This window comes from Actinomadura sp. KC216 (assembly GCF_004348535.1).
Lineage (GTDB): Bacteria > Actinomycetota > Actinomycetes > Streptosporangiales > Streptosporangiaceae > Spirillospora.
Map to the genome: position 1 here is coordinate 1 of NZ_SMJX01000005.1, position 56,842 is coordinate 56,842.

Genomic DNA, 56,842 nt, shown 5'->3' on the forward strand with positions numbered 1-56,842 from the left:
CCCACCATCCATGACGACGCACGCGGCGACAGCGGAGGTCCGATGCGGAAGGAGACGCTGGAGAGTTTCGTCCTCGGGGACGTTCTCCGGTCACAGGCGCAGATTCACCGACGACAGACGTTCCTCAAGTTCCGGGACGGTGAGATCACCTACGGCGAGGTGGACGCCGCCGCCGACCGGATGGCCCGCGCGCTCGCCGGGGCCGGGATCGGGCGCGGCGACCATGTCGGGCTGATGCTGCCCAACTGCGCCGACTTCGTCCATCTGGTCTTCGCGCTGGCGCGGCTCGGCGCGGTGGCGGTGCCGATCAACATCGCGTACCGGGGGGAGCTGCTGCGGCACGTGCTGGACAGCTCCGACTCCCAGTGGCTGATCATCGACGGGCCGTACGCGGAGCGGATCATCGAGATCGCGGAGCGGCTGCCGAAGCTGGGCCGGGTGATCGTGCGGGACGCCGCCGCGAACGGGGTGCTCCTCGACCGGCTGGGCAAGCCCGCGCGGGAACTGGCGAGCCTGCCGGACGACGGCGACGGGCGGGTGGAGGTCCCGGTCGGGTTCGCGGACATGCAGGCGATCATGTACACGTCCGGGACGACGGGACCGTCCAAGGGCGCGATGGTGCCGCACGCCCTGGCGCTGACCTGCGCCTACGACTCGCTCAACTTCCTCGACCGGTGGGGCAAGACGATCTACTGCCCGCTGCCGCTGTTCCACGCGGCGGCGCTGTGGGACGGCATGCTGTCCGCGCTGCTCGGCGGCGGGTCCATCGCGATCGTGGAGCGTTTCAGCGCGTCGAGGTTCTGGGACGACGTGCGCCGCTTCGACGCGCGGGTCTGCATGAGCGTGTTCTCCATGATCCCGATCCTGCTGAACCGTCCGCCGACGTCCAGGGACAAGGACCACCGGCTGGAGACGTTCTACATGGGCAAGTCGAGCCTGGACGAGCCGATGCGGGAGCGGTTCGGCGTCCGGTCGGTCGAGACCTACACCAGCACCGAGGCGGGGATCGCGACGGGCAGCCCGTACGGGGAGTGGCGGGTCGGATCGTGCGGGCAGGCCCACGAGGAGCGCTTCCAGGTCGCCGTGGTGGACGAGCACGACCGCGAGCTCCCGCCCGGGGAACCGGGCGAGCTGGTGCTGCGGCCGAAGCAGCCGTTCGTCCTCACGACCGGCTACTACGGGAACTGGGAGGCGACGACCCAGTGCTTCCGGAACATGTGGTTCCACACCGGGGACCGGGTATGGCGCGATGACGACGGGTATTTCTTCTTCCTCGACCGGATGAAGGACGCCATCCGCCGCCGTGGTGAGAACATCTCCGCCTTCGACCTGGAGACGGAGATCAACCAGCATCCGGCGGTGCTGGAGTGCGCCGCGATCGGCGTGCCCTCGGAACTGGAGGACGAGGACATCAAGGTGTCGATCGTGGTGCAACCCGATACCGGCATGGATCCGGCCGAGCTGATCGCCTACTGCGAGGAGCGGCTGCCGCGCTCGATGGTGCCGCGCTACGTCGAGTTCGTGGACGCGTTGCCGCGCACCCCGACCGACAAGGTCGCCAAGTACAAGCTGCGGGCGCAGGGCGAGCACGGGCTCACCGACACGACCTGGGACCGGGAGGCGGACGGACGGTGAACTGGGACGACACGCCAGAGGAGGCCGCGTTCCGCGAGGAGGTGCGGGCCTTCGTCCGGGAGCGGTTTCCCGAGTCGTACCGTCCGGCCGGGGACGAGGAGCAGAGCCTGGAGCCGGAGGACGTCGCGGGCTACAACTGGCCCGTCGACCGCGTCGCCGACGACCCGGGCCGCCGCGAGGGCGCCCGCGCGTGGGCCGAGGCCCTGGCCGAGCGCGGCTGGATCGCCCCGCACTGGCCGAAGGAGTACGGCGGCGCCGGGCTGTCGGCGCTGGAGGAGTTCGTCCTGCACGAGGAGATGATGCGGGCGCGGGTGCCGACCGTGAACGGCATCGGCGCGTTCCTCCTGGGCCCGACCCTCCTGGTCCACGGCACGGACGAGCAGAAGGCCGCGCACCTCCCGCCCATCGCCAAGGGGGAGGCGACCTGGGCGCAGGGCTTCTCCGAGCCGGGCTCCGGCTCCGACCTGGCGTCCCTGCGCACCCGAGCCGTCCGCGACGGCGACGACTACATCGTCGACGGCCAGAAGGTATGGACATCCCTGGGCCAGTACGCCGACTGGCTGTTCGTCCTGGTCCGCACCGACCCCGACGCCGACCGCCCCCACCGCGGCATCACGTTCCTCCTCATCGAGGCGAACGCGCCCGGCGTGACGATCCGTCCCATCACCGACATCCGGGGCGCGGTGCCGTTCTGCGAGATCTTCTTCGAGGGCGTCCGGGTGCCGGTGGCGAACCGCGTCGGGGAGGAGAACCGCGGCTGGTACGTGGCGATGTCCGCGCTCGGCTTCGAGCGGGCCGGGATCGGCGCGACGATCAAGTACGAGCAGGCCCTCGCCGAGCTGGTCGCCTACCTGCGCTCCCCGGAGGGGCGCCGCTTCGCCCGCCGCAGCCCCGCCCTGCGCCAGGAGATAGCCCGCCGCCAGACGGAGATCCGCGTCCTGTACAACCTGGCCCGCTACACGGTGTCGCGCCAGGCGGCAGGGGACGAGCCCGACTTCGAGGCGTCCATCAACCAGCTTTTCGGCGCCGAACTGCACCAGCGCCTAGCCCGGACGGGCGCGCGCGCGTTCGGGCGGTCAGCCGCGCTATGGGAACGCGAAGGCGCCCCCATGAACGCGACATTCACCCACATGCGCAGAGACTCGGTGGCGTCCACCTTCCTAGGCGGCACCACCGAGATCCAGCGGAATGTCATCGCCACCCGGGGCCTGAACCTGCCCCGCAGCTGATCATCAGGAGGAGCGAGCACGCATGCCCGACGAGAACGCCTACGAGACCGTCGATCTGCGGATCGAAGAACGAGTGGCCTGGCTGACGCTGAACCGGCCGGAGAAGCTCAACGCGCTGACGCCGACGACGATGACCGAGCTGCGCGACATCTTCACCCGCGTCGACGACGACGAGGATGTCTGCGTGGTCGTGCTGCGCGGCGCCGGTGAGCGCGCGTTCTGCGCCGGGATGGACCTCGGCTGGTCGGAGAAGCTCACCCCGCGCGAGCGGATCGAGCAGGGACGGCTCGGCGAGAAGACGTTCGCGATGATGGAGCGGCTGTCGGTCCCGGTGATAGCGGCGGTGCACGGCTACGCGGTCGGCGGCGGCCTGGAGCTGGCGCTCGCGGCGGACTTCATCGTCGCGTCCGACAACGCGAAGGTCGGCCTGGTCGAGATCACGCTCTCGGCGCGCCCGCCCTACCGGCCGAAGATGACCGAGGACGGCGACCCCGACCAGCCCGAATTCGGCGGCTCCGCCCCCGGCTGGGGTGGCGTGAAGCGGCTCCCGGAGCGCATCGGCAAGGCCCGCGCCAAGGAACTGCTGTTCACCGGCGCCCGCATCGACGCCGACCGCGCCTTCAAGCTGGGCCTGGTCAACGACGTCTACCCGGCGGACGAGTTCGACAAGCGGGTCGGCGAACTCGCCGAGCGGATCGCCGCGATGAACCGCTACAACCTGCGTCTGGTCAAGGAACTGGTCACCAACGGCTACGACTGGATCGAGCCGCACCCGAGCTAGGAGGACCCGTGCAGATCTACCGCATCGATCACGTCGCGCAGGTGACCCCCGACCTCGACGCGCAGGTCGCGCTGCTGGAGGGCTTGTTCGGGTTCCGGCGCGTCCGGAGCTGGGACAGCCCCGACGAGGGCGCGCGCGGCACCCGGCTGGAGATCCCCGGCAGCCACGGCCAGGCGTGGGAGGTGGTCACCCCGGCCGGTGAAGGCTCGGCACTCCAGACGTTCCTGGACGACCACGGCGGACGTCCCGGCCTGCACCACGTCGGCGCCGAAGTACCCGACCTGGAGGCCGTCCGCGCGGAACTCGAAGTGCGCGGCATCAAGCCGACCGACGGGGCGCGCGGCCGCTGGCTGGAGGCGTCGCTGACGCCGCCCGAGCACGGCCCCGGCGTCCTGTTCCGCCTCCGCGGCCCCGGCAACCTGGACATGTGCGGCGACTCGCCGGCGTCCGTCCCGGAATCCACATCCGCATCGTCCCCGTCGCTCGGCATCGTGGCGCTCGACCACATCTGCCAGGCGTTCCCCGACCGCGACCTGCTGGCCGGCTGGTACCACGGCCTCGCCGGGTTCACGCAGGTATGGCGGACGCCGGACGACGAGCATCCCGACATGGCCGATCTCGTCCTGAACATCCCCGGCTCCACGATCTGCTGGGAAGTGATCATGCCGCGCGGCGAGGACTCGTTCATCGAACGCTTCCTCGACCGCAACGGTGCCGCCGCCCACCACGTCACGTTCGAGGTGGCCGACTGGGACAAGGCCCTGGCGGCCTGCGAGCACCACGAGATCCCGACCTTCGACGACGAGGAGGGCGTCACCGACGGCGCCGCCTGGAAGCACACGTTCATCCACCCGAAGCACACCGGTGGCGTCCTCGTCCAGTTGTTCTGGGAGGAACGTCCCGGCGTGTGGGTCCGCTCCGACAAGGTCCCGCCGCCATGGACCTGAGCCTCACCGAGGACCAGGAGCTGATCGCCTCCACCGCCCGCGACCTCCTGGAGTCCCGCGCCGCGACCGCCGGAGCGCGGGCGATGGACGGCGACCCGTCCGGCCACTCCGCCGCCCTGTGGAAGGAGATGGTCGAGCTCGGCTGGACGGGCCTGGCCTTCCCGGAGGAGCACGGCGGCGTAGGCGGCGACTTCCTGGACGTATGCCTCCTGTTCGAGCAATTGGGCTACGCCCAGGTCCCGAGCCCGCTCCTGACATCGGTGGCGTCGTGCGGCATGCCCATAACCCGCCACGGCACGTCCGAACAGAAGGAACGCTGGCTGACGGCCCTCTCGGAGGGCCGGATAGCCACCGCCGCACCGCTCCCCTGGGACCGCCCCGACGAGGGTCCGGTGGCCACACCCGACGGCTCTGACTTCGTCCTCAAGGGAACGGCCACGTTCGTCCCGTTCGCCGCGTCCGCCGAGAGCCTCCTCGTAGCGGCGCGTGTCGACGACGAGCCGCGCGCGTTCTGGGTGGACGCCTCATCCGCAGGCATAACACTCCGCCCCTTGAACACGATCGGCCTGGACCGTCCCTGCCACGTGGACCTTTCCGATGTCCGCGTCCCCGCCACCGACGCCCTGACCACGGACGCCGCCGACGCCATCTCCCTCTTCGGCGCCGCGGCCACCTGCGCCGAAATGGTCGGCGCCGCCCAGCGCGTCCTGGACATGACGGTGCAGTACGCAACGGAACGGGAGCAGTTCGGCCGCCCCATCGGGTCGTTCCAGGCCGTCCAGCACCACTGCGCCGACATGGCCATCGACGTCTTGGGCTCCCGCTTCATCGCCTACGAGGCCATCTGGCGCCTCTCGGCGAACCGGGACGCGACGCAAGAAGTGTCCATGGCCAAGGCATGGGTGAGCGAGGCGTACGAACGGGTCTGCGCGCTGGGCCACCAGGTACACGGCGCGATCGGCTTCACCCAGGAACACGACCTGCACTGGTTCTCCCAGCACGCCATGTCGACGTCCCTGGCCTTCGGCGACGGCGACGCCCACTACGAATCCCTGGCCACCCACCTCGACATCCCTTAACCCTGCCGCCCACGAGCCCCGGGCGCCCCGCCGCTACTGGACGCCCGGGGGCTTGTGGCCGAAGGACCAGCCGGCCTGGAACTTCTCCTGGATCGCGGGGAACGCGTGCAGGACGTCCGACGCATCCTTGGAGAGCGGGGTGGTGGCGGCGAAGCCGGCGGCGAACGCGAAACCGGCGAAGGTCAGGATCATCAGGACGACGCCCGCGCCGAACGCGTCCGTGGAGGTCAGGACGAGCCCGAGCGCGAACAGCGCGACGTTGGACCCGAGGCCGTAGGCCCAGAGCTTGGCGCGGCGGGTCCGGTGCGCGGACGCGCAGCCGGCGCAGCGCGGCACCGTGATCGTCAGCTTCCGCCAGGTGATCCGCCGGGCGTAGTACGCGGTGATCTCCTCGTTGACCTCGCCGTGCATCTTCACCTGGAACCCGGCACCGTCGTGGCTCGGGTTCTCCTTGCAGAACCAGCAGATGGCGTAGACCTGGTTCTCGCGGACGGTCTCCAGGTTCTCCGCGATGCGCGTCCGGACGTTCGCCGACACGGCGGTGGCCTCGGCCCGCTCCAGGACGCCCTCCGCCGGATGCCAGTCGCCGGTCTCGTTGCCGTACAGGATGACGCAGCGCATGGCGGAGTCGGCGACCTCGTCCCGCAGCCCCTCCAGGAGGGAGTGGTCGCCGGGCAGGACCGCGCCGAGCCCCGCGAGGACGGGCTCGGCCCGTTCGAGCAGGCGCACCGCCTCGCCGTGCCCGGACTCGGGGGTGGCGTCGGCGCGTTCGAGGGCGCTGCGGCTCTGTGATCTGAGCCGGGAGGCGACGGGGGCGACGGCGTCGCGCAGCGCGGTCTCGACCAGGGCGCCGTCGAAGCCGGAGCCGCGCATCAGGTCGATGTGGGCGGACGCCTTCGCGTGCTCCCCGGCCTCCGATTCCCGGACGGCGAGCCGCGCGCTGATCGACAGGAGGGCCGCGGGGAGACGTTCGCGCAGCTCCGCGGCGGCGCCGGGCCCGATGCGGGGGTCGTCGGCGGTGCGGGCGCGGGCGGCGACGAGGTCCCAGAACGCGCCGGTGTCGAGGGCCGCGCGCCAATGGCGCAGCGCTCGTTCCCAGAGGCCGGGGTCGGGGGCTTCGTCGTCCAGGGCGCGGGCGTGGGCCAGGACGGCGAGGTTGTGCGCGGCGACGGCGGCGGGGCGTCCGGGGCCGGGGTCGGACCAGAGCCGCTCGGCGTCCTCGACGCGCCCGTCGCGCAGGGCGGCGAGGGCCTCGTCGCCGTCGCGGGAGGACCAGAACCAGAACAGCTCGTCCTCCAGGCGGCGGACCGGGTCGCGGAGCCGCTGGATCGCCCGCTGCGCGGCGTCGGCGTCCGGCGGCGGGTCCAGGGGGAGGAGCGCCGAGCCGGTGCCGGGGGGCGCGCCGAGCTTGGCCTTGACCTGGAGTTCCTCGGAGCGGCGGCGGATGTCGCGGGCGGTGGCGTCCACCGTGAGGCCGGTGACGCGGAAGGGGTTCTCCCGGTAGAGGTCCGGGCCGACCTGGGTGAGGAAGGACGTCTTCGTGGTGTTCATCGTCCACCTGCCGCGGAGATGCGGACGCTGACCGTCCGGTTGCGGGGATCGCGTGACGCCGCCTCACCCGGGTGCGGCGGCAGCAGGCCGGCCAGCGTCGAGACGGAGAAGCGGGCGGTGGGGATCCGCGCGGACGAGCGCAGCACCTCCTGGACGACCGTGGCGCGCAGCAGCCCCAGCTCGGCGTTGCTCGCGTACCCGCCGCCCGGGTGGACGGCGCGACGGTCGGTGTGCCCGATCACGGTGACGGAGACCTGGCCGGCGTAGGGCCGCAGCTGCTCGCCGAGCTCCTTCAGGACGGCCCGGCCCCGCGAGGTCAGGGTCGCGTCGCGGCGGAAGAGGCCGCGCTCGAACGTGACCTCGATCTCGCCCGCCCGGCGGACGACATGCATGCCGGGGCCTTCGAGCTTCAGCGCGGCGACCGGGTCTGGGGAACCGGCGGCGGACGGCACCACCGGGGAGGGGCGAGGCGGCGGGACGGGCGCCTCGGTCTCATCGCGGTCCAGCCAGACGTCCGCCAGCATGACGAACGCGAGCAGCACCACGGACGCCGTCCCGAGCCGGAGCGCGGAGCGGGCGAGGACGAAGCGCCGGGGAGACGCCGCCGTCGCCCGGATCCGGGCGATGCGGCGGCGTCCCTCCGCGGCGCCGGGGTCGCCGGGGGAGAGGGCGGCGACCCCGGCCCAGCAGCGGTCGGCCTCGTCCAGCCGGCCCTGCTGCGCGTACATGCGCGCCTTCAGATCGAGCACGACAGGACCGTCCTCGCCGTCCAGCAGTTCCTCCGCCTCCGCGTAGCGGCCAGCGCGGGCCAGCGTGCGGGCCTGCGCGACCGCGACCTCCCGGACCGCCTGTGCCGGGGCGTTCACCGGCCCGCCCTCACCGTGCTGAACGGGTCGGTCGGGGGCGGGGCCGAAGGCAGCAGGTCCGCGAGCGCCGCGTTGACGTCGCGGAGCGTGCCCGCGTCGCCCGCGTCGGCGGCGCGGCGGCCGGTGGCGATCAGCGCGGCGGCCTCCCGCTGGTCGCGCATCTCAGGCTGCAGCGCGGACAGCTCCCGGAACGCGATGAACGGCAGGTCGCCGGACGCGTCCAGCACCCGGGTCGCGAGCCGCCGCAGCTCGGTGACGCGCTGGCGCAGCAGGTCGGCGTCGTGCGCGGCGATGGCCTCCTGGACCGCCGCCTCGGCCGCCTCCAGCGCCGGGACGTCGCCCGCGCGGCCGCGTTCCTCGACGACCTCGCGGACCAGCGGCAGGACCTCCCGCGCCTCGCTGACCAGGCCGGGCCATTCGAGCTCGTCCTCGACCTCGTCGGCGGCGGCGCGCAGGTCGAGCAGCCGCTTGCCGCCCGCGACGGCGGCGTCCGGATCGACCCCGGCGGCGTTCACCTCGGCGTCCAGGTTCGCGACGATGCCCTCCGCGTCGATCCGGGCCAGCACCTCGGCGGCGCGCGAGTCGCCGAGCTCCCCGGCCTGCCGCCGCGCCGACTCCAGCCGCCGCTTCTCCGCGGCGGCGTCCTTCGCCAGCTCCGCCGGGTCAGGGACGGTCTCCGTCTGCAGGTTGACGGCGCTCTGGAACTCCTCGTCCAGGATCGGGACGTAGGCGCGCGCGACCACCATCCGGGACTCGTCGATCACGATCGTGAAGTCGACCTCGCTGCCCTCCGGCACGTCCCGCCTGACCTGCTCGGGGTTGATCTCCAGCCGGCCGATCCTGCGGTTGCGGTCGGCGCGGTGGTGCTCGCCCTCCAGCACCGGGATCCGGATCATGCCCTCGCCGGCGCCGCGGAGGACGCCGACCGCGGTCCGCAGCAGGATCCGGCGGCGGGCCGGGAGCGGGGTGCCGCGCTTGAACAGCCACTCGACCTCGTTGCCCTCCAGCCCGACCCCGATCGAGTGGGTGAGCGGCGGCTGCGTGTCGACGGCCCCGACCGTGTACGTCAGCGTGTTCGGCGTGATCGGGCGGGCCGCCCCGGTCGCGTCCGTCAGCTCGATCTCGAACGTGTTGGCACGGCCCTTCTCCGCCCACAGCGTGGTCGTGAACGTCCCGTCGGCGGGCAGCGGGATGCGGCCGCTGCGCCAGACCGGCTGGGTGTGCGGGTTCACGAACTCGATCGAGCAGCCCGCCGGGTCGGCGCCGGCGACGCGCCCGCCGACGAACGGCTCGATGTCGGGCCCGAGGGGGCGGTATTCGAGGTCGACCCCGTACTCGCCGCTGGGCGGCGGCGGTCCCGCGAGCGACGGGTCGAGCCGCTGGCCCCCGGCGAAGACGGCGGCGCCGCGCGCGACGGTCGTGATCGGGTCCTGGGTGTGGTCGAGGGGGATGCCGAGGCCCTCGCGGGGGTCGGCGAGCCGTTCGCGCAGGTACGGCGACAGGGTCGGGCCGCCGACGAGCAGCGCCCGCTCGACGTCGCCGGGCCCGAGCCCGCTCTCCTCCAGCGCCTTGCGGCACAGGTTCACCGACCGGACGACGAACGGTTCGGTGAGCCGCTCCACGTCCGCCCTGGCCAGCTCGTACTCGAACTCCACCGTCCGGCCGGAGTCGGCGTCCAGGTCGAGGTACAGCTCGGCGGACTCCGCCCGGGACGCCTGGATCTTCGCCGCCTCGGCGGCGATCTTCAGCCGGTTGATGTTCTTGCGCCACCGCGGGTTGCCGCGGCGCAGGTCGCTCAGCCCGTGCTCGCGCGTGACCGCCGGGATCAGCAGCTCCTCGACGATCGCCCAGTCCAGCAGCTTGCCGCCGAGGAAGTTGTCGCCCCGGTGGTTGACGACGGTGAACTCGCCGTCCCGCATCTGGATCACGGCGGCGTCGAACGTCCCGCCGCCGAAGTCGTACACGAGCCAGAACGCGTTCTCGGCGTCCTCCTGGAACCCGTGGGCGAGCGCCGCCGCGGTCGGCTCCTGGAGGAGGGGCGCGTGGACGATGCCCGCCATCTCGGCGGCGCGGCGGGTCGCGTCGCAGGCGCTCAGCTCGAACGCCGCCGGGACGGTGATGACCGCCGCGCCGATCTCCTCGCCGGTCCGCTGCGCGACGTCGCGGCGCAGCGACCGCAGCACCTCCGCGGACAGCTCCTCCGGCTCCATCGACCGCCCGGCGGCGGCGAAGTGCTTGGGCTGGCCGGTCGTCCCCATCCGCAGCTTGAACTCCACGCAGGTGTTCTCGGGGTCGTGCTCGCTGCGGTCCCGGGCGGCGCGGCCGACGCTGATCCGGCCGCGGCGGTCGACCAGCACGGCGGACGGGGTGGTGTCGGCGCCGTCGTTGTTCTTGATGATCTCGGTCTCGACGCCGTCCAGCCGCGCGATGGCGCTGTTGGTGGTGCCGAGATCGATGCCGAAGTCGATCGTGGTCCTGTTCATTGCTTGCGCGCTTCCTCCGTCGTCGCTTGGGACGTCGGCGTTTCGGGGGTGCCGACGATCACTTCGGCCATCTGGACGGCCCGCCCGTCCAGGTACACACCGGGGCGCAGGGTCTCGGTGATCTGCTCGCGCGCCAGCCCCGGCGTCGGCTCGTACGCCACCACCGACATCGCCAGCCCGGGGTCGAACGGCTCGCCCACGTGGTCCCTGATCGTGATCCCGGTGCCGGCGAGGACGTCCCAGGCCGACTCCAGGTGCCGGACGACCGGGCGCGGCGGGTCGTCCATCCGCTCGATCCGGCCCCGCAGCCGCCACAGGCTCGTCGCCAGCTCCGCGAGCGACCCGTCCGCCAGCCCCGGAACGCCCGCCTGTCCGCCGCCGTCCGCCGCACCAACGCCCTGGGCGCCGACGAACCGGGCGAGTTCGGCCAGCGCGTCCGCGGGCCACGCCGACGCGCTGATCCTGAATTCCGGCGGGTGCCGCCATTGCCGGAGGGCGCCCCCGGCCCGTGCAAAGACACGCCCCATGCCCGTGAGTCCTCTCCCCATACCGGCCCTGTCGCCGCGTTCGCCGTAACGGTGGCAGCGCCGTCGCGGGACCCCTCCCGGAGAGGCACGGCACCGCGTAACTTCGCCGTATGAATGTGGGCATTGCGGTCGTCGCGACGCTGCTGGTGACGTGGGTCCCGGCGCTGGTGTGGCTGTGGCGCCGCGGGCGCGGCGGCGATCTCGGCGGGCCCGCGCGGCGCGCGACGTTCGAGACGCTGCACACCGCGTCCCGGGCCGCGCCCGCGTTCCGGGCCGGGCTGACCGAGCAGGGCGCGCAGAAGGCCGCCCGGCACCTGCGGGCGCTGCTCGGCTGCGCCGCGCTGGCGATCACGGACGGGGAGCGCCTCCTCGCCTGGGACGGCGAGCACGACCACCACGCGGAGGAGGGGCCGCGGCACGCCGAGGCCACGCTGGCGAGCGGCCGCACCCAGGTCCACGACGTGGTCTGCGACCGGCTCGACTGCCCGATCCGCCGCGTCGTCGTGGTGCCGCTCGCCACCGACGACCGCGTCGTCGGGACGCTCGCCGCCTACGGCGAGGAGGTCCCCGCCGGGCTGATCCGCGCCGCCGAAGAGGTCGCCCAATGGGTGGACGCGCAGCTCGAACTCGCCGAACTCGACCATTCCCGGACGCTGCTGATGGAGGCGGAGATGCGGGCTCTGCGGGCCCAGATCTCGCCGCATTTCATCTACAACTCGCTGACGACGATCGCGTCGTTCGTCCGGTCCGACCCGGAGCGGGCGCGCGAGCTGCTGCTGGAATTCGCCGGGTTCACCCGCTACTCGTTCCGGCGGCACGGCGACTTCACCACGCTCGCCGAGGAACTGCGCTCCATCGACCGGTACCTGCTGCTGCAGCGCGCCCGGTTCGGCGAGCAGCTGCGGGTGACGCTGCGGATCGCGCCCGAGGTGCTGCCGGTCGCGGTGCCGTTCCTGTGCCTGCAGCCGCTCGTGGAGAACGCCGTCCGGCACGGCCTCCAGGACAGGTCCGAGCCCGGCCTCATCACGATCGTCGCGGAGGACGCCGGGTCCGACTGCGTGATCAGCGTCGACGACGACGGGATCGGGATGGAGCCCGAGGAGGTCCGGCGGCTGCTGTCCGGGGAGGCGCGCCCGGACGGCGAGGACGGCGACGCGGCCGGGATCGGCCTCGCGAACGTCGACGGCCGGCTGCGCCAGGTGTACGGCGACGAGTACGGCCTCGCCGTCGAAACAGGGCCCGGCGCGGGGACGAAAGTGACCGTCCGCGTCCCGAAGTACCGTCCCGGCGTGACCGCCTCGTCGGGCCCGCTGTGACCGAGTCCGGACGGATCGTCCGGCCGAATCGGCCAGGTGAGGCGCGTCCCGGCCCCTTGACTCATCGACGTCCTTTTACTGGAATGTGGCGGGCGGTACAGGAAGGGCGGGGTTTGTCGTGGGCCTTCGTGTCCTTGCGGTGGATGACGAGGCGCCCGCGTTGGACGACCTCGTCCACCTTCTGCGCGCCGATCCGCGCATCGGCGAGATCCACACCGCGCGGGACGGCGCCGCCGCGCTCCGCAAGCTCGACCGCGCCCTCGCCGAGGGGCGCCCCATCGCCGCCGTGTTCCTCGACATCCGGATGCCGGGCCTGGACGGCACCGTCCTCGGCCGCGTCCTCGCGCAGTTCGCCCGCGCGCCGCAGATCGTCTTCGTCACCGCCTACGAGGGGCACGCCGTCGACGCGTTCGAGATCAAGGCGACGGACTACATCCTCAAGCCGGTGCGCCCCGAGCGGCTGAACGAGGCGATCAGGCGCGTGACCGAGTCCACCGAGGACTGGATGGAGGACGACGGGACGGGCGCGCCGTCGTCGCCGTCCGAGCCGGAGCCGATGCCCGTCGAGCTGGGCGGCGTCACCCGGTTCGTCACCCCCGCCGAGGTGCTGTACGTGGAGGCGCAGGGCGACTACGCGCGGCTGCACACGTCCGGCGGGAGCCATCTGGTCCGGATCCCGCTGGCGGCGCTGAGCGAGCGGTGGAGCGGTGCAGGATTCGTCCGGGTGCACCGCAGCCACCTGGTCGCGCTGTCGGCGATCAAGGAGCTGCGGCTGGACTCGGGCCGCTGCACCGTCATGGTCGGCGGCGCGGAGCTGCCGGTGAGCCGCCGGCACGTGCGCGAGCTGCGCGACCTGCTGGTCCGCCGGGCGAGGCGGTCCCCCTGAGCCCCGGCGACCGGCGCGCCGCGCCCGGCGGCGACGGCTCGGACGGCGACCGCCCGCCCGGCCCCGCGCCGGGACGGGTCCTGGTCACGGGCCCCCGGACGCGCACCGTCCGCCGCCCCCGCTACCCGGTCACGCGGGAGATCGACGAGCAGACCGGGCTCGGCGAGGCGTACATGCGCTCGCTGGTCCGCACGCAGCTCCGGCTCGCGATGCGGCTGTGCCTCGTCCTCGCCGTGGTCGTGGCGGGGCTGCCGCTGCTGTTCGCGCTGGTCCCCGCGGTCCGCGAGCAGGAGGTGCTGGGCGCGCCGCTGCCGTGGGTGCTGCTCGGCGGGCTGATCTACCCGTGGTTCGTCGCCTGCGGCTGGTGGTACGTCCGGCAGGCCGAACGCAACGAGGCCGACTTCGCCGAACTCGTCGACCGCGCCTCCACCCCCCGCGACGAGGACCGGTCTCTCGTGGGGGGACGACCCCCCGCAGCCCCCGGAAGAGACGGGTCATGAGCGCCGCGTACGGGGTGGCGGGCGTCCTGCTGGTCGTCGCCGCCACCGTCCTCATCGGCGCGCTCGGGGTCCGCATCTCCCGCACGACGTCCGACTTCTACGTCGCGTCCCGGACGGTCACGCCCCTGCGGAACGCGTCCGCGATCGGCGGCGAATATCTCTCGGCCGCGTCGTTCCTGGGCATCGCGGGCCTGATCCTCGCCTACGGCGCCGACATGCTGTGGCTCCCCGTCGGCTGGACGGGCGGCTACCTGGTCCTCCTGGTCCTGGTGTCGGCGCCGCTGCGCCGCTCCGGCGCCTACACGCTGCCGGACTTCGCCGAAGCGCGGCTGGAGTCCATGGCGGTGCGGCGCGTCGCGAGCGTCCTCGTCGTGCTGATCAGCTGGCTGTACCTGCTGCCGCAGTTCCAGAGCGCCGGGCTGGTCCTGCGGACGGTCACGGGCGCCCCGGTCTGGACGGGCGGCATCCTCGTCGCGGTCGTCGTCGCCGTGAACGTGTGGGTCGGCGGCATGCGCAGCGTCACCCTCGTCCAGGCGTTCCAGTACTGGATGAAGCTCACGGCGCTGTCCGTCCCGCTCATCTTCCTGCTGCTGGCGTGGCGGTACGACGGCGCGCCCGGCCTGTCGTCGGAAGCCCCGCCCCGTTTCGACGACCGCACCACCGTCGCGGTCGGGACGGCCGTCACCGTGGACGTCACCGCACCCGTCCAGGTCGTCGTCGACGGGCGGATCGACGGCCGCGCCTACGACGACGTCCCGCTGACCCTGGCCCCCGGGCGGCACCACATCGACCAGGACGCGTCCGTCACCTTCCCCGCTGGCGCCGACGTCCCGCACGTCACCGGCGAACCCGTCAGCACCGACCGTGAATGGGCCCTGCCGCTGGACGGCCGCGATCACTCCCTCTACGCCACGTACTCGCTGATCCTCGCCACGTTCCTCGGAACGATGGGCCTGCCGCACGTCCTCGTCCGCTTCTACACCAACCCCGACGGGCGCGCCGCACGCCGCACAACGGTCATGGTCCTGTCACTACTAGGCGCGTTCTACCTGTTCCCCGCCCTCTACGGGGTGCTCGGACGCCTCTACACGCCCGAACTCCTCATGACCGGACGCGCGGACGCCGTCGTCCTCACCCTCCCCGGGCGGCTCATCGGCGGCGTAGGCGGCGACCTGCTCGGCGCGCTGGTGACGGGCGGCGCGGTCGCGGCGTTCCTGTCGACGTCGTCCGGGATCACCGTGTCCGTCGCCGGGGTGCTGGCGCAGGACATCCTGCGCGGCGGGGTCCGCTCGTTCCGCGCCGCGACATTGCTCGCGCTCGTCGTCCCCCTCGGCCTGGCGATCGCGGCCCGCTCCCTCGCCGTCGCCGACGTCGTCGGGCTCGCGTTCGCGGTCGCCGCGTCCACGTTCTGCCCGCTGCTCGTCCTCGGGGTGTGGTGGCGGCGGCTGACCGTCCCGGGCGCGCTCGCGGGCCTCATCGCGGGTGGCCTGCTCGCGGGCACCGCCGTGATCGTGACCATCGCGGCCGGGCCGCCGGACGGCTTCGTCGGCGCGATGCTCGCCGAGCCCGCCGCCTGGACGGTCCCCATCGCCTTCACCGTCATGATCGCCGTGTCGTGGTGCACGCCGGGACGCGTCCCGCCGGGCGTGGCCCGCATGATGGTGCGCCTGCACACCCCCGAGTCCCTGGACGTCGACCGCGGCACCTGGCGCCCGAAACGGGTGTGATCAACGGGGCGCCGGGCGACCGAAACGAGCCTGACGCCGCCGCGCCGGGCGACCGAAACGGGCGACCGTTCGTCGCGTCAAACGGACCGTTCATCGACGCGGCGCGCAGACCGGCGACGATGAGCGGCAGCTGAACGCACCCTCCCGCCGGGCCCCTTCGCCTGCACGGACACGCTCCTTAGCGTGTCGCGTGACCGGCGTCACTACAGAGGAGGGACGGTCGTGTCCGTCGATAAGAGTGCCTCCGGCACCGTCTACGAACGGTTCCAGAGCGGCGCGGAGTTCCAGGAACTCCGGCGCAGATTCCGCAGATTCGCATTCCCGATGACCGCGGCGTTCCTCAGCTGGTACCTGCTCTACGTCGTCCTGTCGGGGTGGGCGCGGGGCTTCATGGGCAAGGAGCTGTTCGGCTCGATCAACGTCGCGCTCGTGTTCGGCCTCCTCCAGTTCGTATCGACGTTCGTCATCGCCTGGCTGTACGCGCGGCACGCCGACCGCAGCCTCGACCCCATCGCCGACAAGATCCGCGCCGGAATCGAGGCCGAGGCCGGCGGGAAGGCGGAGGACGCCCGATGAGCCACGAAACCCTCTCGATCCTCCTGTTCCTGACGTTCGTCGCCGGAACGCTCGCCATCACCGTCTGGGCGAGCCGGAACACCAAGAACGCCACCGACTTCTACGCGGGCGGACGGTCCTTCTCCGGCGTCCAGAACGGCCTCGCGATCGGCGGCGACTACATGTCCGCCGCGTCCTTCCTCGGCATCGCGGGCCTGATCGCCCTCTACGGCTACGACGGGTTCCTGTACTCGATCGGGTTCCTCGTCGCGTGGCTCGTCGCGCTCCTCCTGGTCGCGGAGCTGCTGCGGAACTCGGGCCGGTTCACGATGGCGGACGTGCTGTCGTTCCGGATGAGCCCCCGCCCCGTCCGCACCGCCGCCGGCGTCTCGACCATCGTCGTGTCGATCTTCTACCTGCTGGCGCAGATGGTCGGCGCGGGCGCGCTGGTCTCCCTGCTCTTCGGCTTCACCAGCGAGTTCGCGAAGGGCGCGACGATCGCGCTGGTCGGCGTCCTCATGATCGTGTACGTCGTGTTCGGCGGCATGAAGGGCACCACCTGGGTGCAGATCGTCAAGGCCGTCCTGCTGATGACGGGCGCGACCCTGATCACGCTCCTCGTGCTGAGCGAGTTCGGCTTCAACCTGTCGTCGCTGCTGAACGACGCCGCCGACCAGAGCGGCAAGGGCAAGGACTTCCTGGAGCCCGGCCTCCGCTACGGCACCGAGGCCAGCGGCCTGGAAGGCAAGCTCGACCTGATCAGCCTCGGGCTGGCGCTCGTCCTCGGCACCGCCGGGCTGCCGCACATACTGATCCGCTTCTACACCGTCCCGACCTCCCGCGACGCCCGCAAGTCGGTGCTGTGGGGCATCGGCATCATCGGCTCGTTCTACCTGCTGACCCTCGTCCTCGGCTTCGGCGCCGCCGCCCTCGTCGGCAGCAAGGAGATCGCGAAGGAGAACCCGGCCGGCAACACCGCGGCCCCGCAGCTCGCGGAGAAGGTCGGCGACCTCGTCTTCGGCGAGGCGGGCGGCACGATCCTCCTCGCGATCATCGCCGCGGTCGCGTTCGCGACGATCCTCGCGGTCGTGGCGGGCCTCACCCTCGCCTCCTCCTCGTCCTTCTCGCACGACCTGTACGCCCACGTGTTCCGCAAGGGCAAGGCCACCGAGCGGGACGAGGTCCGCGTCGCCCGGATCTCCGCGTTCGTCATCGGCGCCGTCGCGATCGTCCTCGGGATCTACGCGCAGCGCCTGAACGTCGCGTTCCTCGTCGCCCTCGCGTTCGCGGTGGCCGCGTCCGGGAACCTGCCCGCGATCCTGTACAGCCTGTTCTGGAAGCGGTTCAACACGGCCGGCGCCGTCGCCGCCATCTACGGCGGCCTCGGCTCCGCGATCTTCTTCGTGACCTTCTCCCCGGTGGTGTCCGGCTCCGAGAAGGCCCTGTTCACCGACGTGGACTTCCACTGGTTCCCGCTGGAGAACCCGGGCATCGTCTCCATCCCGATCGGCTTCTTCTGCGGCTGGCTCGGGACGATCCTCAGCAAGGAGTTCAACGCCGAGAAGTACGCCGAGATCGAAGTCCGCTCCCTCACCGGCGCGGGCGCCGAGGGGGCGGTCAAGCACTGACCCTGTCGTGCCGCGCGGGCGACCGTCGCCCGGCCCCGCGCGGCCCGTGGCCCCGTCCCCGTACCTCCCGGGACGGGGCCGCGCTCCCCACCCGCGTCCCCCTGACGCTCAGCGGACGTCAGGGGGACGCGGCATTCCTCAGATGGCGTGTTGCCCTTGTCCCGGCCGCCCACCCTGCAATTCCTCCCTGCTGATCGCGGCCCATGGCCGCGCACGTACGGGTGGGGGCGACGCGGCGTCGGGGGGATGCCACCGCGCCGCCCCGGCTCTAGTGCGACGCGTTCACGGTGATCAGGCCGCTCAGCGCGCTGCGCAGCCATCCCCGGCGAACGGAACGGCGGTGCCGCGAAGGCGCCGGTTGGACGCGCGAGGACGCGTCGCCGAGGCTGTCCCGCGAGTACCGTGGCGCGTGGCGCGGAAGGGGCCGCTGCAGCACCGCGATCCGGTCTGCCAGTTCCATCGGCTTGGATGCCTCCACGAGGCGGTGTCGACCGGCGCGGTCCCACGCGAGCGCCCACCAGCTCCCGGTGAACTCGCCCTGCCACACCGCCACACCGGGAAACCAGCGCGCCAGCTCGGCCGTCACCTGCTCGGGCTCCAGTTCGGCCACCGCCCAAGGCGGGGTCACTGCTTCGCCCCGTTGCGCAGGTAGCCGACGATGAAGACGGCCGCGTCGGTGATGTGTCCCGCCTCGGCGACGGGCTCGTTCCAAGAGGTGTAGAACCAGAGCCGCGCGTCGTCCTCCACCCGCGGACGGCACGTGATGACATCTGAGAGTCGACCGACCTCCGGACAGCACCCAGGGACGTCCGGGTTCTTGACGCTCAACCCGCGCGTGGTCAGCTCGACCTCGAGCCGCCGGGCCGACAGATGCGCCCCCAACGCCGCGAGGCGCTCCTGGGGAACCGTACGATTTGCCATGGGTCGGACCACCTTCCGGCCGAGGCCCCGGGTCACCTGGTGTTCGCGCACCAGGCCGGGGCCGCTCTCGTCTGGCGAAGGGGACTCATCAGGCGGTTCACCGTCGTCTGCCGAGTGACAGGCCGGACGAGCTCCTCTGTGTGACCGAGTGAATAGGGTTCGTCACACAAGAGGGAGATGACATCTGGTGACATGAGGACAGGGCATGCCGCAGGCCGTGACGATCACAGGTACGCGCTCGACCGATCACCGCGCATTGACCGACTACCGGGCGATGTTCGATGAGTACGTCCGCCCGTTCGCGCAGCCCGGTGTTAGCTTCCACTTGGGAGGCGCGTCCGGTATCGACTCGCTCGCGTTGCTCTGGCTGGCCGACGAGACGGATGTGCGGCTCGTGGTAGCCGTTCCGGCCCGGTTGGCCGATCAGCCGCCCGACGCTCGGCGTGCCGTGGCTACGGTCCGAAACGCGGGCCGCCTCACTGAATTGGTAGAACTCGGTGGCACCCTCAACACCGAAGGCTATTTCGCGCGCAATCGCTGGATGGTGGACCGCAGCGGCTTCGTCATTGGCTTTCCCCTTCGGGGGATGCGATCAAGTGGCACCTGGTACACGCTCGACTATGCGGCAAACCATGACAAACCTCGATTGGTGATGCCGATCTGAGAACTGTGATGGTGTACTGCCGACATGGACGGAGAACGCAAGGTCGGAGCCCACGCCCTACGGCGGCTCCGGACAAAGCGGGGTTGGTCTTGGGCCGAACTGGCCGCACAACTGCGTTCGCATGGCCGCGGGCTGCACATCACACGAGTCGGCTCGGCCCAACTGAACAGCATCCGGCGGACCGTCGGACGCTGGGAGGCAGCCGTCAGTACTCCCGACGAGCAATATCAGGTGCTTCTCGCGTACGTCTACGCGCGCACGCCTGCCGGATCGGTGGCCCTCGGCTCCGGCTCGGACTTCCGCGAGCTAATGGAGGCACTGGCGCTACTCGGCGTGCCATCTGAGCGGATCGATGAGCTGACGAACACCGTTGCCGCCGCCGTGGTCGACACGGGCATGAGCCTTCTGGCCTTCCTCGATGCCTCGACCCGCGCTGAGCTGGCCGGTGTGCTCGCCCGGCCCGAGTCGTTGAGCGTCTCGGTGCTCGATGGACTCGACGCGACGAGCAGGACGGTAGACGGGCAGATCAGCACTGTTCCGTTCGTGCGGCTCCACCTCGTCCAGGCGGCCGTGGTCGAAGCATGTCGGCAATTGTTGACGCGCGATAGTCCTGCCGGGCTGCGATCCCAGCTGAACGCCGTTGCCGCCCGTGCATTCGCGCTGGCCGCTCGACTGGCGTTCGAGACCCGTGACGACTCTGCCGCGCTCGCGCTGTACGAAGAAGCGGTAGCGGTCGCGGGCGAGGTCGACCATTCACAACGGGCCTTGATTCGTTCAAGCCAGACGATGGTCACCTACTACTCCACCGGCGACATCGGGTGGGCCCGCGGCATCGCCGACGCCGCCGTGCGGGACGCGCGTCGTGGTGGCAGCGCCCTCATGCGGGCGCGGGCGCATGCGCTCCAGGCCGAGATGGCTGCGCGCAGTGAGCCCCCACAGGTGCGCCGTGCCCACGCGGCCTTGCACAGAGCGTGGTGCGACCTGGACGCCGACACAGCGGGCGACCCGATGGCGAACTCGTTCAGTAAGGGGCCGCTCCGAGGCTTCGAGGGCGTGTGCGGCATCTTCCTCGGTGAGGCCGAGGCCGCCGAACGCCAGCTGGCGAGATCCGCCGAGACTTTGACGAGGCCCCGGGAGGGCGTCCAGCGGGCCATCGTTCTGACCGACCGCGCGCTCGCGCGACTCCGCACATCCGGCGCGGGTGCTCCCGAGGCCGCGGCCGGGCAATTGCACGAATGCGTTGAGCTCGCCGCCGCCACTCGAGGGCGCGTTCCGGCTCAGCGGCTCCGGCTCGCGCGCCTAGAGTTGCGCCCCTGGCGTCGTGAGGCGTTCGTGGCCGACCTCGACGACCACATTCACTCCACGCTAATCGGAGTCTGAGCACGGGGTGAGCCGACACTCATCGATGCCCCGCTAGCCTGCCGAGTATGCGGATGTTGCATCTTGGGTTGCGGGTCAGCGACCTTGAACGGTCGCTCGCCTTTTACGCCGCGCTTGGTTACGCGGTGGTCGGCGGCGTCCCTGAGACTGGGTTTGGCAGCCTGACCATGCTCAAGCTGCCCGACGATCCGTTCGTCAGCCTTGAGCTCGTGCACGACCCCGCGAAGCCGGTTGAAGACGTCAGCGCCGTCAACCACCTCGTCGTCCAGGTGGACGATCTCGATGCCACGATCGCGGATCTCGCGGTCAAGGGCGTCATGGCCGAGCCTCCCGCGGAGCCGGGACCCGGGGTCCGGACGTCGTGGCTGACCGACCCCGACGGGTACCGGATCGAGCTCGTGCAGTGGCCGCCCGGCCATCCGGCGGGAATGACGGCCGCCGATTTCACCTGATCAGCCGCGTCCGCGCCGAATTTGGGCTACTGGACGGTAGAACATGAGAACTTTTCTGGTTCGGGTGGCATCTACTCCGATATCGACTGCCGCAACCTGAAGCCTGTCAGGAAGGCTTCACGGCGGTCGGAACCCACTTATCGGGGACCGTAAATGATCTTGAAGCCTCGACATCGGACAGGTTCGGGCCGGGCCGGACGGCGGGTGACCAGGGCCGTCGCCGGCGTGGTGTCGCTCGCGCTCGTCGCGTCGGCCGTCACGGCGGTCACGGTGCCGCAGCGGGCCGACGCGCTGCCGCTCCAGCAGCACCGGCCGATGACCTATAACATGCAGGGCGCCGCCGACGGACAGCTCGCCAAATGGACCAACACCGTCCGGACGCAGGCCAGGACGCACGACGTGATCGCCTTACAGGAGGCGGGCGCGAGGCCGACCAGCATGGGAACGCCCGAAACGGCCGCCCAGCAGCACGGGATGCGAGTCGACCGGTACCTATGGCGAGTGGAGACCGTTGACAGTGACCCCCTGGACCAGGGGGGCGTGCGCAACGTGTACTTCATGGAGACCGATCCCGGCGGCCACCGGGTGAACCTCGCCATCGTCACCCCGTACGCCGCCGACGAGATCATCATCATCCCGCCGTCCTTCCAGAGCAGCCGCCCGGCGTTCGGGATCCGCCTCGGGACGACCGTCTTCTTCACGATGCACGGCCTGTCCGGCTCGGGCAACGACGACAACGGGCTGCTCCGGCAGATGAACCAGCAGGTCACGGGCAACCGCTGCTGGGTCGCGCTCGGCGACTTCAACCGCGAGCCGCACCGGTGGAACCCGGCCGGCAGCTCCCTGCAGACTCCCGGCTTCGACCCGAACCTGCCCACACTTCCCGGGACCGGCAGGATTTACAGCCCCAATGAGCCGACGCACGTTCTCTCCAGTGGGGAGATGCGCGAACTCGACTACATGGTGACCAACTGCAATCTCCCCAGCGAATGGGGTGGGAACCGGATCGGCGACCTGTCGTCCGACCACGTCCCCGTCGAATTCCGTCCATTGGCGGCGGACGCGAAGGGACGGAAGAAGACCGTGATCAGCAAGAAGAACGCGAAGGCACTCGACCAGCGCGAGGACAGCAGGATCAACCGGCCCCAGCGCTTCTGGGGCGTCGTGAAGAACCGCAGCACGTCGGCCACCCAGCGATACTCGCTCCGCACCGTCGCCCGGGGACAGTCCCAGATCGTCAACGAGTACAACCAGTGCCTTCACGAGGTGGACACCCCGTTCTCGACGGAGCCCAACCTGCACACCAAGACATTCTGGCGCCCCTGCGGCATTGACTCCGCCGACCGGTGGAGGCTGATCTTTTCCACGGTCCACTCCGGCTACATGACGCTGCTCAACGAGGGCACGCGCCGCTGCCTGACGCTGGAGGGCGAGGGCGACCATCCCGTCGGCCGGTCCTGCACCAGCGGCACCGACGCGAGCCAGCTGTGGGCCGCGGTCCCGGCCTTGGAACAGGGCGACACCGGCGCCGACGACGACGGGCCGGGCCCCCGCCCGGACGAGACCGGAGAGCAGCAGGCGAGGCCGGACGTGACGTGGAACATCACCCCGTCCAGCGGCCCCGAGCTGTCGCGCAACTACAACGACATGATCGGATCTCTGCGGCGGGCGGCCGGGGCCCATCCGTTCCGGGGGAACGTCGGCCAGACCACGGCCGACCCCGACCGCATCATCCGGATGCGCGTCGAGCTCCAGGACTCGCGGGGGTCGAGCGACTTCCTGACGCTGTACCTGTCCGCCCACGACACCCGCCTGCGCGGCTGGACCAACGACCAGGGCACCTACCAGTTCGGCGACTACGACCTCGGCAGCCGGATCGGCGGATCGCCCACCAGCATGGTGTTCGGTTCCTCCGACGCGTCGCTGCGGTCGGCCTGGACGCAGACGGGGCAGCCCGAGCGGCATGCGAGCGTCCAGCGCGATCTCAGCGCCAACGAGATCAAGGACTCGCTGTACGGCCTGAACGACTACCGGCCGGGAGGCGACGTGACCCCCGTGATCAGGGCCTCCCTGGTCCTGTCGACGGTCGTGACGCACGCCGCCCACTTCGGCGCCGTCTCCCACGTCTCCAGCGACACTCTCGCCGACCGCAACCCGACCGGGAACCACTCCCTGAACGACACGATGTACGGCCTGTTCGACGACTGGGAGGCGCTCTCCCGGTTCACCCGGAACATCACCAACTTCCCCGTCACCACCGAGCCGCTCGACCTCGACGACCCCGACATCACGCTCCGCACCTTCAAGGAGGCCGAGAACTTCGTCATCCTGATCAGCTAGTCCTTGTGGCGCACCGCCCGGGGACCGGAAACGGTTCGCGGGCGGTGCCGTCTCGGGCCCTATTCGATGGTGATCGTTCTGGTCGTGCGGGCGGCGGGGGAGCCGGTGCAGTGGGGGGTCTGGCCGGTGAAGACGAAGGCGGTGGTGCAGCCCTCGTCGTCGGTGACGGTGAGGGTGGCCCGGTAGGTGCCGGGGCGGCGGTAGGCGTGGGTGGGGTGCGGGCCGCCGTCCGGGAGTGCGGTGCCGTCGCCGAAGGTCCAGTCGTAGCGGGCGACCGTGCCATCGGGGTCGGCGGAGGCGGTGGCGTCGAAGCGGGCCGTGCGGCCGGTGACGGTGCTCTGGAAGGCCGCCTTCGGGCCCTGGTTCGGTGGGACGGCGACACCCTGGAACGTGGGGTTGCTGCCGCCGGTCGGGAAGGGCGAGCCCGCGAGCTGGGTCAGCACGCCGGTCTTGCCGATGTCGAAGGCCGTCAGGTCGTGGGTCTCGAAGTTGCCCACGTAGAGGTTGCGGCCGTCCCGGCTGGGGGTGATTCCCACGGACGCCCCTGCCGATTCAAAGGGCGACCCTGGGACGGGTTGCAGCGAACCGTCCTTCCCTATCGAGAAGGCGGTGACGTTGCGCGTGACGGTGGTGTCGTGGTTCGGGCTGGTGACGTAGAGGTGGCGGCCGTCCGGCGTGACCGCCGCGTCCTCGGGGAAGACGGCGGTGGGGAACGGCGAGCCGGGGACGGACGACAGGCTCCTGTCCCGGGCGATGCGGTAGCCGTAGACGACGTCCGATCCGGTGCTCGCGATGTAGATGAACCGGCCGTCCGGGGTGATGTCGGAGCCGTTCCCACCGGAGCCGACCGGGACCGTCGGCAGGTCGGTGGGACGGAGGCCGCCGTCGCGGTCGACGGCGAACACGACCAGCTCGTCCGCGCGTCCCTTGACGGGGAGCCCGTGGCTGACGAAGACGAAGCGTCCGTCCGCCGAGGCCGATACGGTTCGCGGTTCGGTGGCCCCGGTGGGCAACGGCGTGCCGATCAGGTGGGGTATTCCGTTCGCGTCGATGGACAGGGCCGACACCGTGCCGGAATTGAGGTTCGCGGTGTAGAGCGTCTTGCCGTTCGGGGCGATGGCGATGCCGAACGGTTCCTGCCCGCCGGTCGGGGCCGGAGCGCCCAAGGGGGCGAGTTCGCCGCGGTCGCTGACCGTGTACCCGGAGACCGTATTGTCGCCGCCATTCGCCGTGTAGGCCCGGCGCCCGTCGGGTGTGAAGACGAAACCGCGAGGCCGGACGCCGGTCGCCACGCGGTCGCCGATCCGGGTGGGCCGCCCTGCGGAGTCGAGCGTGAAAGTAGTGATGTCGTTGGAGAACAGATGCAGCACGTAGAGCGCGTTCCGGCGGCTCGGCGGCTCGGCGCGCGTTTCCGCCGACGCGGAGGACTGGACCATCGGCGCCACCAGGACGGCGCTGAGTAAGCAACCTAAGACGCGACTTCGACCTTTCATCGACTGACCTTCTTCCCGTCGCCATCTGCCTGACTTTGTTGGTGGTCACGGAAAGCGGGGTGCCCCGGTTCAATCCCGGTCGAGTTCGGTCTACGTGAGGACGGTGGTGCGGTGGTGATGGGTGGTGATCTCGGCGCAGGACGTCAGCCCGATACCTGAGGCCCTGTGGATCCGTGCGCCGCGAAGAATTCCTCGGCCGTGAGACCGAAGATCAAGTTGTCGTGGTAGCGGCCGGCGAAGAAGTCGTGCCGTCGCAACCGGCCTTCCAGAGTGGCGCCGAAGGCGAGCATGCCCGCTTGCGAGACCTCGTTGAAGTCGTGCACATAGGCTTGCGCCTTCTGGTAGCGGCGTTCGCCGAACATGTAGCCGAGGAGCAGTATTCCGGCCTCCCAGGCGTATCCCTTGCGCTGGTGCTCTGGAGCGACCGCCAGGCCCAGATAGAAGCGTCCCGCCACGGGATCGGCTTGGGTCGTGTTGATGCAGCCCACCATCCCGCCGTGCTGCCGATCGGTGATCGCCAGGAGGAAGTTGTCTGACTCGACGGCGCGCAGGCCGGCCCGGAGCGACGGCGGCGTTGCGGCCGACCGGGCGCGAACGCGATCCCGATGGCCGCCGGGGATGCCGAAATGCCGGTTAGGGGCGCATTATGGGATCATGAGCGATGCTGAGCGGGCGCAAGAGCGTGGGGCGGATCGGTGGCGCAGCCTTCCTCCGCGCATCCGGCTGGAGGACACGATGGCCGGGCAGGAGGTTCCGCCCAAGCCGCAGGTGATCGCGGATCCGAGCAGCGTGCAGGTCGACGAGGCCACCCGCTACCCGGCCTGACCAGGGCTTCCACACGTCCCGGCGTCCGGCGTTCCGGTGGGATCTTCAACTGGGGATGACGTCAGGTTTGCGACGCGATCGGTACCGTCAGATAGGTGTTTGGCCAGCGTAAGACGTGTGTCCAGGTGCTCAGGGGCCGGACGAACGACGCGGCGCGCCTGTGCGAGGCGGCCGAACGCTGGCACCGGGAGGTCGCCCCCGGAGCCCGGGGATGGCTGGGCAGCACCGGCGGGGTGACCGAGGACGGCGTCTACTTCAACCTGATGCGCTTCGACTCCCCGCGGGCGGCCCACCGCAACGACCGGCGGCGCATGCAGGGACAGTGGTGGGACCAGGTCGCCGACCTGTTCGAGGGTGAGGTCACCCTCGAGGAGTCCACCGACGTGGAGACGTTCGGACGCGGCGGCTCGGACGACGCGGGATTCGTCCAGATCCTGCGGACCCATATCCGCGACCGGGAGGCGGTGCGCCCGCACGTGCCCGAGGAGTTCCAGCGGACGCTGACGCGGCTGCGGCCCGACATGATCGGCGGCATGTTCTGCGTCCACCCCGACGGCACCTGCACCGGCGTGGCCTACTTCACCTCCCTCGAAGCCGCCCGCGAGGGCGAGCGAACGGAGATGCCGCCCGACTACAAAGCCTGGCGTGACGAACAGATGACGCATTTCGACCAGGAAGCCGTCTTCTACGACCTGCGCGATTTCTGGCTCCAATCCCCGTGACACCTCAGACGTCCAGGCCCACGTCGAGCGAGTGGGAGAGCAAAATGACGGAGGCGACTCCGACCCCGGCGACCATCGCCGGCACGCGGCAGGTGTGCGGCGACGGCCTAGACCAGTAGGCGGATCAGCGCCGCGGTCACCAGCGATAGTGCGACGCTCGCCGAGGCCCACGATTCGGTCCCCTTCTGCAAGGAACGCACCAGAAGGACGGCCGAGAGCGGCGCGGCGATCGCCGTGAGGGCGAGGCTCGCGTACCAGAGAAAGCCGTCGTGCGAAAGCATTCTCGCCCCGAACGCAGCGAAGGCGATGAATGATGTCACCTCCCAGGCGGCTTCGGATACGCGCGCAGGTGAATTCGTGTCCGATTCTGCGTCCATTTGACGTCCTCGCTCGATGGATGTGCCGATGTCCGGCGCGGGCTTCCCCCGGTCGCCGCCGTGCGGGCCGAGGCCGCCGGTCCCGGGATGCCCGGGCCGAGCGTTGTCGCGACCTCGACCGTGGCTCCGCGGATCTTCCGCCCTGATCAGGCCTTATCAGAGAAATTAATGGAGGCGGGAGCCCTGTGCCTCGTCCGTTGGAACGGGCCTGAACCAGACCGGGGTGGCGCGAAAGGTCCACCCACGGGTGGAGGTGCTCGGCCTTTTGCGGCCGATTTCTGTGGCCGGTCATTGACGGCGCCGAGATGATCAGGATTAGAGTGAGGAAGTGCTCTCGTTCAGCGAGTTGACACACCGTCGGCCACGGGCGAATGACGTTGTGCTGCCCCTGGTCCTTCTCACGGTCCAGCTCGTCGCGGGTCCGGGCCTGGCGGCGTTGCTCGAAGAGCCCGCCGGCGCGCGGGAACGGGTGCTCGGGCTGGTCGCCGGTGCGGTCGTGGCGTTGGCGTTGTGCCTGCGCCGGGAGCGTCCGGCCGCGGTGCTGGGCGTCGCGGTGGTGGCCGGGGCCGCGGTCGATCTGACGCTCCCGTCCTCCGCCGGAGCCCCCGTGCTCTGGGCGGCCGACCTCATGGCGCTGTACTCGCTGGCCGTGCACCGCCGGGCGCGGACCGCCGTCACCGGAGGCGCGCTGGCCGCCTCGGCCGCAGGTCTCGTCGCCGCGGTGAAGGCGGGCTCGCCGCTGGAGCTGCCGGCCGTCATCCTGATCACGGCCGTCTGCTACGCGGCCGTCATCGCCTTCGGCCGGCTGCGACGGCAGCGGGTGGGCTCGCGGCGACGGCTCGTCGAGCGGCTGGACGCGGCCGAGCGGGAACGCGTGTTGCTCGCCGCCGCCGAACGGGAGAGGCTGGCCCGCGACCTGCACGATGTCGCCGGCCACCATCTCAGCGCCGTCACCGTGCACACGACGGCCGCCCTGCGCCTCGCGGACCGGCGGCCCGAGATGGTCGCCGAGTCCCTCGACGTCGCCGTCGGCATGGGACGGGAGGTGTTGGCAGCGCTCAACCGCCTGGTGGACGTGGTGGCCCGGCCGTCCGAGGGCGGGCCGTCCGAGAGCGGGCAGACCCTGAGCGGGCCGGCCGGGAACCCGCCGGACGCCGATCTGCCGGGACGCCTCGCGCCCTTGTGCGCGGGGCTCGTCCGCCTCGGCATCCCGGTGTCAGTGACCGTGTCGGGCGAATCTCGCGCGCTGCCGGGGGAGACGGTCGCCGCCGCTTACGGCATCGTCCAGGAGTCCCTCACGAACGCGATGCGTCACGCGAGGGGAGCACCGGTCACCGTTCACGTCGAGTACCGCACCGGTGTGCTCGACGTGCTCGTACGCAACGAAAAGGGCGAAGGCCGGAACGATGATGCGGAACCGGGCGGGGGCCGCGGGGTCGAGGGCATGCGGAGCCGCGTGGCGGAGGTCGGTGGCACGTTGCGGGCCGGGCCCGCTGCGGCCGGTGGCTGGTCGGTCCATGCGACCCTCCCGACGCCGACCCCATCGCGCCGCCGCGAGTTCGGATGGCCTGAACTGGTGGACCTGACGGCGGTGGCCGTGTGCGCCGGACTGCCGCTGCTCGCGGTCACGTCGCCCGCCCCGCTCGTCCCGACCACTCCGCTCGGCTTGGCCGCCCTTTCCGGGCTGTTGTCGGCACATGCGCTCGCGCTGTGGTGGCGGCGGAGGGCGCCCGTGGCGACCCTGGCCGCCGTGGCCGGTGCCGACGTCCTCTGGGCCGGACTGACCCTGGCCGACATGATCCCCGTGAGCTGGCTGCTCTCGCTGGCGCTGGCGTGGACGGCCGAGGCGATCGCGGTGTACTCCCTGGCCGCCTACGGGCCGTCGGCGCGCGCAGGGCTGCCGGGTACGGCAGTGACCGGCGCGGTGGGCGGTCTGCTCGCGGTGACGGCGCTCTCCACCGATCCGGCGGAGCAGCCGTTCACGGCGGTGGACGCCGTCGCCGGCTTCGCATTCTTCGGGATTCCCGTCGCGCTCGCGATGCTGGCCTTCTGGGGGTGGGGCGCCGCCGTCAAGTCCGGGCGAGGCCGGAGCCGAGCATGGGAGCGATCGATGGCCGAGTCGATGGCGGTGCGCACCGACCACATCGTGCGAGCCGAACGGTCCCAGGTCGCCGCCGGGCTGCGGGACGCGGTCTTCGAGCACACCGTCCGGTTCGTGCGGGCCGCCGAGGCGGCGCTGCGCGGCGGCCCGGCGGGCGAGCGGCGGGCGGCGCTGATCCTGGTGGCGGCCGAGGCGCGGGCCGCGCTGGCGGGCATGCGGGAGCTGCTCGAGACGATGGAGAGGTCCATGGACGCGGCGACGGGAGCCCGGCCGTGACGATCCGCGTGCTCGTGGCCGACGATCAGCCCGTGGTCCGGATGGGATTCGCCGCGATCATCGACGAGGAGCCCGACCTGACGGTCGTCGGCCAGGCGGGCGACGGCGCCGAGGTCCTGCGGACGGTCGCGGACCGCCGTCCGGACGTCGTCCTCATGGACATCCGGATGCCCGGCATGGACGGCCTGGAGGCCACCCGTCGGCTGGCCGAGGCGGCGCCCTCGGCCCGGGTGCTGGTGCTCACGACGTTCCGGCGCGACGAATACGTGTTCGGCGCCCTCCGCGCCGGTGCTTCCGGCTTCCTGCTCAAGGACTGCGAACCGCAAGAACTCCTGGACGCGATCCGTATCGTGGCGGGCGGCGAGGGCATGCTCGCCCCGGCGGTGACCCGGCAGCTCATCGACGCGTTCGTCGCGGGGGAGGTCGGCGCGCGCCCCCGTCCGGACGAGCGGCTCGGGCTCCTCACCGACCGGGAGATCGACGTTCTGCAGAGCGTCGCCCAGGGCCTCAACAACGCCGAGATCGCCGCCTCGCTCGGCATCGGGACCGCGACGGTGAAGACCCACGTCAACGCGATCTTCGGCAAGCTCGGCCTCCGGGACCGGGTACAAGCCACGATCTTCGCCTACGACATGGGCCTCGCCACCCCCCGCCCCCAGACCTGACGGCAAGAGCTTGCAAACCCACTAAACCGGCTTTACCTCGTGCTCGCCGTCCTGTCGCCAATCTGATACCTGCCGTGAATCTGGGGACTGGTCGGCGTTCTCCCAGCGCGGGCATGGGGCGGCATATGATCGAGTACGTCCTCGCAACGGTCTTACTTGGCTAGAATCTGCCTGTTAGGCGAGGCTTCCGCTAATTGTGAGCATCGTGTCGCGCTCCGTTTCCCGCGAGGAAGCCGCCCGGTCACCGTTTCGCCCTAAGGAGTCTGTGCATGCCCGTGGAATCTGATGGGCTCGTCCCCGCGGCGAGTCCCGTGATCGGGGAGGCGGAGATCGAGGCCGCGGTGCGTGTGCTGCGCAGCGGGCGGGTCGTCCAGGGGCCGGAGGTCGCGGCGTTCGAGGAGGAGTTCTCCGAGATCGTGGCGGGACGGCACTGCGTGGCGGTCAACTCGGGGACGTCGGCCCTGCACCTCGGCCTGCTCGCGCTGGACATCGGGCCCGGTGACGAGGTCATCGTGCCGTCGTTCACGTTCGCGGCCACCGCCAACGCGGTGCGTCTCGTGGGTGCCGAGCCGGTCTTCGTCGACATCGAGCCGGGCTCGTTCTGCATGGACCCGGACGCCGTCGCCGCCGCGATCGGGCCGCGGACCGCCGCGATCATGCCGGTGCACCTGTACGGGCACCCGGCGGCCATGGAGCGCATCGGGCCGCTCGCGGAGCGGCACGGGCTCGCCATTGTCGAGGACGCCGCCCAGGCCCACGCCGCGTCCGTGAACGGGACACCGGCCGGTGCGCTGGGCACCGTCGGGTGCTTCAGCTTCTACCCGACGAAGAACATGCACGCCCTGGAAGGCGGCATGATCACCACCGCGGACGCGGACACGGCGCGGATGCTGCGGCTGCTGCGCAACCAGGGCATGGAGCAGCGGTACGCCAACGAGGTCGTCGGCGCGAACATGCGGCTCACCGATGTCGCCGCGGCGGTCGGGCGCGAGCAGCTCAAGAAGCTGGCCGGGTGGACGGAGCGGCGCCGCGCGAACGCCGCGTTCCTCGACGCGAAGATCACCGCCGCGGTCACGCCGCCGGTCGCGGAGGGCGCGAAGCACGTCTACCACCAGTACACGGTCCGGGTGGCGGACCGGGACGCCGTCCAGCGGCACCTGGACGAGCGGAAGATCGGCAGCGCCGTATACTACCCGACGCCCGTCCACCGGCTGAAGCCGTTCCTGAAGGACGGCGCCCCCGATCCGCGCTGGGACCTGCCCGAGACCGAGCGCGCGGCGCGCGAGGTGCTGTCGCTGCCGGTGCATCCCACGCTCGGCGAGGACGACCTCGCCCGGGTCGCCGACGCCGTCAACGAGACCGGGAACGCGTCGTGACCGCGCTGCGGGCGGGCCTGATCGGGCTCGGGGTGATGGGACGCAACCACGCGCGCGTCCTGGCCGGTCTGGAGGGTGTCGACCTCGTCGGCGTCGTCGACCCGGCGGGGCGGCCGGACGGCGCCCCGCACGGCGTCCCGATGCTGGCGTCCCTCTCGGACCTGCTCGACCTCGGCATCGACTACGCGGTGGTGGCGTGCCCGACCGCGCTGCACGAGGAGATGGGGGTCGAGCTGGCGGAGGCCGGTGTCGGCGCGCTGATCGAGAAGCCGCTCGCCGAGTCGGTGGAGGCGGCGGAGCGGCTGGTGAAGTCGTTCGAGTCGCGCGGGCTGGTCGCCGGGGTCGGGCACATCGAGCGCTACAACCCGGCGCTGCAGAGCATGCGGGCGCGGCTGGAGGCGGGCGAGCTCGGCGACGTGTTCCAGGTCGTCACGCGGCGGCAGGGGCCGTTCCCGCACCGCATCGCCGACGTCGGCGTCGTCAAGGACCTCGCCACCCACGACATCGACCTGACCGGGTGGGTGACCGGCCAGGACTACGTGTCCATCTGCGCGCACACGGTCGCGCGCAGCGGCCGCCCGCACGAGGACATGGTCGCGGCCGTCGGGCGGCTGAGCGACGGCAGCATGGTCAACCACCTGGTGAACTGGCTCAGCCCGCTCAAGGAGCGCACGACGGTCGTCACCGGTGAGCGCGGCTGCTTCGTCGCCGACACCCTCACCGCCGACCTGACGTTCTACGCGAACGGGGAGCTGAGCACCGAATGGGAGGCGCTGCGGGCGTTCCGCGGCGTCTCCGAGGGCGACATGATCCGGTACGCGATCCCGAAGCGGGAGCCGCTGCTGGTGGAGCACGAACGGTTCCGCGACGCCTTCAAGGCGGGCGGCGAAGGCGGGGACATCGTGACGTTGCGGCAGGGGCTGCGGACGGTCGAGGTCTCGGCCGCCGTCCTGGAGTCGGCGAGGCTCGGCGAGACGGTCTCGCTCCAACCTTCAGGGGTGCTAGGTGCCATCTGACTCCAGGTCGTCGGGGGGTGCGGGGGGTCGTCCCCCCACGGAGGACGCGCAGGGCGTCGACGTCACGGTCGTCGTCGCCGTGTACAACACGATGCCGTACCTCACCGACTGCCTGAACTCGCTCGTGGGGCAGAGCATCGGCGCCGGCCGCATGGAGGTCATCGCGGTCGACGACGGCTCCACCGACGGCAGCGAAGCCGAACTCGACCGGTTCGCGGAAGAGCACCCGGACGTCATGACGGTGCTGCGCCAGCCGAACTCCGGCGGCCCCGGCGCGCCCAGCAACCGGGCCCTGGACGTCGCCAAAGGCCGCTACGTGTACTTCGTCGGCGCCGACGACCACCTCGGCCGCGAGGCGCTGGAGCGGATGGTCGACGCGGCCGACGCATGGGGCTCGGACGTCCTCGTCGGCAAGATGATGGGCGTCAACGGGCGCGAGGTCAGGCAGGACCTCTTCGCCGAGAACCGCGCCGACGTCGACCTGTTCGACTCGCCGCTCCCGTGGCTGCTGTCCAACTGCAAGCTGTTCCGCCGCGACCTGGTGGAGCGGCACAAGCTCCGCTTCCCCGAGGACATGCCGATCGGCAGCGACCAGCCGTTCACCATCGAGGCGTGCGTGCGCGCCGAGCGGATCTCCGTGCTCGCCGACTACACCTGCTACTACGCGATGCTCCGCGACGACGGCGGCAACATCACGCAGGGCTCCGTCGAGGTCTACACGCGGCTGGCGTGCGCCGAGCGGCTCTTCGAGTTCGTCGCCGGGCTGCTGGAGCCGGGTCCGGGACGGGACGCGATCGTCCACCGGCACGCCAAATGGGAGCTGACGAAGCCGATCCGCGAGGGCCTCCTCGAACTGGACGGCGACAAGCGCCGCGACGTGTGCACGCGCGTCGGCGCCCTCGTCGAGAAGTACGTGTCCGACGACGTCATGGCCCTGCTCCCCGTCAAGCGGCGCGTGCGGCTCCGGCTGGCGCAGCGCGGCGACGTCGACCGCCTCTGCGAGGCCATCAGGGCCGACGCGGCGGAGAAGGCCTACGCCGTCACGATGAAGAACGGGCGCGCCTACCTCGCCTACGAGGGCTTCGAGGACGCCGAGGCCGGCCTCCCCGACGAGGACTACGAGATCACCAAAGGGCTGCGCAGGCGGCTCGGCGAGCAGGTGCGGGCGGTCGGCGCGCGGCACGCGGACGGCATCCTGGAGATCACCGTCCGGACGCCGATCACCGGGCCCGACGCCCGTGACCCGGAGGCCGTCGGTCTCGCGTTCGCCGTCCGTGGCCGCGACGGGCGCGTCCGGCTGGACGAGGCGTCCGGCGCGGAACTCGACCGTACGCACGGCGATGACGGTGCCCTGACCCTGACCGTGCGGATGCCGAAGCCGGTGGTGTTCGCCTCCGGCTCGGCCAAGCGCACGTTAAGGCTGATGGTCCGTGCGTCCGGGGAGACGCATGACGTCGCCGTGCCCGCCGGGCTGTCCGGCCCGTGCGGATCGCTCGTGTGGCGTCGGATCAGGCCCTACCGGCTGTCGGTGCGCGGCGACGCGCGCGGCATCACGGCGATCGAGACCCGCCCGTCCTTTCCGGTCCGCGCCGTCGTCAGGCGGCTCAGGCGCGCCCTGCACCCTGGAAACGCCGCGTCATCTGGAGGTAAGTAGCACATGCGGATCTGCGTGGTCGCGCTCGGCAAGATCGGTCTCCCGCTCGCGGTGCAGTTCGCCCGCAAGGGCCACCGGGTGACCGGCGCCGACGTGAACGAACGCGTCGTCGCCGACGTGAACGCCGGCCGCGAGCCGTTCCCCGGGGAGGCGGACCTCGGCGTCCACCTCGCCGAGGCGGTCCGGGCCGGGCTGCTGACGGCGACGACCGACACGGCGGCGGCGGTCGCCGAGTCCGACGCGGTCGTCGTGGTCGTCCCCCTGTTCGTGGACGAGGCCGGCACGCCCGACTTCGGCTGGATGGACGCGGCGACCCGGTCGATCGCGGCGGGCCTGCGCCCGGGGACGCTGGTCAGCTACGAGACGACGCTGCCGGTCGGCACCACCCGCGGCCGCTGGGCGCCGATGCTGGCGGAGGGGTCGGGCCTGGCCGCCGGGAGCGACTTCCACCTGGTGTTCAGCCCGGAGCGCGTCCTGACCGGCCGCGTGTTCGCCGACCTGCGCCGCTACCCGAAGCTCGTCGGCGGCATCGACGAGGCGTCCGCGCGGCACGGCGTGGAGTTCTACGAGCAGGTCCTCGACTTCGACGAGCGGCCCGACCTCGACCGCCCGAACGGCGTGTGGGACCTCGGCTCCGCCGAGGCCGCCGAGCTGGCCAAGCTCGCCGAGACCACGTACCGGGACGTCAACATCGGCCTCGCCAACCAGTTCGCCCGCTACGCCGACACCGTCGGGGTGGACGTCACCAAGGTGATCGAGGCGTGCAACACGCAGCCGTTCAGCCACATCCACCAGCCGGGCATCGCGGTCGGCGGCCACTGCATCCCCGTGTATCCGCGGATGTACCTGTGGAACGACCCGGACGCGACCGTCGTCCGCGCCGCCCGCGACGCCAACCTGGCGATGCCCGAATACGCCGTCGGCCTCCTCGCGGACGCCTACGGCGACCTCACCGGCGCGGAGGTCCTCGTGCTGGGCGCCGCCTACCGGGGAGGCGTGAAGGAGACGGCGTTCTCCGGCGTCTTCCCGACCGTGGAGGCGCTGCGCGAGCGCGGCGCCGTCCCGTACGTGTCCGACCCGATGTACACGGCCGGGGAACTGGAGGCCCTCGGTCTGCCACCGCACCAGGGTGAGCCGGTGACCGCCGCGATCGTCCAGGCCGACCACGCCGAGTACCGCGACCTGGGCGCGGATGACCTGCCCGGCGTCAAGGCCCTGGTCGACGGCCGCCGCGTCACCGACCCGTCCCGCTGGGCGGGCGTCCACCGCGTCGTCATCGGCGCGCCCGACCAGAGCTCCCGAACGAGCCGGTAGTTCCGGACGCCGGTGTCCGGGCTGACCGAAACGGAGAAGGAATTGCAGAAAGAGGACGAGGCCGGACGCACGGGCTCGCGCGGCCGGGTCGTCATGCTCGTCGACAACGGCGTCGAGCGTGACTCGCGGGTGCAGAAGCAGGCGATGTACGCCGCGGCGGCGGGATGGGAGGTGCACCTCATCGGCTTCCACCGGGGCAAGAAGAAGAAGCGCTGGACGCTCGGCGAGGCCAACGTGATGCTCGTGCCGCTGGGCGAGGTCCTGAACAAGCCGAGGTACCGTCCGGTGCGCTCCATGATCCGCCGCCCGCTCGCCTACGGGCACCCGGACATCGCGACGTACCGGCGCCGGCTCGCCCAGTCCCGCCGCGCCGAGCTCGCCGCGAGCCGGCTGGAGCCGGGGGCCTCCAGGCCGGTGCGCAGGACCTGGCTCCTCGGACGGCGCGTCGCGGCCAAGGTCCAGCAGCGCTGGATCGGGCTGCGGGCCCGCCAGACCGATTCGCTCACCGCCGCCCGCAACAGCCAGGACTCGCCGCTGGAGAAGTTCATGGTCGCGGTCTGGCTCAAGCTTCTGGGCGACCGGGCCTGGCGCGTTCTGGACCGCGGCATGTGGGACTGGGAGGCGGCCTACGGGAAGGTCATCGACGAGCTCGAGCCGGACATCATCCACGGCAACGACTTCCGGATGCTCGCCATCGGCGCGCGCGCCACGCTGCGGGCGCGGGCACGGGGCCGGCAGGTGAAGTTCGTATGGGACGCCCACGAGTACCTTCCGGGCGTCCGCTGGAACAACCCGCCGCGCTGGCACCCCGCCATGATCGCGATGGAGCGCGAGTACGCCCCCGTGGCGGACGCGATCGTGACCGTCTCGGAGCCCCTGGCGGAATGGCTCGTCGAGGAGCACGGGCTCAAGCGCAGGCCCGCCGTGGTGCTCAACGCCCCGGTCACCGACGTCGAGGTGAGCGCGGACCAGCCGGTGCCCGACATGCGGGAGATGTGCGGCATCGACGCCGACACCCCGCTCGCGGTCTACAGCGGCGGCGCCACCAAGCAGCGCGGCCTGGACATCATCATCGAGACGCTGCCGCGGCTGCCGGGGCTGCATGTCGCCCTGATCGTCCCCTCGTCGCGGGCCGACTACGTGAAGGCGCTGATGAACCGCGCCACCGAGCTCGGCGTCCGGGACCGGGTGACCCTGCTGCCGTTCGTCCCGTTCGACCAGGTCGTCCCGTTCCTGTCGGCGGCGGACTTCGGCATCCACCCGCTGCACCACCTGCCGAACCACGAGATCGCGCTGGCCACGAAGTTCTTCGAGTACGCGCACGCCCGGCTGCCGATCGTCGTCAGCGACGTCAAGGCGATGAGCGACGTCGTCAAGGAGACCGGGCACGGCGAGGTGTTCACGGCCGAGGACGAGGACGACTTCGTGCGGGCCGTCACCGCGGTCATGCAGAACCTGAAGAAGTACCGCGACGTGTACGACGAGCGGCCCGACCTGCTCCACCAGTGGACGTGGCCCGCGCAGGCCGAGATCCTGGACGCCGTCTACACGGAGCTGCTGCCGTCCTCCCGGACGCCGGCCGTTCGCGAGTGAGTGACCGGCCGATGAAGAGCACAGCCCACGGCAGGGACGTCGCCGTCGTCACACCCTGGTACCCGACTCCGGAGCACAAGGCCCGGGGCGCGTTCGTGGAGGGGATGGTCAAGGCGACGGCGCCGGGCTGCGGCGATGTCACCGTCTACCACACCTATGCCTGGATCGTGGACCCGGAGGCGGAGGACGCGGCCGTGGTGGCCGACGCGCATCGGAGCCTGCTGCCGAGCGCGCTGCGTCCCGAGCCGACGGTCGCGGGCGCGCGGCTGGTGCGCGTCCCGGCACTGACCGGGCGGCGGGTGGCCGGGCAGCGGTCGTTCGCGGACCTCGCCCGCGGCCATGCCCTGTGGCTCCGCGAGGCGCTGGGCGGCGAGCCGATCCCCGCGCCGATCGTCCACGCGCACGTGGGGCTCCGCGGCGGCTGGACGGCGGTGGAGAACGCCAGGCCGGACGCGCGCGTGTTCGTCACCGAGCACGCGTCCTTCCTCGGGCAGGTGCTCGACGAGCCCGACTCGCGGGAGATGTACCGGGAGGTGCTGGCGCGCTGCACCGGCTTCCTCGTGGTCTCGGAGACGCTTCGGGAGCAGCTGTCGGAGGCCTTCCCCGACCTCGCCCACAAGATCGGCATGATCTCGAACCCGATCTTCTTCGACGCGCCCAGGAACCGGCCCGTCACCGAGCTGCGCCGCTGGCTGTACGTGGGGGGCCTCATCGAGCACAAGGGCGTCGGCCTGCTGCTGGAGGCGTTCGCCAAGTGCCACGCCGAGGACCGGGACCTGACCTTGACGATGGTGGGGGACGGGCGGCTCGCGAAGGAGCTGACGGCCCGCGCCGCCGAACTCGGGGTCGAGGACGCCGTCACCCTGACCGGCGCCCTCCAGCCGGACGAGGCCCTGCGGCGGATGCGGGAGCACGACGTGCTCGTCCACCCGTCCCGCGGGGAGACCTTCGGGGTCGCGATCGTCGAGGCGGTCGCCGCCGGGCTGCCCGTGCTGGTCACCCGCTGCGGCGGGCCGCAGGTCACCCTCGCCGGGGTGGAGGACGCCGCCGGCGAGATGATCGATGTGGACGACGACCCCGACACGATCGTGGCCGGGTACCGGCGGCTGCGCGAGCGGTTCCCCGACGGTCTCGACCTGCCGGAGGCCCGCCGGGTCCTGGACGAGCGCTACGGCCACCGCACTGTGGCCGAGGAGCACTACCGGCACTGGTTCCCGGACGACCCCGCCGACGACCGGAGGACGGACGCGCCGTGAACGTACTCTTCCTCGCCCTGGGCGGCACCCGGCGTCCGGCGATCACCGCCGAGGCCGAGCATGTGATCGCGCACGGCGACAAGGTGACCGTGCTCGTGGGCACGGCCGCGAAATGGCGCAAGGGGCCGCTTCCGGAAGGAGTCGACCTGGTCGAGCTATCGCGGCTCGAACACGGTTCCCGGCCCGCCATCGTGCGGCTGCTGCTGACCCGCGTCCCGCTGTTCCTCCTGCGCGTGTGCCTGCCCGGCCCGTTGCGCGGGCTGAGCAAGCGGCTGCGGTCGGCGTACGTGCGCCGCGTCGAGCGTCCCGTCGATCGCCGGCTGGCCCGCCTCTACCGGCGCGACCCGGCCCGTGCGCGGGAGCGCGTCATCGACCGCGACCTGCTGCGCGGCCGGTCGATCGACCTCGTCATCGTCGGTGACCCGGAGTCGATGGTCGTCGCGGCCGGACTGCGCGACGTGATCGCGCGCTCCGGGGCGCGGCTCGCCTACACCGGCACCCAAGAACGGCCGCTGGCCGGTCACGTCGAAGGATGAGATAGATGGCCAACCGTCGCCCACGGCTGCTGTACCTCGCCTTCTACTTTCCTCCGTCGCGGGCCAGCGGCGTGTACCGTCCGCGGGCGACGGCCAATCTGCTGGTCGAGAAGGGCTGGGACGTCACGGTCTTCGCCGCGCCGATGCCCTTCCTCCGGGACGCCATCGGCTCGTTCGACGAGAGGCTGCTGGATTCGGTGGATCCGCGGATCGAGGTCGTGCGGCCCGACCTGGACCTGTTCGTCTGGCAGCACAACGTGCGCGACTACAGCAGGTTCCGCGGGACGTTCCCGCATTTCGCCCGCTCGCTGTACGGCTGGAAGCAGAAGCACGTCTTCCCGGAGAACTACGCGTCGTGGGCCTGGGCGAGCGTCCGGCGGGCGCTGCGCATGCACACGCGGAAGAAATTCGACGTCGTGCTGGCGACGGGAAATCCGTTCGCCTCGTTCGCGGCGGCCTGGCTTTTCAACCGGCTGACCCGGACTCCCTACATTCTCGACAACCGCGACGCCTGGACCCTCGACCTTTTCAGCGAGGAGCCCGCGTTCGAGGACGGCCACCCGGCCTATTCCTGGGAACGGCGGGTGCTGAAGCGGGCGTCCAATGTCGTCTTCGTGAACGAGGCGCTGCGGTCCTGGCACGCCGAGCGTTATCCGCGGGTGGCGGACCGGATGATGGTCGTCCCGAACGGCTGGGACGCCGACACGCTCGACGCCACGGTCGAGCCGCCCACGAAGATCCGCAACGGGCGGGACGAGCGCCGCCCCCGCTTCTCCTACGTCGGCACGCTGACCGGAAAGCAGCCCATCGAGGCGATGATCGACGGCTTCGCCCGCGCCCGCGAACATCCGGATCTGGCCGGTGCCGGGCTCGACCTGCACGGGTACCTCGGGTTCTTCAAGGGGTCCGACGGGACCCTCCGCAAACGGCTCGCGCCCACGTCCGACGAGGAGGACGGCGGCGGGCGGAAGGAGCAGAAGGAGCAGCAGGGCGAGCGGGATCTGGCGCCCGGGGTGCGCTACCGCGGTCCGGCGTCCAAGATCGAACTGCACGAGGTGTACCGGAACACCGACGTCCTGGTGTTCCTCGCGGGCGGGGCGCGCTACGTCACCTCCGGGAAGGTGTTCGAGTACATGGCGGCGGGCCGTCCGATCGTGTCGGTCCACGCGCCCGGGTCGGCGGCCGAGGAGGTTCTGCGGGACTACCCGCTGTGGTTCAACCCGGGCGGGCTCGAACCGGACGCCATCGCCCGGTCGATGGTCGAGGCCGCGAAGGCGGCGGCGGGTCTCGACCAGCGGCAGATCGCCGAAGCGCGCGACTACGCGCGGCGCTTCGAACGCACCGTGTCGCTGGAGCCGTTGGTGCGGCGCCTGACAGAACTGGCCGCCCGCGGGGGTGCGGCCGCCGGATGACCGAGCTGGGAGGCGAAGACGTGAACCAGGGGCCGTCCCCCCGGGTGCTGATCCTGGCCATGGACCCCAGAACCCACAAGCGCGACTACAGGAGGGTCGCCGGGCTCGCCGCCCACTTCCTCGACGAGGAGGGGGCGCAGGTCGAGGTGGTGACCGCCGAGTCGAGCGGCTGGACGGCGCTGGACGAGCGGGCGCGGCTGCACCCGATCGACAGGTTCGAGGCCAGGCATCCGCTGCCCTGGCTGGAGCACACGATCGTGAGCAGGGTGCCGCGTGCCGTCGTGTGGCCGTTCATCCGGCTCGGCCGTCCCGGTGCCGTCCTGGACCGGGTGCAGCGGCGCGTCTCCGGCGCCGTCCACCGGCGGCTCTTCGTCGTGCCCTTCTACCGGCACGTCCGGCCGCTGCTTTTGTCCCGGATCGCGCGGCGGCGCGTCCTGCCCGGCATCGACATGGCCCGGGTCAGCCGGGTCATCGTGATCGAGGACACGTCGGTGCCGTTCGCCCGGCGGCTCGCCCGCCGGTACCCGGACCTCACCGTGACGACGCGGCAGACCCGGACCCTCGAACCCGAGGTCTGAGGAGGGCCCGGGACCCGCGCCGGCTACCGGTGCGCGCGCTCGGCCAGGACGGCCGCGACGGTCTCGGCCGCGCGCCCGTCCCCGTAGGGGGTGCCGCGCGGGACGTCCGGTGCCTTGCGGGTGGCGGTCTCCGACCAGCGGGCGGCGCCGAGCGTACCGGGGTCGGCGACCAGCTCGTTCCACCCGCCGTTGAGGGTCTCCGGCCACTCCGTCTCGGTCCGCAGCGTCGTGCACGGGCGTTCGAGCAGGAACGCCTCCTTCTGGAGGCCCCCCGAGTCGGTGATGACGCCCTGCGAGCCGAGCACCGCCGCGACCATGGCGGCGTAGGGCAGCGGACGGCCGACACGCACCGCGCCGCGCCCCAGCTTGATCCCGTGCGTCTCGGCGCGGGCGAGCAGGCGGGGATGGGCGAGCAGCGCGACCTGGACGGGCAGGTCGGCGAGCGCGTCGGCGAGCGAGCCGAGCCGGGCCGCGTCGTCGGTGTTCTCCGCCCGGTGCAGGGTGGCGACCAGGTAGGGCCGCTCGGGGTCGATCCCGTCCGGAAGGCCCTCGGGGAGCCCGCCGCTCGTCTGGGCGAGGACCGTGTCGCGGATGCGGAGGCACACGTCCACCATCACGTCGCCCGTGCGGACGCTCCGCTCCGCGAGCCCTTCGGCGGCCAGGTGGCGCATCGCCTCGTCCGTCGGGGCGAGCAGCAGGTCGGCGGCGTGGTCGGTGAGGACGCGGTTGTGCTCCTCCGGCATGCGGCGGTTGAACGAGCGCAGCCCTGCCTCCAGGTGCGCGACCGGAAGGTGCAGCTTCACGGCGGACACCGCGCCCGCGAGCGTCGAGTTCGTGTCCCCGTACACGAGGACCCAGTCGGGACGCTCGCGCTCCAGGATCGGGTCGAGGGCCGCCATGACCGCGCCGGTCTGGACGCCGTGGCTGCCGGACCCGACGCCGAGGTGCACGTCCGGGTCGGGAATGCCGAGGCCGGAGAAGAACACGTCCGACAGGTCGGCGTCGTAGTGCTGGCCCGTGTGCACGATGACGTGCCGGCTTCCCGCCGCGGCGAGCGCGGACGCGATCGGAGCGAGCTTGACCAGCTGCGGACGCGCGCCGACGACGCTGAGAACCTTGAGGCTCATGCTTCCTTTTCCATGAGAATGGTGGTGCCGGAGTCGTCCCCGGCGGCTGTCTCGACATAGCGGGCACCGGTCCGCGGGCACTCCCACGTCCCGGGCTCGTCCGGGAGCTCGGTGAGGCGGGCGCCCGCGCGGCCGACCCAGCCGATGCGGCGGGCCGGGACGCCGGCGACCAGGGCGAAGTCGGGGACGTCGCGGGTCACGACCGCGCCCGCGGCGACCATCGCCCAGCGGCCGATCCGTACCGGTGCGACGCACACGCTGCGGGCGCCCAGGGACGCTCCCTCGGCGACGTGCACGCCGACAGCCTCCCAGTCGCCGCCGCGCTTCAGCCTGCCGTCCGGGTCGACGGAGCGGGGCTCACGGTCGTTGGTGAGGACGACCGCCGGTCCGACGAACACGCCGTCCTCCAGCACGGCGGGCTCGTAGACGAGCGCGTGGTTCTGCAGCTTGACGTTGTCGCCGATCCGCACGCCCGACCCCACGTACGCGCCGCGTCCGACGATGCAGCCGGTGCCGAGCCGGGCGTCCTCGCGCACCTGGGCGAGGTCCCACACGGTGGTCCCGTCGCCGATCTCGGCGGACGGGTCCACCTGCGCGCTCGGGAGGATGCGGTGCGTCATTCGGTGCCTTTCTGGCGGGTGTGCTGCGGTGCGGCCATTATCGCGGCTTGCGGATCAGCCTCCGCCGGAGGCTCGCCGCCCGCTGCCGCACCGGGTCGGTGACGGAGGCCGTCAGCCACTTCTCGTCCAGCCGGACGTGCACGCGCCGCGGCGGCGCCCACGAGGCGGTGACCGGCCCCAGGACTCCCGCTCCTTCGCGGAGCCGCGTCCGGACGGGGTCGCCGATGCCGCCGATCTCGAAGAACGCCTTCCAGCGTCCGCCGCGAGCGCGGGCCAGGGACAGGTCGGCTTGCAGGTGGGACGGCCCGTCGGGCTCGAGGACGGCGCGTATCGCCGCGTTCTCGTCACCGGCGTGCCGGAGGACGACGCTCATCGCCGGTGCCGGTCCCGGCCCCAGGACGGGCGGTGCCTCGATCCGCACCCGCAGCCGGTTCCCGGAGCTCAGGCTCGCCTCGGCGTCGGGGAGGTCTCCGGGGACCGGGCCGCCGCCGAGCTCCAGGCCGAGGTCCCCCCGGCCGCGGACGGGCAGGACGCGGACGAGCCGCGCACCCTCCGCCGGATGAGTGTCGAGCACGGTCGGAACGTGCATGCCGCCCGGCTTCTGGACGGGGATGGTCTGCACATGCCCTGCGATGCTCGCCTCCACGGCGACCGTCCACCGGCCGTCCGGCCAGCCTTCGGACACGGGGTGGAGATCGGCGGTGTAGGTGGTGGCCATTCCCTGGTCGGTGCCCTCAGCGGGGGCGGTCTCACATGGGATGCGCCGGGGGCCGTCGTCTCCGTCCAGGATCAGGTGCAGGTCGGGGGTGCCCTCGTCAGTATCGCGCACCACGACGGTGCCGCCGATCCGGAGGACGTCGTCCGTCCAGGACGGGCAAGAGAGCCGGTGCTGGATCGTCGGCGGCTGCGCGAGCTCGTAGCAGTCGTCCGGGATGCCGGCGGACGCGTCGCGGAAGAACGGGTACTTCTGGAAGCACCGTCCGTCCTCCAGGTGGAGGCGGGGACGCCCGGCCTCGTTGTGGAAGCGCAGGACGGTGTCGAGCTCGTCGCAGAGGTCGTTGAGCACGCAGTGGGCGATCACGCGGCGGACGGGGACGAGCCCGCGCCGCAGCCCCGGGGAGAGCCACTTCTCCAGCAGGTCGCGGCACGCGGCGTAGGTGACCTTGCGCTCGTCCTCGGGGGCGCCCAGGTACTTGCGCTGCAGCCGCCCGAACACCTCTTGGTCGAGGTAGCGCCGGTGGAGCTGGTCGCGGATCTCGCCCGGCTCGGCGAAGTCCGCGGCCTGCTCCATCGCGGTCGTGACGATCGTGTAGAGGTCGGCCGCGCGGGTGCCGCCGAGCTGGGTGATGCTGCTCCCGTCCGCGCGCGCGGCCCAGTAGTAGCAGTCGTAGTCCGCGAGGATGGACACGCCCCGGGCGCGCAGGTAGGCGCCGGCGGTGAACAGCTGGTCCTCGTGCGTCGGGATGCCCTCGGTGAAGCGGAGCCCGGCGTCCTCGATCAGCGAGCGGCGGAAGAGCTGCAGGGCCGCCATCGACATGCGCCAGAAGAGGTCGGAGCCGGGTTCGAGGACGTGGGTGCGCTCGACCGTCTCACCGAACACCTGGGGCATCTTGCGGCCGCCGGTGCCGACCTGCTTGCCGAGGACGATGTCGGTGCCGTTCCGCTCCGCCATCGCGGTCATCCGCGCCAGCGCCTCGGGCCCGAGCGCGTCGTCGGCGTCCAGGAAGAAGACGAACTCCCCGGTCGCCTGCTCCAGGCCCCGGTTGCGGGGCGCGCCCGCGCCGCCCGAGTTCGGCTGGTGGATGACCGTCAGCTGCTCGTGGGCACGGGCCAGCTCGTCCAGCAGCTCGGCGCTGCCGTCGGTCGAGCCGTCGTCGACGGCGATCACCTCGACCCGCTCGGGGGGCAGGGTCTGGGCGAACGCCGACTCAAGGGCCCGGACCACGGTGTCCCGGCAGTTGTAGACCGGCGTGATCACGCTGACCAGCGGTTGCTTCATGGTGCCTCGGCAGGGTGTGGACGAATACCGAGCGACACTTTATGCGTGGTCGGGGACCCGTGATGCCGGAAATGCGTACATCGTGGACCGGGGGCCCGCCTCGGCCAACGTGTCGACCGCGGCGGCGAACCGTGTCATCGCGTCCGGCTCCGCGGGGCCCAGCAGGTAGTCGCGGAGCCTGGTGCGCTCCTCGGCTAGCGGGTCCCGGCCGGGTGTCGTCGTGACCGCCAGGATATCCGCCAGCTCGGCGCAGCCCGGGCCGAGCAGGTACGCGGCGGACGCGGACGGGAAGTCGGCGCGGAAGTCCGCGTCGTTGGCGGCGTGCGGGTTGGTGACCACGTACGGCTTCAGGCTCGGCATGTAGTCGGAGATCACGCTGGAGATGTCGGTGATGAGCATGTCCGACTGGTTGAAGCAGTCGTGCAGCGACGCATCGGCGCCGGTGACGACCCGGTGCCCGCCCTTCCCGGTCCGGTTGGCCTGCTCGATCATCGCGATGATCCGGTTGTGGGCCGCGGCGGCGGCCGCCATCCGGGTGCCGGTGTACGGGTGCGGGCGGTAGATGACGCGCAGGCCCTTGGCCTCGTCCAGCAGCGCGGCGACGATCTTCTCGCCCATGGTGAGGAGCGAGCAGTAGCCGTGCTCGCTGTCCCAGCCCTCCCAGGTCGGCGCGTACAGGACGGTCGGCACCTCGTTGCCGGTGGGGCCCTCGGTGACGCCCGCGAGCTGCGGCCGGCCGACCTCGACGATGGCCTCGTCGCGGACGCCCGCGTCGGAGTTGCGGTAGCGGTCGCGTCCGGCGGGGCCCGCGACCCACACCTGGTCGAAGACCTTGCTGACCGGGTTGGAGCTGGAGTCCTTGTCGCTGTCGCCGTGGCCGATGAACACGTGCTTGATGTCCGGTTCGCGCAGCAGGTGGAGATTCTTGCCGGTGTTGCCGGTGTAGAGCGCGACGCGGACCGTCGACCAGTCGAAGTTCATGACGTCCTCGGCCCGCGAGATGCACACGACCGGGAGCCGCGTCGGAGCCAGCGCGCCGACGACCTCCGGCGTCCGGACGAGGACCATCGCCTTGCGGTTCAGCCGCTCCAGCGTCTCCAGCCACATGTTGGCCTGGTAGGCGTTCACGGCCAGGCCGGTGAAGTACAGGACGACCTCGGGCTCGTAGGCGCTCACGCGGCGCTGCACGTCGCGTCCGGTGCGCGCGCCGTTGAGCAGGCGGCGTACCCGCCGCAGGTACGGGACCTGCGCGGCGCAGGACGCCAGCGTGCCCGCCGCCGCGCCCGCCAGCCCGGCGATCAGCAGTTCGGGGACGTCCGCCAGCAGGCCGATCGTGCCGAGCAGGAGGGGCAGGACGTCGGCGTAGCCCTCGACCAGGGTCACCAGGCGCACGTGCCAGGCGGGCTCGGGCGGCGGGAACGCGGGCTCGCCGTCGCCGAGGTTGCGGCTGGCGTACGGGATCGTGTTGACGCGGCGGACGGTCGCCGCGCCGATCAGCGCCCCGGCGCGCAGCCAGTCGAGGGCGAAGAAGCCGAGGGCGGCGGTCCAGATCGTCCCGTCGCCGGCGCCGCCGGCCCGGACGAGCAGCAGCACGAACGCCGCCTGCCGGATCAGTGTGCGCGCCCCGGCGCTCAGCTCGCCCCAGCGCAGCGGGCGGTCGGCGTCCGGGAACAGCTTGTGGACGGCCGGCTCGGCGACGTAGCACGCGATCGCGGCGCCCAGGAACCAGCCGGGCGACCCCGCCGCCGCCGCGATGATCATCAGCGCGAGCGTGGCGGGCAAGGACAACACCGTGGAAAACCGCAGAAGCTTCGAGTACCGGGCGAGACGTCGCACGGCACACCTCCGTCTGGTCAGCGCGGCCCTGGGGCGGCGAACGAGGGGTCGGGGCACCCGCCCGATGCCGAGGGGGCGGCGGGTGCGGGGGTAAGGGACGAAAGCGCGAGTCTGGGGCGGGCCGGGTCAGCCGGTTCGGCCGCTGGTGAGCGGGTCCTCGCGGCGGACGTCGATGACCTGGCCGGTGAGGCCGGACAGCAGCACGTTCAGGGACGTCCTGGCCACCTGGTCGGCGCTGAGCAGGGTGTGCGGGGGCTCGTCGCCGAAGGCGCGGGTCCGCATCGGGGTGCTCGTCCGCTCCGGGTTGATGCAGTTGATGCGGACGCCGTCGGCGGACCACTCGTCCGCGAGGGCCTGCGTGAGGTTGACCGTGGCCGCCTTCGCCGACGAGTACAGGCTGTACTCGGCGCGCCCGCGCGTGTACGAGCTGGACGTGTAGAGCAGCAGCTGCCCGCCGGTCTTCGCGAGGTACGGGAACGCGGCGCGGGCGATGTGGATCGGCGCGAGGTAGTTGACGCGCAGTGCCTCCTCGATCGCCTCGGGGTCGATCGTGTCGAGCCGCCCGATCCGGAGCACGCCCGCCGTGTTGACGACGAAGTCGACGCGTCCGGTCGCCGAGTACGCCTGCGCGAGCGCGGCGGCGACGTCGTCCGGGCGCTCGGCGTGGGTGCGGGTGGCGCCGCGGCTGTAGCCGAACACGCGGGCGCCGTACCCCTGGGCCAGCTCGGCGACGGCGGCGCCGATGCCCTGGCTCGCTCCGAACACGACGACGGTCTTGCCGGTGAGCGCCTCGGCGTACTGCTCCTCGGACAGGTCGGGGGCGTCGGACGAGGCGAGCTGGAACAGCTTGTCCGCGACGAACATGTCGACCGGCTCGGTGACCTTCATGTTGTGCTCGTCGCCGGGGACGACGTAGATCGGCGTGCCGGGCAGGTAGCGCAGCACGACCGAGCAGTCGTCGGTCGCCTCGAAGCCGTCGTCCTGCCACGCCTTCTCGTAGGCGGCGCGGATGGTGCCGAGGCGGAACCCCTGCGGGGTCTGGCCGCGGCGGAGGTTCGCGCGGCGGGGGACGTCGACGATGACGTCCTCGTCCACCTGGATGATCGTGTCGGCGGACGGGATGGCGACGTCCACGGCCAGGTGCTCGCGGAGCGCGGTCACGCAGTCGCGGATGATGCGCTGCGACAGCAGCGGGCGGACCGCGTCGTGGAACAGCACGTTGGTGGTCTCGGCCGGGTGGTCGGCGAGGGCGTCCAGCGCGAGCTGCGTCGTCGCGTTGCGGGACGTCCCGCCGGGCAGGACGGCGGTGACCTTCGTGCAGCCCGCCTTTTTCACGCACTCCGCGGCGTCCTGGAGGAACCCCGGGTTCATCAGGACGAGGATCTCGTCGATGTCGGGCGCCTCCTCGAAGACGCTCAACGTGTGCTCCAGGATCGTCCTTCCGGCGATCTTGAGGAGCTGCTTCGGGGTGCTAAGGCCCATCCGCTGCCCACTGCCACCCGCCAGGATGACGGCAACGGTTCGATGTTCGCCCTGCGGCGCCATGACCAATGCGACCGTCCTTGTTTTCAGTTAGGCGGCCGTGTCGGCCGCCGGGATGAAGCGTTCAGTCACCGGTGGGGATCCATTGGGAGCGACGGGGCTGCGGCGCTGTGCAGGGCGTATGGATGCACGCGGGGAGAACTGACGGTTAACTGTACCTGGTCTGTGGGGGAATGTGACGAATTCAGCGATCTTGCGGTTTGCCGTGATCCCGGTGTGACCAGTCAGAACTGTTGGCTACCGGTCGGTCACTGCTTGCTGAACAAAGGCCGTATATCGGGCTCGACGGCCCAGCGCGTCACCCGGCGCACCGGGCTCGTGCCGAGCAGCGTGGCCCCGACGCAGCACACCACCGCGACCAGCAGGACCCCGGGCACGGTGTTGAGCCAGTCGGCCTCGTTCCACCCGGTGAACGTGAACAGCCGGGTGAAGAACCCGTGCAGCAGGTACGTGTAGAGGGTGGCCATGCCCGTGTACCAGGTCTGGCGGGACGGGACGACGGCGAGGAAGGCGGCGGCGAGCACCAGGCCCGTGAGGAGCAGCCCCATCCGCATCGCCGTTCCGGTCACCTCGCCGACGCCCATGTCGGCGTTGGAGTGCGTCCAGCGCACCCACCGCGCGTCCATGTGCGGGTAGGCGACGTACATGCCGACGAACGCGGCGGCCAGCGTCACCGCGCCCAGCACGCGGACGGCGGTCCGCCTGAGGATCTCCAGCATCTCCGGCCGCAACACGAGCCCCAGCACGAAGAACGGCATCAGGCCGAGGATCCGGTAGAGGTCCAGCGTCCCGCCGAGGTCGCTCATGAACGCCAGCAGGGCGACGACCACGGACACCGCCACCGGGAACCGCATCCGCCGCCACAGCGGTGTGGATATCCGCCAGATGAACAGCGCCAGCAGGAACCAGGTGATGTAGTACGGGTTCAGCAGCCCGATCTCGAACGGCCGGTCCCCGAACCCCCAGGCGAACAGGCTGTACGCGGTCTGGAAGATCAGATAGGGCGCGAGGGTGGAGCGGACGTGCTTGACCGCGTTCCCGTCGGTGAGCGTGAACCGCTTCGACACGTAGCCGCAGATCACGACGAACACCGGCATGTGGAACAGGTAGAGGAAGTAGTACGTCGCGGAGGCCAGCGGGACCTCGTCCACCCCCGCCATCCCGTGCCCGGTCGCGACGAGCAGGATCGCGATGAACTTGGCGTTGTCGAGATGCGGATCCCGAGCCCGGGGGACCGCGCCACCGTTGCCCGCCCCCTGCGCCTGGGACGCCTTGGACGCATGCTCGGGCGCGCGGCGCTGCGCCGCGTCGCCCGCGATGGCGGCATCGGGTGTCTGTGTCATCGGTGGCTCTGATCCTGGGGAGAGGCTCGTGAGCATATCCGACCAAATAGTGCAGAATCCGCAAACCCGCCGGTCACGGCCGTCCCTCCCGCACCGGACGGGGCCGACACGATCCGTAGGCCTCTCGCCGCTACCGGCCGCGAACCCGGCCGACGATCTACGCTGGGGAACCATCGCCGAGCGGAGCGCGTCGTTTTGGCGGGGGCCGGCGGACGGTGGAACGAGGGGGACCCATGGGGTACAGCAGGCATGCCAAGCGGGTCGTGGTGCTCGTCGTGGGCGGTGTCGTCCTGCTCACCGGTGTGGCGCTGCTGGTGCTGCCGGGGCCGGGCCTGCTGCTCGTGCTCGCCGGTCTTCTCATCCTCGCCCGCGAGTTCCCGGCCGTGGAGCGGTTCGTCGAACCCGTCCAGAACCGGGCCATCCAGGCGGCGGAGGAGAGCGTCACGTCGTGGTGGCGCCTCACGGGCGCGATCCTGACCGGGCTGGCCCTGTTCGCCGCCGGAATCGCCTGGGGGACGGTGCCGGAGCTGCCGCTCTCCGGGTGGAGCACGGGGTCGGGCCTCATCCTGTCCGGGTTCATCCTGTTCGGGTTGCTGTACTGGAGCTACCGGCGCGTCCGCGCGGCGCGGGCCGCGGGAGCCCAGCCGCAGCGTTGACCGCTTACGGCCAGCCGCGGTCGTGACATCATCGCCCGTGGGCGTTTCTGTCATATCGCGCTGAAAGGCTGGCATCTGTGGCGGATCGGGGAACGTTGGACGCGCTGCGCGAGGCGGTGCGCGTGTCGCCCGACAACCTGCCGTTGCGGCGCCACCTGGCCGAACAGCTCCTGGACGCGGGCCTCCTCCTGGACGCCGAGAACGAATTCCGCGAAGCCCTCGCCCTGGCGCCCGGCGACGCCGACCTCGCGACGGGCCTCGCCGAAGCGTTCCTCCGCCAGGGCAAACACGGCGCCGCCCTCGCCGCCCTGGAGCGTGTCGGGCCGGGAGAGGGCCCGGCGAAGGCGGGGCTGATCGTCGCGAAAGCGCTGGTGGCGGAGGGAGACGTGCCCGCGGCCAGGCCGCGCTACTGGGAGGCGGTCGCCCGCGACGCCTCGCTCGCCGACACCGACTTCGAGGTGAGGCTCGGCCACTCCCCGGTTTCCGAACCGGCCGCCGAGCCCGCGCTGGCGCACGCGCTGGCGGAGGTCTCGCCGCCCGTGGACGGCCCTTCCGAAGACCTGGGGAAGCGGAAGGCGGGCGTCACGTTCGCGGACGTGGCCGGGATGGAGCAGGTCAAGCAGTCGCTGCGGATGAAGCTGCTGCTGCCCGTCCAGCAGCCGGAGATGTTCGCCGCGTACGGGAAGCGCGCGGGCGGCGGCGTCCTGCTGTACGGGCCGCCCGGCTGCGGGAAGACCCACCTCGCGCGGGCCGCCGCCGGGGAGCTGGGCGCGGCGTTCATGAGCGTCGGCCTGTCCGACATCCTCGACATGTACATCGGGTCGAGCGAGCGGAACCTGCACGCGACGTTCGAGGCCGCCCGCAGGAACCGTCCGTGCGTGCTGTTCTTCGACGAGGTCGACGCGCTCGCCGCCCGCCGCGCGGACATGAACCGCGCCCACAACCGGCAGATCGTCAACCAGTTCCTCGCCGAGATGGACGGCGTGGACGGCGACGCCAACGAGGGCGTGCTGATCCTCGCCGCCCACCAACGCGCCCTGGTACGTCGACAGCGCGTTCCGCCGTCCCGGCCGGTTCGACCAGCTCGTCTTCGTCCCGCCGCCCGACCTGCCCGCCCGCGCCGCGATCCTGGCGCTCCTCTGCCGCGAGGTGCCGCTGGACGAGCTCGACTTCCGCGCCGTGTCCGAGGCCACGGACGGTTTCGCGGGCGCCGACCTGAAGGGCGTGGTCGACCGGGCCGTCGAGGCCAAACTGCAGGAGGCGATCCGCGTCGGGCGCCCGCTGCCGCTGTCCACCGCCGACCTGCTGGACGCGGCGCGTTCGGCCCGCCCGACCGCGGTCACCGAGTGGATGGGCACGGCGCGCAACTACGTCATGCACGCCAACGAGAGCGGCGTGTGGGACGACCTGCTCCCGTGGCTCGGCGGCGGCAAGCGGCGATGACGTCCGCGCCCGGCGTCCGGGACATGGTCGCGCGGGCCCAGCTCCTGCTGCAGCTGCGCCGTCCCGGCGAGGCCGAGCGGGAGGCCCGCGCCGTGCTGGCCCGCGAGCCCGAGCACGCGGGCGCGCACATGATCGTCGCGCTCGCGCTGTCCGGCCAGCGGAACGCGGCCGAGGCGCTGGACGAGGCGGACCGCGCCGTCGCGCTGAGCCCCCGCGCCTGGATGGGGCACTGGGTGCGGGGCGTCGTGCTGGCCAACGCGGGCCGCCACCACAGGGCGCTGCGCGCCTTCAAGGACGCCCTGGCCTGCGACGCGGAGCAGCCGGTCATCTACGAGAGGCTGGCCCGCGCGCACTACGCCGTCCGCGAGTACGCGCTCGCCGCCCAGGCCGCGGAGCACGGGCTGCGGCTGGCGCCCGACGACGGCGAGCTCGCCAAGATCATGAGCCTGGCGCTCGTCGAGACCGGCGACCCGGCCGGGGCCCGCGAGCACGCGGCGCGGGCGGTGCGGCTCGCCCCGGAGAGCGCGAGCGCGCACCGCACGCACGGGGCCGTCGCGCTGGCGACCGGCGACCACCGCACCGCCGCCGACGCGTTCCGCGAGGCGCTGCGCCTGGCGCCCGAGGTGGCGGACGCCAGAAGGCTCCTGCTGAGGGCCCTCAAACGCCGCAACCCGTTGCGCGGCCTGGACACGGTGCTGGCGCGGGTCCGGCACCGCCCGCGCCGTGCCGTCCTGCTGACCATCGGCGCGGCGGTGTTCCCGCCGTGGTTCGTGTTCATGATCCTGCTGACCTGGGCGTTCTGGGTGAACTGGGTGATCCGGGCCGGGGTCACGCTGTCGCTCGCCCGCGATCCGCGGCACCGGCGGCTCCTGGACGGCGCCGAGGTCACGGCCGCCCGCGTCACCGCCGGGCTCTTCGCAGCGGGCGCGGCGCTGCTCGTCCTGTCCGCCGCGCTCTGGACGCCCACGCTCATCCTCCCCGGGCTCGCGTTCCTCTCCCTGGTCATGCCCGTGCAGGAGGCGGCGCTCCTCGACGGCCGCCGCCGCATGGGGTTCGCCGTGCTCGCCGGGACGCTCGGCGCGTTCGTCGCGGCCCTGACCCTGCTCGCGGTCGCGGCCCCGCATCTCGGCTGGGTCCGGGTCGCCGCGTTGCTGACGTGTTACGGCGCGATGGCGTCCACCTGGCTCGCAATGATCATTGCGCGGCGGCCCGGCTGACCGGCGAAATTCGTGCCGGGGAATTGATCCCTGGAGCGGGTATCACCGTGCAATGGGTATGGGCATTCTTCTTCGTGTACTCGTGGCCGGCGGGCTGGCGGCGGACGCCGTCGTCCACTGGCGGTTCGCGCCCGACATGGCGCCGGGACCCAACACGCCGAGCGGCACCATCCCCGGCGACGATCTTTTCTACGCCCAGGCGATCGCGGCGGCCGTCGCGGCGCTGCTCGTCCTTTTCTGGGCGCGCCGGTGGACGTACGCGCTCGCGTTCGTCGTCGCGGCGAGCGCGGCCGGTGCCGTTCTGCTCTATTACTTCGTCGATTTCGGGCGGCTCGGCCCGATTCCGCGGATGTACGACCCGTCCTGGTACGCCGACAAGACGATCAGCCTCGCGGGGGAGGCCGTCGCCGCGCTGGCCGCGCTGGCCGGGTTCTTCACCGTGCGCCGGGGCGCCGAGCGCGGCGAGCACCGGTCGGACGCGCCCGTCCCGCACTGAGCCGCCCGGCCCGGCCGCCGGGAATGGCGGCGTGGCGGAGGGGTAGCCACGCTGTATGAACACCGCAGAAGTGACGATCGAGCTCGCGGACGCGGCCCTGCCCGGCGATCTGGCCCTGCCCGACGACGCGCCGGGCGGCGTGGTCCTCTTCGCGCACGGCAGCGGGAGTTCCCGGCACAGCCCCCGCAACCGCGCCGTCGCCGCGGGCCTCAACGCGGCGGGGATCGGCACGCTGCTGATCGACCTGCTCACCGCGGCGGAGGACGAGCGCGACGCCGTCACCGCCGAGCTGCGCTTCGACATCGGCCTGCTGACCCGGCGCCTCGCCGGCGCGATCGACTGGCTCGCCGCCGCGCCGCCGACCACCGGCTACCCGATCGGCCTGTTCGGCGCGAGCACCGGCGCGGCGGCGGCGCTGGCCGCGGCGGCGGAGCGTCCCGGCCGGGTCGGCGCGGTCGTCTCGCGCGGCGGCCGCCCCGACCTCGCGGGCGATGCGCTGGGCCGGGTCGCCGCGCCGGTCCTGCTGATCGTCGGCGCCCGCGACCCGGAGGTCCTGCGGCTGAACGACGACGCCGCCGGACGCATGCACGGCGCCGTCCACCGGCTGGAAGTGGTGCCGCACGCGTCGCACCTGTTCGAGGAGCCGGGCACGCTGGAGCAGGTCACGGACATGGCCGCCCGCTGGTTCGACCGCTACCTGACCCGGCACGCCCCGATCTCCTGACGGCGGTCAGCCGAGCGGGGCTCGTCCGTTGAATGGCGGTGGGTGGGGGCTGGAGGACGGTCAGTCGAGGACGGCGATGGCCTCGATCTCGATCATGAGGTCGGGCTCGGCGAGCGCCGCGACGCCTACCAGTGTGGCCGGCTTGATCGGGTCGACCCCCATCCGCTCCGCGGCCCGCGCGACGCCCTCACCCAGCAGCGGCATCTTGTCCGGGCTCCAGTCGACGACGTAAACGGTCAGCTTGGCGATGTCGTCGAACGTGGCGCCGGCCGCCGCCAGCGCCGTGCCCACGTTGAGCAGCGCCTGCTCGGCCTGGGCCGCGAAGTCGCCTTCACCGACCTTCCCGCCCTCGGCGTCCCGCGCGACCTGGCCGGCGAGGTACACCGTCCGCGATCCGGTGGCGATCGAGAGCTGCCGGTAGGCCTCGGGTTTCGGCAGTCCGTCCGGGTTGAGCAGGGTCACGGCCATGGCTCGTCCTCCTTGCTGGGATATCGATGGCTGGGCATGGGTGCTGGGCGCGGCGGCATGGTTGCTAGGCGCGGCGGACGGCGAGACCGGGATAGTCCAGGACGAATCCCGACTCGTCGTAGACCAGGCGCGCGGTGAAGTCGAAGGCCGGGGCCGCGTAGGCGTAGCACCGGCGTCCGGCGGCGGTGTCGGGCAGCCGCGTGTAGGTCTGCTCCAGGCGGCCGATGGACAGGTCGGCGGCCCGGACGTAGACGGCCGGTGCGTCCGCGGCCTCGTCGACGGCCAGGCCCAGCCGGTGCACGGGCAGCGCGTTCGTCACCGCCGACGATTCGAGATCGACATCGACGCAGCCGTCGACGCCGGGAACGTGCCGCCCGTCGACCAGCCAGCGCCCGTCCGCGGCCTTCTCCAGCGTCACCTCGGCCGGTTCGCCGGGGCGCCCGTCCAGGGGGTGGCGGACGCGGGCGCGGCGCGTGCGCCAGTCGTCGTCCACCTCGATCACGTACTCGACGGCCCAGGTCGTCCCGTTCTCGACGGCCGTGGTGGTTCCGTGCAGCGTCCAGCCGACGCCCTGGCCGCGGCTCGTGCGCAGCACCTCGAATCCGGTGCGGGCGTCACGGTGCTCCCAGGCCGCGCTTGCGGGCGGTTCAGCGAAAGGCATGCTCGCCATCCTGGCATCCCGGCCCCGCCCGGCCGGTACCCCACCCGGCGTAGCGCGCGGGACGCCACTTGCGCCGGTCGTCGTACCCGCAGTGTCGTCCCCTAGCGGACGGAATCCGCAGAGCAAACGGCCATCGTCATTCCTGCGGTTCCAATAGAGAACGAAGGACGTGACGACATGGCGGTACGTGAGACAGAAACCGAGCAGACGCTCCGGGAAGCGGCACGCCGGCAGGACGGCTGGTTCAAGCTCGGACGCCGCTGGCGCAAGTCGGTGCTCGTCGCGCACATCGTGTTCGCCGGGGCGTGGATCGGGATCGACGTGATGGTCGCGGTGCTGGTGCTGACCGGGAAGTTCGGCTCCAGCGACGAGGTCCGCGGGCTGGCGTACGAGACGCTGGCGACCTTCGTCGTGTGGCCGATGCTCGTCACCGGGCTGCTCACCCTGATCACGGGGCTCGTCCTCGGCCTGGGCACGCGATGGGGGCTCGTGCGCTACTGGTGGGTCGCCATCAAGCTGGTGCTGAACCTCGTCCTGTGCACGCTGATCCTGGTGGCGCTGCGTCCGGGCATGGACGAGATCGGCGCCTACGGCCGCGACCTGCCCGGCGGGGCTCCCGAACCGGCGGGCGTCACCAACCTGTTCTTCCCGCCCGCGGTGTCGCTGACGACGCTGACGCTGGCGACCGTCCTGGCGGTGGCGAAGCCCTGGGGCCGCATCCGCCGCTCGGGCCGCCCCCGCGCGAGCCGATGAGGCCGCTACGCCCGATCCCGGTCGGGCGCGGAATTGCGGGCGCGGAGCGCCTTGACCTTGTGCCGGTTGCCGCAGTGCTCCATCGAGCACCACCGGCGACGGCCGGGCCGCGAGGTGTCGACGTAGACGAGCTCGCAGTTGTCGGCGGCGCAGGTGCGGATGCGGTGCGCGAAGGGTCCGGACAGCAGTTCGACGGCGTCCCGCGCGACGGTGGCCAGCAGGTTCGTCCCGGTGGGCGGCCCGGCCCACCGCCGCTCCCCGGACGGCGTGACGGCGGGCGCCAGCGCCGGACGGGCCGCCGCCAGGTTGACGGTTTCCAGCTCCCCGGCGGGGTACGGCTCCCCGCGCAGGTGGACGATCACCACCCGGAACAGCGCGTCGCGCAGCGCCCGCGCGTCCGCGACCTCGGCGCCGGTGATCTCCAGCTCGGGCGTCGGGGTCAGCCGCGACCGCTCCGCCCAGGCGGCGAGGTCGGCGGGCTCGTGCAGCACCTCGTAGCGCCGGTAGGGGCCGGGGCCGCCGGTGGTCAGCAGCTCCAGGCACAGCGCGCCCGGATCGAAGCGGAACTCGAAACCGCGATGGGAGCGCAGCGTCAGCCCCTTGCTTGCGGCGGTGCCCATGTAACCAATATAACTGGTTACATGGCACTGGGATGGAAGCTGGTCATCGACAGCAGCGACGCGTCCACGCTCGCGGACTTCTGGGCCGCGGCCCTGGGCTACGAGGTGGAGGATCCGAGCGCCCTCATCGAGCAACTGCTGGCGACCGGTCAGCTCGGAGAGGAGGCGGTCGTCGAGCACGGCGGCCGCAAGACCTTCCGCGGCTACGCCGCGGTCCGCCACCCCGACGACCCGTTCGACCCGGCCAGCGGCGTCGGCCACGGCAGGCGGCTGCTGTTCCAGGACGTCCCCGAGCCCAAGTCGGTCAAGAACCGGCTGCACATCGACGTCCACAGCGAGCCCGGCGGCCTGGACGACCTGGTGACCCGGCTGGAGGCCCTGGGAGCGACCCGCGTCGTCGAACAGAACAAGGGCCCCGCCGGACACTGGTGGGTCATGAAGGACCCCGAAGGCAACGAGTTCTGCGCCGCCTGACCTCCCAGAGCGACCGGCCGTTCCGATGCGGGCGGCGGATCAGTCTCCGTTCCGGCCGGGCAGTCGCCGGGTCAGCCCAGGACCCGCCTGCGCGGTCGGAGGTTCAGGGCGGCGACGGCGAGGAGACCGGCGCCGACTGTGGCGAACAATGCGGCGACCACGTCCACCAGGTAGTGCTCGCCCAGCGTGACGCGGCTCGCCG

General features: G+C 71.8%; 53 protein-coding genes and 2 pseudogenes (1 of these 55 cut by a window edge). 36 read left to right on the forward strand and 19 right to left on the reverse strand.

Features of this window, described 5'->3' with window-relative positions:
- From E1264_RS01400 to E1264_RS01420, 5 genes are all read left to right on the forward strand, one after another.
- A partial coding sequence (locus E1264_RS01400) for an AMP-binding protein (protein WP_207935656.1) occupies positions 1-1,635 on the forward strand: 1,635 nt, incomplete at its 5' end.
- Entirely contained in the window at positions 1,632-2,864 is a 1,233-nt protein-coding gene (locus tag E1264_RS01405) for an acyl-CoA dehydrogenase family protein (protein ID WP_132168721.1), read from the forward strand. The genes E1264_RS01400 and E1264_RS01405, both read left to right, overlap by 4 nt.
- A gap of 22 nt (positions 2,865-2,886) precedes the next feature.
- Entirely contained in the window at positions 2,887-3,645 is a 759-nt protein-coding gene (locus E1264_RS01410) for an enoyl-CoA hydratase/isomerase family protein (RefSeq protein WP_132168723.1), read from the forward strand.
- Between the two features lie 8 nt (positions 3,646-3,653).
- Positions 3,654-4,592: a VOC family protein gene (locus E1264_RS01415; RefSeq protein WP_132168725.1), complete on the forward strand. Its 939-nt coding sequence runs from the start codon at positions 3,654-3,656 to the stop codon at positions 4,590-4,592.
- Positions 4,583-5,671 carry an acyl-CoA dehydrogenase family protein gene (locus tag E1264_RS01420; protein WP_132168727.1) on the forward strand — a complete coding sequence of 363 codons (1,089 nt, stop codon included), beginning with the start codon at positions 4,583-4,585 and terminating at the stop codon, positions 5,669-5,671. The genes E1264_RS01415 and E1264_RS01420 overlap by 10 nt, the downstream gene beginning before the upstream one ends.
- A gap of 33 nt (positions 5,672-5,704) precedes the next feature.
- Here E1264_RS01420 and E1264_RS01425 read toward each other — a convergent pair whose 3' ends face one another.
- The 4 genes from E1264_RS01425 to E1264_RS01440 are packed head-to-tail and all read right to left on the reverse strand — an operon-like array spanning position 5,705 to position 11,098.
- On the reverse strand, positions 5,705-7,222 hold the full coding sequence (locus E1264_RS01425) for a hypothetical protein (protein WP_132168729.1): 1,518 nt from the start codon (positions 7,220-7,222) through the stop codon (positions 5,705-5,707).
- Positions 7,219-8,088 carry an OmpA family protein gene (locus tag E1264_RS01430; protein ID WP_132168731.1) on the reverse strand — a complete coding sequence of 290 codons (870 nt, stop codon included), beginning with the start codon at positions 8,086-8,088 and terminating at the stop codon, positions 7,219-7,221. The genes E1264_RS01425 and E1264_RS01430 overlap by 4 nt, the downstream gene beginning before the upstream one ends.
- Positions 8,085-10,571, reverse strand: coding sequence for an Hsp70 family protein (locus tag E1264_RS01435; protein WP_132168733.1), 2,487 nt, complete (start codon positions 10,569-10,571; stop codon positions 8,085-8,087). The genes E1264_RS01430 and E1264_RS01435 overlap by 4 nt, the downstream gene beginning before the upstream one ends.
- On the reverse strand, positions 10,568-11,098 hold the full coding sequence (locus E1264_RS01440; RefSeq protein WP_132168735.1) for a hypothetical protein: 531 nt from the start codon (positions 11,096-11,098) through the stop codon (positions 10,568-10,570). Before E1264_RS01440 ends, E1264_RS01435 begins: the two co-directional genes overlap by 4 nt.
- Before the next feature lie 110 nt (positions 11,099-11,208).
- On the opposite strand from E1264_RS01440, the gene E1264_RS01445 reads away from it, so the two are divergent.
- From E1264_RS01445 to E1264_RS01470, 6 genes are all read left to right on the forward strand, one after another.
- On the forward strand, positions 11,209-12,414 hold the full coding sequence (locus E1264_RS01445; RefSeq protein WP_132168737.1) for a histidine kinase: 1,206 nt from the start codon (positions 11,209-11,211) through the stop codon (positions 12,412-12,414).
- Positions 12,415-12,553: 139 nt separating this feature from the next.
- On the forward strand, positions 12,554-13,300 hold the full coding sequence (locus tag E1264_RS01450) for a LytTR family DNA-binding domain-containing protein (RefSeq protein ID WP_243710693.1): 747 nt from the start codon (positions 12,554-12,556) through the stop codon (positions 13,298-13,300).
- Positions 13,301-13,473: 173 nt separating this feature from the next.
- The gene (locus E1264_RS01455; protein WP_207935658.1) at positions 13,474-13,800 is read left to right on the forward strand and encodes a hypothetical protein; all 327 of its coding nucleotides are present in this window, start codon (positions 13,474-13,476) and stop codon (positions 13,798-13,800) included.
- Positions 13,797-15,527 (forward strand): cation acetate symporter, encoded by a 1,731-nt coding sequence (locus E1264_RS01460; protein WP_132168741.1) that lies wholly within the window; start codon positions 13,797-13,799, stop codon positions 15,525-15,527. Before E1264_RS01455 ends, E1264_RS01460 begins: the two co-directional genes overlap by 4 nt.
- A gap of 222 nt (positions 15,528-15,749) precedes the next feature.
- Positions 15,750-16,103 carry a DUF485 domain-containing protein gene (locus E1264_RS01465; RefSeq protein ID WP_132168743.1) on the forward strand — a complete coding sequence of 118 codons (354 nt, stop codon included), beginning with the start codon at positions 15,750-15,752 and terminating at the stop codon, positions 16,101-16,103.
- The gene (locus tag E1264_RS01470) at positions 16,100-17,710 is read left to right on the forward strand and encodes a cation acetate symporter (protein ID WP_132168745.1); all 1,611 of its coding nucleotides are present in this window, start codon (positions 16,100-16,102) and stop codon (positions 17,708-17,710) included. Before E1264_RS01465 ends, E1264_RS01470 begins: the two co-directional genes overlap by 4 nt.
- A gap of 268 nt (positions 17,711-17,978) precedes the next feature.
- Here the strand turns inward: E1264_RS01470 and E1264_RS01475 are convergent, their stop codons facing one another.
- Both E1264_RS01475 and E1264_RS01480 read right to left on the reverse strand, forming a co-directional pair.
- Positions 17,979-18,338, reverse strand: coding sequence for a hypothetical protein (locus E1264_RS01475; RefSeq protein WP_132168747.1), 360 nt, complete (start codon positions 18,336-18,338; stop codon positions 17,979-17,981).
- Positions 18,335-18,631, reverse strand: coding sequence for a hypothetical protein (locus tag E1264_RS01480; protein WP_132168749.1), 297 nt, complete (start codon positions 18,629-18,631; stop codon positions 18,335-18,337). Before E1264_RS01480 ends, E1264_RS01475 begins: the two co-directional genes overlap by 4 nt.
- A 205-nt stretch (positions 18,632-18,836) precedes the next feature.
- Here E1264_RS01480 and E1264_RS01485 point away from each other — a divergent pair, with 205 nt between their 5' ends.
- From E1264_RS01485 to E1264_RS01500, 4 genes are all read left to right on the forward strand, one after another.
- Entirely contained in the window at positions 18,837-19,295 is a 459-nt protein-coding gene (locus E1264_RS01485; protein WP_132168751.1) for a hypothetical protein, read from the forward strand.
- Between the two features lie 24 nt (positions 19,296-19,319).
- A complete protein-coding gene (locus E1264_RS01490; protein WP_207935659.1) occupies positions 19,320-20,675 on the forward strand; it encodes a hypothetical protein in 1,356 nt (451 codons plus the stop codon).
- A 47-nt stretch (positions 20,676-20,722) separates the two neighbouring features.
- Entirely contained in the window at positions 20,723-21,127 is a 405-nt protein-coding gene (locus E1264_RS01495) for a VOC family protein (RefSeq protein WP_132168753.1), read from the forward strand.
- A gap of 204 nt (positions 21,128-21,331) precedes the next feature.
- A complete protein-coding gene (locus E1264_RS01500; RefSeq protein WP_165963906.1) occupies positions 21,332-23,467 on the forward strand; it encodes a hypothetical protein in 2,136 nt (711 codons plus the stop codon).
- A gap of 59 nt (positions 23,468-23,526) precedes the next feature.
- Here the strand turns inward: E1264_RS01500 and E1264_RS01505 are convergent, their stop codons facing one another.
- Positions 23,527-24,903: a beta-propeller fold lactonase family protein gene (locus E1264_RS01505; RefSeq protein WP_165963907.1), complete on the reverse strand. Its 1,377-nt coding sequence runs from the start codon at positions 24,901-24,903 to the stop codon at positions 23,527-23,529.
- A gap of 200 nt (positions 24,904-25,103) precedes the next feature.
- On the reverse strand, positions 25,104-25,580 hold the full coding sequence (locus tag E1264_RS01510; RefSeq protein ID WP_132168759.1) for a GNAT family protein: 477 nt from the start codon (positions 25,578-25,580) through the stop codon (positions 25,104-25,106).
- Between the two features lie 34 nt (positions 25,581-25,614).
- On the opposite strand from E1264_RS01510, the gene E1264_RS42915 reads away from it, so the two are divergent.
- The gene (locus tag E1264_RS42915; protein ID WP_165963908.1) at positions 25,615-25,785 is read left to right on the forward strand and encodes a hypothetical protein; all 171 of its coding nucleotides are present in this window, start codon (positions 25,615-25,617) and stop codon (positions 25,783-25,785) included.
- A gap of 95 nt (positions 25,786-25,880) precedes the next feature.
- On the forward strand, positions 25,881-26,507 hold the full coding sequence (locus E1264_RS01515; RefSeq protein WP_132168761.1) for a hypothetical protein: 627 nt from the start codon (positions 25,881-25,883) through the stop codon (positions 26,505-26,507).
- A gap of 107 nt (positions 26,508-26,614) precedes the next feature.
- Here E1264_RS01515 and E1264_RS01520 read toward each other — a convergent pair whose 3' ends face one another.
- Positions 26,615-26,884 carry a hypothetical protein gene (locus E1264_RS01520; RefSeq protein ID WP_132168763.1) on the reverse strand — a complete coding sequence of 90 codons (270 nt, stop codon included), beginning with the start codon at positions 26,882-26,884 and terminating at the stop codon, positions 26,615-26,617.
- Positions 26,885-27,263: 379 nt separating this feature from the next.
- Here E1264_RS01520 and E1264_RS01525 point away from each other — a divergent pair, with 379 nt between their 5' ends.
- The 11 genes from E1264_RS01525 to E1264_RS01575 all read left to right on the forward strand — a co-directional run bounded on the left by E1264_RS01525 (position 27,264) and on the right by E1264_RS01575 (position 40,661).
- On the forward strand, positions 27,264-29,261 hold the full coding sequence (locus E1264_RS01525; RefSeq protein WP_132168765.1) for a histidine kinase: 1,998 nt from the start codon (positions 27,264-27,266) through the stop codon (positions 29,259-29,261).
- The gene (locus tag E1264_RS01530; RefSeq protein WP_132168767.1) at positions 29,258-29,926 is read left to right on the forward strand and encodes a response regulator transcription factor; all 669 of its coding nucleotides are present in this window, start codon (positions 29,258-29,260) and stop codon (positions 29,924-29,926) included. The genes E1264_RS01525 and E1264_RS01530 overlap by 4 nt, the downstream gene beginning before the upstream one ends.
- 269 nt (positions 29,927-30,195) lie before the next feature.
- On the forward strand, positions 30,196-31,302 hold the full coding sequence (locus E1264_RS01535; RefSeq protein WP_132168769.1) for a DegT/DnrJ/EryC1/StrS family aminotransferase: 1,107 nt from the start codon (positions 30,196-30,198) through the stop codon (positions 31,300-31,302).
- Positions 31,299-32,318: a Gfo/Idh/MocA family oxidoreductase gene (locus tag E1264_RS01540; protein ID WP_207935660.1), complete on the forward strand. Its 1,020-nt coding sequence runs from the start codon at positions 31,299-31,301 to the stop codon at positions 32,316-32,318. Before E1264_RS01535 ends, E1264_RS01540 begins: the two co-directional genes overlap by 4 nt.
- Entirely contained in the window at positions 32,308-33,972 is a 1,665-nt protein-coding gene (locus tag E1264_RS01545) for a glycosyltransferase (RefSeq protein ID WP_132168771.1), read from the forward strand. Before E1264_RS01540 ends, E1264_RS01545 begins: the two co-directional genes overlap by 11 nt.
- A gap of 3 nt (positions 33,973-33,975) precedes the next feature.
- The gene (locus E1264_RS01550) at positions 33,976-35,286 is read left to right on the forward strand and encodes a nucleotide sugar dehydrogenase (RefSeq protein ID WP_132168773.1); all 1,311 of its coding nucleotides are present in this window, start codon (positions 33,976-33,978) and stop codon (positions 35,284-35,286) included.
- A 42-nt stretch (positions 35,287-35,328) separates the two neighbouring features.
- Positions 35,329-36,879: a glycosyltransferase family 4 protein gene (locus E1264_RS01555; RefSeq protein WP_207935661.1), complete on the forward strand. Its 1,551-nt coding sequence runs from the start codon at positions 35,329-35,331 to the stop codon at positions 36,877-36,879.
- An 11-nt stretch (positions 36,880-36,890) separates the two neighbouring features.
- Positions 36,891-38,135, forward strand: coding sequence for a glycosyltransferase (locus E1264_RS01560; protein WP_207935662.1), 1,245 nt, complete (start codon positions 36,891-36,893; stop codon positions 38,133-38,135).
- Positions 38,132-38,671, forward strand: coding sequence for a hypothetical protein (locus E1264_RS01565; RefSeq protein WP_132168775.1), 540 nt, complete (start codon positions 38,132-38,134; stop codon positions 38,669-38,671). Before E1264_RS01560 ends, E1264_RS01565 begins: the two co-directional genes overlap by 4 nt.
- 5 nt (positions 38,672-38,676) lie before the next feature.
- Entirely contained in the window at positions 38,677-40,083 is a 1,407-nt protein-coding gene (locus tag E1264_RS01570) for a glycosyltransferase (protein ID WP_207935663.1), read from the forward strand.
- Complete coding sequence (locus tag E1264_RS01575) at positions 40,080-40,661, forward strand: hypothetical protein (protein WP_132168777.1); 582 nt, start codon at positions 40,080-40,082, stop codon at positions 40,659-40,661. The genes E1264_RS01570 and E1264_RS01575 overlap by 4 nt, the downstream gene beginning before the upstream one ends.
- Before the next feature lie 23 nt (positions 40,662-40,684).
- On the opposite strand, the gene wecB is transcribed toward E1264_RS01575, so the two are convergent.
- From wecB to E1264_RS01605, 6 genes are all read right to left on the reverse strand, one after another.
- A complete protein-coding gene (gene wecB, locus E1264_RS01580) occupies positions 40,685-41,788 on the reverse strand; it encodes a UDP-N-acetylglucosamine 2-epimerase (non-hydrolyzing) (protein WP_132168779.1) in 1,104 nt (367 codons plus the stop codon).
- The gene (locus tag E1264_RS01585; protein WP_132168781.1) at positions 41,785-42,408 is read right to left on the reverse strand and encodes an acyltransferase; all 624 of its coding nucleotides are present in this window, start codon (positions 42,406-42,408) and stop codon (positions 41,785-41,787) included. The genes wecB and E1264_RS01585 overlap by 4 nt, the downstream gene beginning before the upstream one ends.
- 37 nt (positions 42,409-42,445) lie before the next feature.
- Positions 42,446-44,407 carry a glycosyltransferase family 2 protein gene (locus E1264_RS01590; RefSeq protein ID WP_132168783.1) on the reverse strand — a complete coding sequence of 654 codons (1,962 nt, stop codon included), beginning with the start codon at positions 44,405-44,407 and terminating at the stop codon, positions 42,446-42,448.
- A 39-nt stretch (positions 44,408-44,446) separates the two neighbouring features.
- The gene (locus E1264_RS01595) at positions 44,447-46,189 is read right to left on the reverse strand and encodes a CDP-glycerol glycerophosphotransferase family protein (RefSeq protein ID WP_132168785.1); all 1,743 of its coding nucleotides are present in this window, start codon (positions 46,187-46,189) and stop codon (positions 44,447-44,449) included.
- 180 nt (positions 46,190-46,369) lie between these two features.
- The gene (locus tag E1264_RS01600) at positions 46,370-47,788 is read right to left on the reverse strand and encodes a bifunctional cytidylyltransferase/SDR family oxidoreductase (protein WP_132168787.1); all 1,419 of its coding nucleotides are present in this window, start codon (positions 47,786-47,788) and stop codon (positions 46,370-46,372) included.
- 245 nt (positions 47,789-48,033) lie between these two features.
- Positions 48,034-49,128: an acyltransferase family protein gene (locus tag E1264_RS01605; RefSeq protein WP_165963909.1), complete on the reverse strand. Its 1,095-nt coding sequence runs from the start codon at positions 49,126-49,128 to the stop codon at positions 48,034-48,036.
- Positions 49,129-49,361: 233 nt separating this feature from the next.
- On the opposite strand from E1264_RS01605, the gene E1264_RS01610 reads away from it, so the two are divergent.
- The 6 genes and pseudogenes from E1264_RS01610 (at position 49,362) to E1264_RS01630 (ending at position 53,664) form a co-directional block, all read left to right on the forward strand.
- A complete protein-coding gene (locus E1264_RS01610; RefSeq protein WP_132168791.1) occupies positions 49,362-49,784 on the forward strand; it encodes a PGPGW domain-containing protein in 423 nt (140 codons plus the stop codon).
- Positions 49,785-49,906: 122 nt separating this feature from the next.
- Positions 49,907-50,758 (forward strand): annotated as a pseudogene (locus tag E1264_RS46160) (AAA family ATPase); the annotation flags it as partial.
- A 205-nt stretch (positions 50,759-50,963) separates the two neighbouring features.
- On the forward strand, positions 50,964-51,227 hold the full coding sequence (locus E1264_RS46165) for a hypothetical protein (RefSeq protein ID WP_347813355.1): 264 nt from the start codon (positions 50,964-50,966) through the stop codon (positions 51,225-51,227).
- A gap of 41 nt (positions 51,228-51,268) precedes the next feature.
- Positions 51,269-52,444: pseudogene (locus tag E1264_RS46170) on the forward strand (tetratricopeptide repeat protein); the annotation flags it as partial.
- Between the two features lie 58 nt (positions 52,445-52,502).
- On the forward strand, positions 52,503-52,940 hold the full coding sequence (locus E1264_RS01625; RefSeq protein ID WP_132168795.1) for a hypothetical protein: 438 nt from the start codon (positions 52,503-52,505) through the stop codon (positions 52,938-52,940).
- Between the two features lie 55 nt (positions 52,941-52,995).
- Positions 52,996-53,664: a dienelactone hydrolase family protein gene (locus E1264_RS01630; RefSeq protein WP_132168797.1), complete on the forward strand. Its 669-nt coding sequence runs from the start codon at positions 52,996-52,998 to the stop codon at positions 53,662-53,664.
- A gap of 60 nt (positions 53,665-53,724) precedes the next feature.
- Here the strand turns inward: E1264_RS01630 and E1264_RS01635 are convergent, their stop codons facing one another.
- Both E1264_RS01635 and E1264_RS01640 read right to left on the reverse strand, forming a co-directional pair.
- Entirely contained in the window at positions 53,725-54,132 is a 408-nt protein-coding gene (locus E1264_RS01635; protein ID WP_132168799.1) for a RidA family protein, read from the reverse strand.
- A gap of 64 nt (positions 54,133-54,196) precedes the next feature.
- On the reverse strand, positions 54,197-54,793 hold the full coding sequence (locus E1264_RS01640; RefSeq protein ID WP_132168801.1) for a putative glycolipid-binding domain-containing protein: 597 nt from the start codon (positions 54,791-54,793) through the stop codon (positions 54,197-54,199).
- A 177-nt stretch (positions 54,794-54,970) separates the two neighbouring features.
- Between E1264_RS01640 and E1264_RS01645 the strand changes: the two genes are divergently transcribed.
- A complete protein-coding gene (locus E1264_RS01645) occupies positions 54,971-55,546 on the forward strand; it encodes a hypothetical protein (RefSeq protein WP_243710697.1) in 576 nt (191 codons plus the stop codon).
- Between the two features lie 5 nt (positions 55,547-55,551).
- On the opposite strand, the gene E1264_RS01650 is transcribed toward E1264_RS01645, so the two are convergent.
- Entirely contained in the window at positions 55,552-56,166 is a 615-nt protein-coding gene (locus E1264_RS01650; protein ID WP_132168803.1) for a CGNR zinc finger domain-containing protein, read from the reverse strand.
- A 21-nt stretch (positions 56,167-56,187) separates the two neighbouring features.
- Here E1264_RS01650 and E1264_RS01655 point away from each other — a divergent pair, with 21 nt between their 5' ends.
- On the forward strand, positions 56,188-56,640 hold the full coding sequence (locus E1264_RS01655; protein WP_132168805.1) for a VOC family protein: 453 nt from the start codon (positions 56,188-56,190) through the stop codon (positions 56,638-56,640).
- Positions 56,641-56,711: 71 nt separating this feature from the next.
- Here E1264_RS01655 and E1264_RS01660 read toward each other — a convergent pair whose 3' ends face one another.
- Positions 56,712-56,842, reverse strand: partial view of a phosphatase PAP2 family protein gene (locus tag E1264_RS01660; protein ID WP_165963911.1) — the 3' end only. 499 nt of this gene lie beyond the right edge of the window; 131 of the gene's 630 nt are visible here — the last part of the coding sequence; its start codon lies off the right edge, out of view; the stop codon is at positions 56,712-56,714.

What these genes read in the sequence shown, in the direction of transcription:
- E1264_RS01410 (WP_132168723.1), top strand. Translation starts at nt 2,887, where the DNA reads ATGCCCGACGAGAACGCCTACGAGACCGTCGATCTGCGGATCGAAGAA.
- E1264_RS01420 (WP_132168727.1), top strand. Translation starts at nt 4,583, where the DNA reads ATGGACCTGAGCCTCACCGAGGACCAGGAGCTGATCGCCTCCACCGCC.
- E1264_RS01425 (WP_132168729.1), bottom strand. Translation starts at nt 7,222, where the DNA reads ATGAACACCACGAAGACGTCCTTCCTCACCCAGGTCGGCCCGGACCTC.
- E1264_RS01435 (WP_132168733.1), bottom strand. Translation starts at nt 10,571, where the DNA reads ATGAACAGGACCACGATCGACTTCGGCATCGATCTCGGCACCACCAAC.
- E1264_RS01440 (WP_132168735.1), bottom strand. Translation starts at nt 11,098, where the DNA reads ATGGGGCGTGTCTTTGCACGGGCCGGGGGCGCCCTCCGGCAATGGCGG.
- E1264_RS01445 (WP_132168737.1), top strand. Translation starts at nt 11,209, where the DNA reads ATGAATGTGGGCATTGCGGTCGTCGCGACGCTGCTGGTGACGTGGGTC.
- E1264_RS01455 (WP_207935658.1), top strand. Translation starts at nt 13,474, where the DNA reads ATGCGCTCGCTGGTCCGCACGCAGCTCCGGCTCGCGATGCGGCTGTGC.
- E1264_RS01460 (WP_132168741.1), top strand. Translation starts at nt 13,797, where the DNA reads ATGAGCGCCGCGTACGGGGTGGCGGGCGTCCTGCTGGTCGTCGCCGCC.
- E1264_RS01470 (WP_132168745.1), top strand. Translation starts at nt 16,100, where the DNA reads ATGAGCCACGAAACCCTCTCGATCCTCCTGTTCCTGACGTTCGTCGCC.
- E1264_RS01480 (WP_132168749.1), bottom strand. Translation starts at nt 18,631, where the DNA reads ATGGCAAATCGTACGGTTCCCCAGGAGCGCCTCGCGGCGTTGGGGGCG.
- E1264_RS01485 (WP_132168751.1), top strand. Translation starts at nt 18,837, where the DNA reads ATGCCGCAGGCCGTGACGATCACAGGTACGCGCTCGACCGATCACCGC.
- E1264_RS01490 (WP_207935659.1), top strand. Translation starts at nt 19,320, where the DNA reads ATGGACGGAGAACGCAAGGTCGGAGCCCACGCCCTACGGCGGCTCCGG.
- E1264_RS01495 (WP_132168753.1), top strand. Translation starts at nt 20,723, where the DNA reads ATGCGGATGTTGCATCTTGGGTTGCGGGTCAGCGACCTTGAACGGTCG.
- E1264_RS01505 (WP_165963907.1), bottom strand. Translation starts at nt 24,903, where the DNA reads ATGGTCCAGTCCTCCGCGTCGGCGGAAACGCGCGCCGAGCCGCCGAGC.
- E1264_RS42915 (WP_165963908.1), top strand. Translation starts at nt 25,615, where the DNA reads ATGAGCGATGCTGAGCGGGCGCAAGAGCGTGGGGCGGATCGGTGGCGC.
- E1264_RS01520 (WP_132168763.1), bottom strand. Translation starts at nt 26,884, where the DNA reads ATGGACGCAGAATCGGACACGAATTCACCTGCGCGCGTATCCGAAGCC.
- E1264_RS01535 (WP_132168769.1), top strand. Translation starts at nt 30,196, where the DNA reads ATGCCCGTGGAATCTGATGGGCTCGTCCCCGCGGCGAGTCCCGTGATC.
- E1264_RS01550 (WP_132168773.1), top strand. Translation starts at nt 33,976, where the DNA reads ATGCGGATCTGCGTGGTCGCGCTCGGCAAGATCGGTCTCCCGCTCGCG.
- E1264_RS01560 (WP_207935662.1), top strand. Translation starts at nt 36,891, where the DNA reads ATGAAGAGCACAGCCCACGGCAGGGACGTCGCCGTCGTCACACCCTGG.
- E1264_RS01570 (WP_207935663.1), top strand. Translation starts at nt 38,677, where the DNA reads ATGGCCAACCGTCGCCCACGGCTGCTGTACCTCGCCTTCTACTTTCCT.
- E1264_RS01575 (WP_132168777.1), top strand. Translation starts at nt 40,080, where the DNA reads ATGACCGAGCTGGGAGGCGAAGACGTGAACCAGGGGCCGTCCCCCCGG.
- wecB (WP_132168779.1), bottom strand. Translation starts at nt 41,788, where the DNA reads ATGAGCCTCAAGGTTCTCAGCGTCGTCGGCGCGCGTCCGCAGCTGGTC.
- E1264_RS01585 (WP_132168781.1), bottom strand. Translation starts at nt 42,408, where the DNA reads ATGACGCACCGCATCCTCCCGAGCGCGCAGGTGGACCCGTCCGCCGAG.
- E1264_RS01590 (WP_132168783.1), bottom strand. Translation starts at nt 44,407, where the DNA reads ATGAAGCAACCGCTGGTCAGCGTGATCACGCCGGTCTACAACTGCCGG.
- E1264_RS01600 (WP_132168787.1), bottom strand. Translation starts at nt 47,788, where the DNA reads ATGGCGCCGCAGGGCGAACATCGAACCGTTGCCGTCATCCTGGCGGGT.
- E1264_RS01605 (WP_165963909.1), bottom strand. Translation starts at nt 49,128, where the DNA reads ATGACACAGACACCCGATGCCGCCATCGCGGGCGACGCGGCGCAGCGC.
- E1264_RS01610 (WP_132168791.1), top strand. Translation starts at nt 49,362, where the DNA reads ATGGGGTACAGCAGGCATGCCAAGCGGGTCGTGGTGCTCGTCGTGGGC.
- E1264_RS01625 (WP_132168795.1), top strand. Translation starts at nt 52,503, where the DNA reads ATGGGCATTCTTCTTCGTGTACTCGTGGCCGGCGGGCTGGCGGCGGAC.
- E1264_RS01630 (WP_132168797.1), top strand. Translation starts at nt 52,996, where the DNA reads ATGAACACCGCAGAAGTGACGATCGAGCTCGCGGACGCGGCCCTGCCC.
- E1264_RS01635 (WP_132168799.1), bottom strand. Translation starts at nt 54,132, where the DNA reads ATGGCCGTGACCCTGCTCAACCCGGACGGACTGCCGAAACCCGAGGCC.
- E1264_RS01640 (WP_132168801.1), bottom strand. Translation starts at nt 54,793, where the DNA reads ATGCCTTTCGCTGAACCGCCCGCAAGCGCGGCCTGGGAGCACCGTGAC.
- E1264_RS01645 (WP_243710697.1), top strand. Translation starts at nt 54,971, where the DNA reads ATGGCGGTACGTGAGACAGAAACCGAGCAGACGCTCCGGGAAGCGGCA.
- E1264_RS01650 (WP_132168803.1), bottom strand. Translation starts at nt 56,166, where the DNA reads ATGGGCACCGCCGCAAGCAAGGGGCTGACGCTGCGCTCCCATCGCGGT.
- E1264_RS01655 (WP_132168805.1), top strand. Translation starts at nt 56,188, where the DNA reads ATGGCACTGGGATGGAAGCTGGTCATCGACAGCAGCGACGCGTCCACG.